General features: G+C 65.3%; 45 protein-coding genes, 1 tRNA gene and 4 pseudogenes (1 of these 50 only partly in view). 27 read left to right on the top strand and 23 right to left on the bottom strand.

The window, feature by feature from the left end:
* Positions 1-122, bottom strand: a pseudogene (locus QMX82_RS04475) (MBL fold metallo-hydrolase); the annotation flags it as partial.
* Between the two features lie 186 nt (positions 123-308).
* On the opposite strand from QMX82_RS04475, the gene QMX82_RS04470 reads away from it, so the two are divergent.
* A complete protein-coding gene (locus QMX82_RS04470) occupies positions 309-1,553 on the top strand; it encodes an acyl-CoA dehydrogenase family protein (protein WP_282281365.1) in 1,245 nt (414 codons plus the stop codon).
* Between the two features lie 57 nt (positions 1,554-1,610).
* Here the strand turns inward: QMX82_RS04470 and QMX82_RS25935 are convergent.
* Positions 1,611-2,000: pseudogene (locus tag QMX82_RS25935) on the bottom strand (methyl-accepting chemotaxis protein); the annotation flags it as partial.
* Positions 2,001-2,150: 150 nt separating this feature from the next.
* A pseudogene (locus QMX82_RS25930) lies at positions 2,151-2,837 on the bottom strand (PAS domain-containing protein); the annotation flags it as partial.
* Positions 2,838-3,138: 301 nt separating this feature from the next.
* Between QMX82_RS25930 and QMX82_RS04460 the strand changes: the two are divergent.
* The 4 genes from QMX82_RS04460 to QMX82_RS04445 all read left to right on the top strand — a co-directional run bounded on the left by QMX82_RS04460 (position 3,139) and on the right by QMX82_RS04445 (position 6,736).
* Positions 3,139-4,305 carry an acyl-CoA dehydrogenase family protein gene (locus QMX82_RS04460; RefSeq protein ID WP_133859391.1) on the top strand — a complete coding sequence of 389 codons (1,167 nt, stop codon included), beginning with the start codon at positions 3,139-3,141 and terminating at the stop codon, positions 4,303-4,305.
* Between the two features lie 10 nt (positions 4,306-4,315).
* Positions 4,316-5,401 (top strand): sigma-54 interaction domain-containing protein, encoded by a 1,086-nt coding sequence (locus QMX82_RS04455; protein WP_282281364.1) that lies wholly within the window; start codon positions 4,316-4,318, stop codon positions 5,399-5,401.
* 77 nt (positions 5,402-5,478) lie between these two features.
* Positions 5,479-6,339, top strand: a complete 861-nt coding sequence (locus QMX82_RS04450; protein ID WP_282281363.1) for a pirin family protein — start codon at positions 5,479-5,481, stop codon at positions 6,337-6,339.
* Positions 6,340-6,394: 55 nt separating this feature from the next.
* Positions 6,395-6,736: an FKBP-type peptidyl-prolyl cis-trans isomerase gene (locus QMX82_RS04445; protein ID WP_282281362.1), complete on the top strand. Its 342-nt coding sequence runs from the start codon at positions 6,395-6,397 to the stop codon at positions 6,734-6,736.
* Between the two features lie 13 nt (positions 6,737-6,749).
* Here the strand turns inward: QMX82_RS04445 and QMX82_RS04440 are convergent, their stop codons facing one another.
* Both QMX82_RS04440 and QMX82_RS04435 read right to left on the bottom strand, forming a co-directional pair.
* A complete protein-coding gene (locus tag QMX82_RS04440; protein WP_133859395.1) occupies positions 6,750-6,944 on the bottom strand; it encodes a hypothetical protein in 195 nt (64 codons plus the stop codon).
* Between the two features lie 224 nt (positions 6,945-7,168).
* The gene (locus QMX82_RS04435; protein ID WP_282281361.1) at positions 7,169-9,859 is read right to left on the bottom strand and encodes a glycoside hydrolase family 5 protein; all 2,691 of its coding nucleotides are present in this window, start codon (positions 9,857-9,859) and stop codon (positions 7,169-7,171) included.
* A gap of 442 nt (positions 9,860-10,301) precedes the next feature.
* Here QMX82_RS04435 and QMX82_RS04430 point away from each other — a divergent pair, with 442 nt between their 5' ends.
* Positions 10,302-11,090 carry an exodeoxyribonuclease III gene (locus tag QMX82_RS04430; RefSeq protein WP_282281360.1) on the top strand — a complete coding sequence of 263 codons (789 nt, stop codon included), beginning with the start codon at positions 10,302-10,304 and terminating at the stop codon, positions 11,088-11,090.
* Positions 11,091-11,094: 4 nt separating this feature from the next.
* Here QMX82_RS04430 and QMX82_RS04425 read toward each other — a convergent pair whose 3' ends face one another.
* Positions 11,095-11,487: a hypothetical protein gene (locus QMX82_RS04425; protein WP_282281359.1), complete on the bottom strand. Its 393-nt coding sequence runs from the start codon at positions 11,485-11,487 to the stop codon at positions 11,095-11,097.
* Between the two features lie 247 nt (positions 11,488-11,734).
* On the opposite strand from QMX82_RS04425, the gene QMX82_RS04420 reads away from it, so the two are divergent.
* From QMX82_RS04420 to QMX82_RS04405, 4 genes are all read left to right on the top strand, one after another.
* Positions 11,735-12,541: a sigma-54-dependent transcriptional regulator gene (locus QMX82_RS04420; RefSeq protein ID WP_282281358.1), complete on the top strand. Its 807-nt coding sequence runs from the start codon at positions 11,735-11,737 to the stop codon at positions 12,539-12,541.
* Between the two features lie 273 nt (positions 12,542-12,814).
* Complete coding sequence (rfbD, locus tag QMX82_RS04415) at positions 12,815-13,699, top strand: dTDP-4-dehydrorhamnose reductase (protein WP_282281357.1); 885 nt, start codon at positions 12,815-12,817, stop codon at positions 13,697-13,699.
* A gap of 437 nt (positions 13,700-14,136) precedes the next feature.
* Complete coding sequence (locus tag QMX82_RS04410; protein WP_282281356.1) at positions 14,137-14,373, top strand: hypothetical protein; 237 nt, start codon at positions 14,137-14,139, stop codon at positions 14,371-14,373.
* Positions 14,374-14,485: 112 nt separating this feature from the next.
* Positions 14,486-14,692: a carbon storage regulator gene (locus QMX82_RS04405; protein ID WP_282281355.1), complete on the top strand. Its 207-nt coding sequence runs from the start codon at positions 14,486-14,488 to the stop codon at positions 14,690-14,692.
* Positions 14,693-14,714: 22 nt separating this feature from the next.
* On the opposite strand, the gene QMX82_RS04400 is transcribed toward QMX82_RS04405, so the two are convergent.
* The 6 genes from QMX82_RS04400 to dapA all read right to left on the bottom strand — a co-directional run bounded on the left by QMX82_RS04400 (position 14,715) and on the right by dapA (position 19,355).
* Positions 14,715-15,185 (bottom strand): hypothetical protein, encoded by a 471-nt coding sequence (locus tag QMX82_RS04400; RefSeq protein ID WP_208694772.1) that lies wholly within the window; start codon positions 15,183-15,185, stop codon positions 14,715-14,717.
* 356 nt (positions 15,186-15,541) lie between these two features.
* Positions 15,542-15,631, bottom strand: a tRNA-Ser gene (locus QMX82_RS04395).
* Between the two features lie 80 nt (positions 15,632-15,711).
* Complete coding sequence (gene purC / locus QMX82_RS04390) at positions 15,712-16,422, bottom strand: phosphoribosylaminoimidazolesuccinocarboxamide synthase (protein ID WP_007162774.1); 711 nt, start codon at positions 16,420-16,422, stop codon at positions 15,712-15,714.
* A 158-nt stretch (positions 16,423-16,580) separates the two neighbouring features.
* Positions 16,581-17,339 carry an MBL fold metallo-hydrolase gene (locus QMX82_RS04385; RefSeq protein ID WP_282281354.1) on the bottom strand — a complete coding sequence of 253 codons (759 nt, stop codon included), beginning with the start codon at positions 17,337-17,339 and terminating at the stop codon, positions 16,581-16,583.
* Positions 17,278-18,462 carry an outer membrane protein assembly factor BamC gene (gene bamC / locus QMX82_RS04380; RefSeq protein ID WP_208694769.1) on the bottom strand — a complete coding sequence of 395 codons (1,185 nt, stop codon included), beginning with the start codon at positions 18,460-18,462 and terminating at the stop codon, positions 17,278-17,280. The genes QMX82_RS04385 and bamC overlap by 62 nt, the downstream gene beginning before the upstream one ends.
* 14 nt (positions 18,463-18,476) lie before the next feature.
* Positions 18,477-19,355, bottom strand: coding sequence for a 4-hydroxy-tetrahydrodipicolinate synthase (gene dapA / locus QMX82_RS04375; protein WP_187978988.1), 879 nt, complete (start codon positions 19,353-19,355; stop codon positions 18,477-18,479).
* Between the two features lie 153 nt (positions 19,356-19,508).
* On the opposite strand from dapA, the gene QMX82_RS04370 reads away from it, so the two are divergent.
* Together QMX82_RS04370 and QMX82_RS04365 are read left to right on the top strand one after the other, a co-directional pair.
* Positions 19,509-20,069, top strand: coding sequence for a glycine cleavage system protein R (locus tag QMX82_RS04370; RefSeq protein WP_007162770.1), 561 nt, complete (start codon positions 19,509-19,511; stop codon positions 20,067-20,069).
* Between the two features lie 22 nt (positions 20,070-20,091).
* Entirely contained in the window at positions 20,092-20,565 is a 474-nt protein-coding gene (locus QMX82_RS04365; protein WP_133859407.1) for a redoxin domain-containing protein, read from the top strand.
* Here QMX82_RS04365 and QMX82_RS04360 read toward each other — a convergent pair whose 3' ends face one another.
* On the bottom strand, positions 20,566-20,820 hold the full coding sequence (locus QMX82_RS04360; RefSeq protein WP_282281353.1) for a sulfurtransferase TusA family protein: 255 nt from the start codon (positions 20,818-20,820) through the stop codon (positions 20,566-20,568).
* A gap of 96 nt (positions 20,821-20,916) precedes the next feature.
* On the opposite strand from QMX82_RS04360, the gene QMX82_RS04355 reads away from it, so the two are divergent.
* Positions 20,917-22,356 carry a M48 family metalloprotease gene (locus QMX82_RS04355; RefSeq protein WP_187978986.1) on the top strand — a complete coding sequence of 480 codons (1,440 nt, stop codon included), beginning with the start codon at positions 20,917-20,919 and terminating at the stop codon, positions 22,354-22,356.
* A gap of 16 nt (positions 22,357-22,372) precedes the next feature.
* On the opposite strand, the gene nadA is transcribed toward QMX82_RS04355, so the two are convergent.
* On the bottom strand, positions 22,373-23,431 hold the full coding sequence (gene nadA, locus QMX82_RS04350) for a quinolinate synthase NadA (protein WP_187981338.1): 1,059 nt from the start codon (positions 23,429-23,431) through the stop codon (positions 22,373-22,375).
* Between the two features lie 212 nt (positions 23,432-23,643).
* Between nadA and QMX82_RS04345 the strand changes: the two genes are divergently transcribed.
* Positions 23,644-25,497 carry a pyruvate kinase gene (locus QMX82_RS04345; protein ID WP_282281352.1) on the top strand — a complete coding sequence of 618 codons (1,854 nt, stop codon included), beginning with the start codon at positions 23,644-23,646 and terminating at the stop codon, positions 25,495-25,497.
* 15 nt (positions 25,498-25,512) lie between these two features.
* Here the strand turns inward: QMX82_RS04345 and QMX82_RS04340 are convergent, their stop codons facing one another.
* The 5 genes from QMX82_RS04340 to apbC form a co-directional block, all read right to left on the bottom strand.
* Positions 25,513-26,409 carry a S66 peptidase family protein gene (locus tag QMX82_RS04340; protein ID WP_282281351.1) on the bottom strand — a complete coding sequence of 299 codons (897 nt, stop codon included), beginning with the start codon at positions 26,407-26,409 and terminating at the stop codon, positions 25,513-25,515.
* A complete protein-coding gene (locus QMX82_RS04335; protein WP_282281350.1) occupies positions 26,406-27,209 on the bottom strand; it encodes an MOSC domain-containing protein in 804 nt (267 codons plus the stop codon). Before QMX82_RS04335 ends, QMX82_RS04340 begins: the two co-directional genes overlap by 4 nt.
* 71 nt (positions 27,210-27,280) lie before the next feature.
* Positions 27,281-28,210 (bottom strand): chemotaxis protein CheV, encoded by a 930-nt coding sequence (locus QMX82_RS04330; RefSeq protein ID WP_187978982.1) that lies wholly within the window; start codon positions 28,208-28,210, stop codon positions 27,281-27,283.
* Positions 28,211-28,326: 116 nt separating this feature from the next.
* Positions 28,327-28,893: a dCTP deaminase gene (gene dcd / locus QMX82_RS04325; protein ID WP_187978981.1), complete on the bottom strand. Its 567-nt coding sequence runs from the start codon at positions 28,891-28,893 to the stop codon at positions 28,327-28,329.
* An 80-nt stretch (positions 28,894-28,973) separates the two neighbouring features.
* Complete coding sequence (apbC, locus tag QMX82_RS04320; RefSeq protein ID WP_282281349.1) at positions 28,974-30,068, bottom strand: iron-sulfur cluster carrier protein ApbC; 1,095 nt, start codon at positions 30,066-30,068, stop codon at positions 28,974-28,976.
* A 122-nt stretch (positions 30,069-30,190) separates the two neighbouring features.
* Between apbC and QMX82_RS04315 the strand changes: the two genes are divergently transcribed.
* The 5 genes and pseudogenes from QMX82_RS04315 to QMX82_RS04295 all read left to right on the top strand — a co-directional run bounded on the left by QMX82_RS04315 (position 30,191) and on the right by QMX82_RS04295 (position 35,606).
* The gene (locus tag QMX82_RS04315) at positions 30,191-31,342 is read left to right on the top strand and encodes a M14 family metallopeptidase (RefSeq protein WP_282281348.1); all 1,152 of its coding nucleotides are present in this window, start codon (positions 30,191-30,193) and stop codon (positions 31,340-31,342) included.
* A 98-nt stretch (positions 31,343-31,440) separates the two neighbouring features.
* A complete protein-coding gene (gene metG, locus QMX82_RS04310) occupies positions 31,441-33,480 on the top strand; it encodes a methionine--tRNA ligase (RefSeq protein ID WP_282281347.1) in 2,040 nt (679 codons plus the stop codon).
* A gap of 171 nt (positions 33,481-33,651) precedes the next feature.
* Positions 33,652-34,647: pseudogene (locus QMX82_RS04305) on the top strand (RnfABCDGE type electron transport complex subunit B); the annotation flags it as partial.
* Positions 34,644-35,282, top strand: coding sequence for an endonuclease III (nth, locus tag QMX82_RS04300; protein WP_133859417.1), 639 nt, complete (start codon positions 34,644-34,646; stop codon positions 35,280-35,282). The pseudogene QMX82_RS04305 and the gene nth, both read left to right, overlap by 4 nt.
* Before the next feature lie 141 nt (positions 35,283-35,423).
* Positions 35,424-35,606, top strand: coding sequence for a PA3496 family putative envelope integrity protein (locus QMX82_RS04295; protein ID WP_282281346.1), 183 nt, complete (start codon positions 35,424-35,426; stop codon positions 35,604-35,606).
* Positions 35,607-35,656: 50 nt separating this feature from the next.
* Here the strand turns inward: QMX82_RS04295 and QMX82_RS04290 are convergent, their stop codons facing one another.
* Positions 35,657-36,874: an argininosuccinate synthase gene (locus QMX82_RS04290; RefSeq protein ID WP_133859418.1), complete on the bottom strand. Its 1,218-nt coding sequence runs from the start codon at positions 36,872-36,874 to the stop codon at positions 35,657-35,659.
* Positions 36,875-36,991: 117 nt separating this feature from the next.
* Positions 36,992-37,942, bottom strand: a complete 951-nt coding sequence (locus QMX82_RS04285; protein ID WP_282281345.1) for a flagellar protein MotY — start codon at positions 37,940-37,942, stop codon at positions 36,992-36,994.
* 141 nt (positions 37,943-38,083) lie between these two features.
* On the opposite strand from QMX82_RS04285, the gene pyrC reads away from it, so the two are divergent.
* The 4 genes from pyrC (at position 38,084) to bfr (ending at position 40,797) form a co-directional block, all read left to right on the top strand.
* Complete coding sequence (gene pyrC / locus QMX82_RS04280; RefSeq protein ID WP_282281344.1) at positions 38,084-39,127, top strand: dihydroorotase; 1,044 nt, start codon at positions 38,084-38,086, stop codon at positions 39,125-39,127.
* Between the two features lie 2 nt (positions 39,128-39,129).
* Positions 39,130-39,801, top strand: a complete 672-nt coding sequence (gene rnt, locus QMX82_RS04275) for a ribonuclease T (RefSeq protein WP_405046278.1) — start codon at positions 39,130-39,132, stop codon at positions 39,799-39,801.
* 110 nt (positions 39,802-39,911) lie between these two features.
* Positions 39,912-40,127 (top strand): bacterioferritin-associated ferredoxin, encoded by a 216-nt coding sequence (locus QMX82_RS04270; RefSeq protein ID WP_007162750.1) that lies wholly within the window; start codon positions 39,912-39,914, stop codon positions 40,125-40,127.
* 190 nt (positions 40,128-40,317) lie between these two features.
* Positions 40,318-40,797 carry a bacterioferritin gene (gene bfr / locus QMX82_RS04265; RefSeq protein ID WP_208694757.1) on the top strand — a complete coding sequence of 160 codons (480 nt, stop codon included), beginning with the start codon at positions 40,318-40,320 and terminating at the stop codon, positions 40,795-40,797.
* 60 nt (positions 40,798-40,857) lie between these two features.
* Here the strand turns inward: bfr and grxD are convergent, their stop codons facing one another.
* Positions 40,858-41,184, bottom strand: coding sequence for a Grx4 family monothiol glutaredoxin (gene grxD / locus QMX82_RS04260; RefSeq protein ID WP_017640308.1), 327 nt, complete (start codon positions 41,182-41,184; stop codon positions 40,858-40,860).
* Positions 41,185-41,427: 243 nt separating this feature from the next.
* Between grxD and QMX82_RS04255 the strand changes: the two genes are divergently transcribed.
* Both QMX82_RS04255 and argF read left to right on the top strand, forming a co-directional pair.
* The gene (locus QMX82_RS04255; RefSeq protein WP_282281343.1) at positions 41,428-41,832 is read left to right on the top strand and encodes a DUF3597 domain-containing protein; all 405 of its coding nucleotides are present in this window, start codon (positions 41,428-41,430) and stop codon (positions 41,830-41,832) included.
* A gap of 191 nt (positions 41,833-42,023) precedes the next feature.
* Complete coding sequence (gene argF, locus QMX82_RS04250) at positions 42,024-42,941, top strand: ornithine carbamoyltransferase (protein ID WP_282281342.1); 918 nt, start codon at positions 42,024-42,026, stop codon at positions 42,939-42,941.
* 45 nt (positions 42,942-42,986) lie between these two features.
* Here argF and QMX82_RS04245 read toward each other — a convergent pair whose 3' ends face one another.
* Entirely contained in the window at positions 42,987-43,769 is a 783-nt protein-coding gene (locus QMX82_RS04245; protein ID WP_282281341.1) for a PhzF family phenazine biosynthesis protein, read from the bottom strand.
* Positions 43,770-44,065: 296 nt separating this feature from the next.
* On the opposite strand from QMX82_RS04245, the gene QMX82_RS04240 reads away from it, so the two are divergent.
* Together QMX82_RS04240 and glpK are read left to right on the top strand one after the other, a co-directional pair.
* Positions 44,066-44,938 carry an MIP/aquaporin family protein gene (locus QMX82_RS04240; RefSeq protein ID WP_282281340.1) on the top strand — a complete coding sequence of 291 codons (873 nt, stop codon included), beginning with the start codon at positions 44,066-44,068 and terminating at the stop codon, positions 44,936-44,938.
* Between the two features lie 30 nt (positions 44,939-44,968).
* Positions 44,969-45,660, top strand: the beginning of a protein-coding gene (gene glpK / locus QMX82_RS04235) for a glycerol kinase GlpK (protein WP_282281339.1). Its footprint extends 817 nt past the window's final position; 692 of the gene's 1,509 nt are visible here — the first part of the coding sequence; it begins with the start codon at positions 44,969-44,971; the stop codon falls past the right edge of the window.

Here is a 45,660-nt window from a genome sequence, read left to right as displayed (position 1 = left end):
GGGGCCGCGCCGCAGTCGACGAGAAACCAGCCCTTGCCGTGGACCACTATCAGGGCATGGGCCGAGACGTTGCGCCGCCGGGTCGGCACCCCGGCCGAGGTGCCGAGAAACAAGAGATCCATGGGGGCTCCAGACAAAAGGCCAGTCTAGCGTGGCCGACCCGCTGTCGCCCGGGCAACAGCGGCCAGGCACTCCTGCTGCCGGCCAGGCAGTCCAGGCCCGGCAAACCCCGGAAAAGCGGCCTTTCAGGTCCTGGCAACGCTCTTGCAAAGCCTCTGGCGTCGACCTTCCAACCGCCGAGGATCACCATGAATCTGCCCGCTCGCCACCTGCCGCCCACCCCTGCGCCCAGCCCCGACTACGAACAGCTGGCCGCGCGCTTTCGGCCGCTCTTTGCCCGAATCGCCGAAGGCGCCCTGGAACGCGAGCGCCAGCGCACCCTGCCCTATGCGCCCGTCGCCTGGCTCAAGGACGCCGGCTTCGGCGCCGTGCGGGTGCCCGTGGAGTTCGGCGGCAGCGGTGCCAGCCTGCCGCAACTGGTACGGCTGCTGATCGAACTGGCAGCCGCCGACAGCAATCTGCCCCAGGCGCTGCGCGGCCACTTCGCCTTTGTCGAGGACCGCCTCAATGCCCATGCCAGCGCTTCCCAACAGGTCTGGTTCGAGCGCTTCGTCGCCGGTGACCTGGTGGGCAACGCCTGGACCGAGATCGGCACCGTCAAGCTCGGCGAGGTCATCACCCGGGTCAGCCAACAGGACGGTGAGTGGCGTATCAACGGCACCAAGTACTACAGCACCGGCAGCCTGTTCGCCGACTGGATCGACGTCTACGCCCAGCGCGACGACACCGGGGGCGACGTCATCGCCGCCATCCGCACCGACCAGCCCGGCGTGCGCCAGTCCGACGACTGGGACGGCTTCGGCCAGCGCACCACCGCCAGCGGCACCTCGGTGTTCGAAGACGTCCGCGTGGCGCCCGAGAATCTCATCGACTTCGCCACCCGCTTCAAATACCAGACCGCCTTTTACCAGCTGGTGCTACTGGCCGTGATCACCGGCAGCGGCCAGGCGGCCGTGCGCGAATTCGCGAGGGAAGTACGCGGGCGCACCCGGGTCTACAGCCATGGCAACGCCAGCGCGGCCAGTACCGATCCCCAGGTGCAGCAGGTGGTGGGCAAGGCCTCGGCCTTCGTCTATGCCGCCGCAGCCGCAACCCTGGCAGCCGCCACCGCGGCCCAGGCGGCCTTCGAAGCCCGCTATGCCGGGGATGCCGCCGCCGAGCACGCCGCCAACGTGGCGGCGGAACTGGAATCGGCCCAGGCGCAATCGGCGGTCGCCGAGCTGGTGCTGAAGGCCACCAGCGACCTCTTCAATGCGCTGGGGGCCTCGGCGACCCGTGCCAGCAAGGGCCTGGATCGCCACTGGCGCAATGCCCGCACCGCGGCCTCGCACAATCCGCTGATCTACAAGGAACGCATCGTCGGCGCCTGGGAGATCGACGGCAGCGAACCGCCCTTCGTCTGGCAGATCGGTGGCGGCAGCAAGCAGGGCTGACCGCCTGAATGCACAACGGCAACCCTGGGGTTGCCGTTGTGCATTCAGCGTGCGGGATCAGTTCGACAGCTGGCGGGCGAAGCGCCCCACGGCGCCGACCACCCGCTGGGCGCCATCCTGGATCTCCACGATCACCTGCCCGGCCTGCCCCGCCAGCTCCAGGCCCTGCTCGGCCTGACGCCGGCCGTTCTCGATCACCGTCACGGCTTCGCCGGCCAGTTGCTGGTTCTGCTGTACCACCCCGACGATCTCCTCGGTCGCCTTGCTGGTGCGCGAGGCCAGTTGCCTGACCTCGTCGGCCACCACGGCGAAGCCGCGGCCCTGCTCGCCGGCCCGGGCCGCCTCGATGGCGGCATTGAGCGCTAGCAGGTTGGTCTGTTCGGCGATGCCGCTGATGGTCTTGATGATAGTGCCGATCACCTGGGACTGGTTGTCCAGCGCCTCGATGCCCTTCACCGCCTCCTGCATCTGGGTCGCCAGGGCGCGCATGACGTCCACCGTCTGCTGCGCCACCGCCGCACCCTTGCGGGCGGTGTCGTCGGTATGCCGGGAGGTCTCGAAGGCTACGCTGGCGGCCTCGGACACCGCCTGTTCCTGCTGGACCTGATCGGTGATCACGGTGGCGAACTTGACCACCTTGTACAGGCGCTCATGGGCGTCGATCACCGGGTTGTAGGAGGCTTCCAGCCAGACATCGCGGCCATGGGCATCCAGGCGCTTGAAGCGATCCACGACGAATTCGCCGCGACGCAGGCGCGCCCAGAATTGCTGATAGGCCTCGGAGTTTGCCTCGGCCGCCTCGCAGAACAGCCGGTGGTGCTTGCCCTTGATCTGCGCCAGGGAATAACCCATGGCCTGCAGGAATCTGTCGTTGGCGTCGAGCACCTCGCCGTCGAGGTTGAATTCGATGACCGCCGTGGAACGGCGCAGCGCCTTGAGCAGGCTTTCGTGCTCGCGCGAGGTCTCGATGGTTCTCGTCAGGTTATTGCAGAACAGTCGGAAGCGCGTCACCTGGCCCTGGCCATCATGGAACGGGTGCAGGATGCCCCTCAACCAGGCTTCCTTACCGTCGCCGCGCAAGAGATGCAGGGCCCCGCTATAGGGCTCGCCACGACTCAGGCACTGCTGCAGGCGACGGTTGTATTCCTGGTTTCTGACATGCCCCGGCACCAGATCCAGGAGCGGACGACCCAGCAGATCCGCGGCGCGCAGGCCCATTTCCTTTTCGAAATTGGCGTTCACCGCGGTCACGCGGCCCTGGCCGTCCAGCTCCAGGCCAATCATCTCGACGTCGAGCTCGGCCTTTAGTCGCTTGAAGGAATCCACCTGCTCGCGGAGACGCTGCAGTTCTTGTTTTAATCCTTTGTTGAACATGACACGCCCCTGGTCGGGAGATTGAGTTAATTCAGTGTCGGCAGCCAATAGTCAGGGCTTAAATGAGATAGCGAAAAAAGATGACCAGGCGGTCGGAATGCAAGATGGGTGGCGCCACGCCATTAACTAATAACAAAAAAATATTTCAACTAAGGGTTTGGCTCGCATTACGTTCTAACACCTGCAATCCCCTCCACCGCACGAGTCCCTCATGTCCGATGCCCTGCTGGATCCCCTCACGCCTCTGCTGGAACGCTTCGCCATCACCGCGGCCGAGCGCGATCGCCAGGGCGGTACGCCCAAGAGCGAGCGTGACGCCTTGCGCCAGAGCGGTCTCCTGGCCCTGAGCATTCCCGAGGAGCTGGGCGGCCTCGGCGCCGCCTGGGACCAGACGCTGGAGGCCGTGCGGCGGCTGGCCCGGGTCGACAGCTCCCTGGCCCACGTGTTCGGCTTCCATCATCTGCTGCTGGCCACCGCCCAGTTGTTCGGCCAGCCTGCGCAATGGCGACCCTGGCTGGAGAGCACCGCGCGCGATGCCCTGTTCTGGGGGAACGCGCTCAATCCCCTGGATCGCCGCACCCTTGCCCGCCGCAGCGGCGATGCCTGGCAGGTGGATGGCCAGAAGAGCTTTTGCAGCGGTGCCCTGGACTCGGATCTGTTGCTGCTCTCGGCGCTGGAGAACGATGACAGCGGACGCCTGCTGATAGCCGTGGTGCCTACCGGGCGCGCCGGCATCCAGTTGTTCGACGACTGGGACAACAACGGCCAGCGCCAGACCGACAGTGGCAGCGCGCGCTTCGACGGCGTACGCGTCGAACAGCAGGAATGGCTGCTCGACCCCGGCCCGCTGAGCACGCCCTTCGCCTGCCTGCGGCCGCTGCTGGCCCAGCTGATCTTCGCCAACATCTTTCTCGGCCTGGCCGAAGGCGCCTTCGCCGAGGCGCGCCGCTACACCACCACCCAGGCGCGCCCCTGGTTCAAGTCAACGGCCGCCAGCGCCAGCGAAGACCCCTACATCCTGCGCCACTACGGCGAGTTCTGGGTCGCCCTGGAGAGCAGCCGGCTGCTGGTCGAGCGCGCCAACGGCGCCTTCGCCCAGGCGTGGCAACAGGGTACGGCCCTTACCCCAGCGGCACGGGGCGAACTGGCCATCGCCATCGCCACGGCCAAGGTCGCCGCCAGCCGGCACGGCCTCGATCTCGCCAGCCGCCTGTTCGAGGTCGGCGGCGCCCGGGCCACCGCCGGTGCGCTGCGCCTGGATCGCTACTGGCGCAACCTGCGCACCCAGACCCTGCACGATCCGGTCGACTACAAGTTGCACGAGCTAGGCGAGTGGGCCCTCAACGACACCCTTCCCACCCCCAGCTTCTACTCCTGAGGAATCCCCGATGACCCTGCTGACCCTGACGCGCACGCACGAGGTGCCCCGCTACCGCGCGACCGCCCAGGTGTTCGCCGATCCCAAATCGCGCGACCTGCTCGCCCACCTGGAAAAGATCGCACCGAGCGACGCCAGTGTGCTGGTGATCGGCGAGACCGGTACCGGCAAGGAACTGATCGCGCGGCATATCCATGCGCTGAGTCAGCGCCATGCCGGCCCCTTCGTCGCCGTCAATTGCGGCGCCTTTGCCGAGAGTCTGGTCGAGGCCGAGTTGTTCGGCCATGAGAAAGGTGCCTTCACCGGCGCCCTCGCCGCGCGCGCCGGCTGGTTCGAGGAAGCCAACGGCGGCACTCTGTTTCTCGACGAGATTGGCGACCTGCCACTGTCGGTGCAGGTCAAGCTGCTGCGCGTCCTGCAGGAGCGCGAGGTGGTACGGCTAGGCTCTCGCCGCAGCCTGCCGCTGAACGTAAGGATCATCGCCGCCACCAACGTCCCGCTGGACCGGGCGGTGGCCGAAGGCTCCTTTCGCGAAGACCTCTGGTACCGCCTCAATGTGGTCAGCCTGCCGCTATTGCCGCTGCGCCAGCGCCAGGGCGATATCCTGCCGCTGGCGCGGCACTTCCTCCACGCCTATGCCCAGGCGCCTGTTTCTCTGAGTGCGGCAGCCGAGCGGCGTCTGCTGGAACACCCCTGGCCGGGCAATATCCGCGAACTGGAAAACACCCTGCAGCACGCCCTGCTGCTCAAGTCCCAGGGCCAGCTGGAAGCCAGCGACCTGACCTTTGTCCCGCGGCCCAGCCTGGTCCTGCCGGCGCCACGGCCGGTCGAAACAGCGCCGGTGGACAGCCTGCTGACCGAGGCCTTCGCCCAGTTGTTCGAAGAGCAACCGGAGGCCCTGCACGAGCGCGTCGAAGAGGCCCTGGTGCGCGCGGCCTATCGCTTCTGCCACCGCAACCAGGTCCATACCGCGCGCCTGCTGGGGCTGAGTCGCAACGTCACCCGCGCCCATCTGATCCGCATCGGCGAACTGGTGGTCAATCACCGTCGCCCGCTCGTGGCCCGGCCGGAACGCGAGCTGCGCTTCTCCATCTGAAGGGCACTCTTCACGCCTGGGGTACCCGCCTGCCGAGGTGCCCCTTACACTGGGGTTTTGCCCCCGCGAGGCCCCGCATGAACGCCCGTACCCTGCTGCACCGCCATCCCGCCCGGCGTGACGACATCGGTGACCTCCAGACCCGCCGCCCGCTGCCGGGCCCCGGCCTGCCGCATCTGGACCCCTTCCTGTTCCTCAATCACCACGGCCCCCAGGTCTATCCGCCGCACAATGCCGGCCTGCCCTTTGGTCTTCATCCCCATCGCGGTTTCGAGACGGTGACCTTCATCCTCGCCGGTTCGCTGGCCCACCGCGACAGCGGCGGCCACGAAAGCGTCATCGAAGCCGGGGGCATCCAGTGGATGACCGCGGGCAGCGGCCTGGTGCATGCCGAGCTGTCGCCCGCGGCCTTCAAGCGCGATGGCGGCGACCTGGAGATCCTGCAGCTGTGGGTCAATCTCCCGGCCCGCCTCAAGTTCACGCCACCGGCCTACCAGGGCGTCACTGTCGACGCCATGCCGCTGATCGAAGAGGATGAAGGCCGGGTGCGCATCCGACTCACCTCCGGCACTCACCAGGGTGTCCAGGGCGCCGTGCAGACGCCGACGCCCATCACCCTGATGACCGTCGAGATCGCCCCCGGCGGCCGCGCCACCCTGCCCGCTCCCGCGGGTGCCACGGTGTTCTGCTACGGCGTCCGCGGCACCCTGCAGATCGCTGGTCATGACGAAGCCCCCTGGCAGCTGTTCGAATTCGCCGATGACGGCGACCACCTCGAAGTCGCCAGTCGCGACGGCGCGGTACTGCTCTATGGCCATGCGGCGCCCTTTGCCGAACCCATCGTCGCCCACGGCCCCTTCGTCATGAACAGCGCCGAGGAGATCCGCCAGGCAATCCGCGATTATCAGGCGGGCCTGTTCGGCGACGTGCCGGAGTGAGCCTGCCATAGGGCCGCGCTCAGGCTAGAATCCGGCTTTTGCCGGGAGCACAGCGATGAGTGACGAATTGCGGATCGAGGACCAGGTGGTGGGCGACGGCAAGGCGGTGGTCAAGGGCGCCCTGATCACCACCCACTACGAAGGCTGGCTGGACGACGGCACCCTGTTCGATTCTTCGCGCGCCAAGGGCCGGCCCTTCCAGTGCGTCATTGGCACCGGCCGGGTGATCAAAGGCTGGGATCAGGGACTGATGGGCATGCGGGTGGGCGGCAAGCGGCGCCTGGAGGTGCCGGCGGCCCTCGCCTATGGCGAGCGCCAGGTCGGCGCGCTGATCAAGCCACATGCCAACCTGACTTTTGAAATCGAATTGCTGGAAGTCCTGACGCGAGACGATTGAAACCTGACCGACTTCAGTTCGGTACCTTGGTCTTGGTATTGCGGCGCACCAGTTCGAGCTGGGCTTCGAGCACGCTCAGCCGGGCGAACTGCCGCGTGTAGATGACGAATTGCTCCTGGAAGCTCTGTCGGCTCCGGGCCAGATCCTGTCGATGACTGAGGATCTGCTCTTCGAGATTCTGCAACCGTTGCTGGGTGGTTTGCGTCATGGCACCTACTCCTTGTGCTTGGGATGTCAATCGGACTCTAACCGTCCCCTGACAAGTCGAGCTATAGCCGTTCGTCGTCCCCTAAACCACCGATGCAGAGCCGTTTCGTCTCGCAGAGGCGGGTTCGTGACCTCTGAAAAGTTCCCTTTTCCTTACCGATCGATCAAGAAAAAAGGCGACGAGCCTCGGCAGGGTCGTCGCCTTCAGGACAGCCGCAGCGAAGGCTAGCGCGGTCCTACCGCCGTGCAGCTGTTGCTGGCATCGACATACTTCTTCAGGGTCGGCCACTGCGGCCGCTCCACGCCATTGATCGGCTCCACCGCCAGGGCGGCAGCTCCCCAGCCCGGGCCGGCCGCCCAATAGGTCAGCGGCATGCAGTTCTGCTGCAGATAGGCCAGCAGATTGTCGGTGGCGGCCAGCCAGCGGCTGTCGCCTGCCGGTACGCCGAACTCGGCGATCATGCCCCGCTTGCCGTTGCGCTTGAGCCATTCGACGAAGGGCTTGACGCGATTGACCCCCACCTGCGGATCGAAGTTGTTCATGTTCTGTGCGGTGTAGCTGCCACTGCCATCCTCATCGAGGTAGACGTTGGCCGCGTAGATGATGTTGTTGGCCGGATCCTTCAGATTGAGCAGGGCATTGCTCACGCCCGGCCAGTTGGCCGCGCTACCCCAGGCATTGCCCTGGACGATCACCGGGTGGGTGCGGTCCATGGTGCGCACCCCGTCGATGCCGGACTGCGCCGTCACCGGCCAGCCGCTGTCGGCGCCATTGGGCTTGCCCATGATGTCATAGCCATAGAGCGCGGCATGGTTGCCCCACTGGTAGGCCAGGCGGTACATCAGATCCCAGTAGTTGAAGTTGGTAACGGTACCGGTGCCGATCAGGGTGCCCTTGTAGCGCCCGCCGTTGTCCAGCGCCAGGATCACCTTCATGTTGTACTTCTTGGCCAGCTCCAGCACCTGGGTGACCTGCTGGGTGTACGCCCCTTCCAGGCTCCCGAAGAAGCGCGTTTGCAGACGTTCCCAGATCACCGGGAAGCGGATCAGCCGTACGCCCTTGGCGCTCCACTGCTGGAAGTTGGCCTCGCCCGGCATGATGTAGTTGACGTTGAGTACCCCGGGCAGCGTCTGAGGTGCAAAGGCGGCACCCGAGAAGTTCAGCCCCACCAGATTGAGCTTGGCACTGTTGGCGGGCGTACCGCTCGATCCCGTCGGCGTGGTCGTGGAACCAGCTGCCGGCGTGGTGGAGCCCGTGGAGCCCGAGCTGCCGGCACCCGTCGCAGGCTTCACCTCGACCACCGGCGCCGTCACGGCCGGAGCCGCGCTGCCCGTGTTGGTGCCCGCGTTGCTGCCCGAACTGGAGCTGCCCGCACTGCCGGTACTGCCCGTCGTGGTCCCGGGTACCGTCGCCGGCGTGCCGGAGGTGGTGGTGGTGCCGGTCTTCAGGGTCTTGGGATAACCATAGGCATTGCCATCGAGCTGCGGGCTCTCGATGAAGACGCTCATGTTGCTGCCGACGACCTGGGCATAGGTCACCTTGTAGCTTTTGCCATCGGCTGGCGTGAGCTGCGCGCCCACCTTGAAGGCGCCCACGTTCGCGGCCGACGCCGGAATGGAGAAGCCCGCCGACTTGCGATAGACGCCGTGCAGCCAGTCTTCGTTGGTGAAATCGTTGATCGAGGTAGTCACCCCGGTCGTGGTCGAGCCACCGCTATTGCCGCTGCCCGCGGGGGTACCAGTGCTCGGGCTGCTACCACTGTTCGAACCGCTATTGCCGCTGCTGGAGCCACCGCTGCTGCCCGTGGAGCCGCTGGAGCCGCCCGTGGCACCGGTGCCACTGGCCGGGGTGCTGCCCGTGCCGCTGGCAAGCGGGCCGATGGCGGTGCAGCTGCTGTCATCGATGTATTTCTTCAGGGTCGGCCACTGCGGCCTGTCGGCGCCGTTGACGGGTTCCACCGACAGGAAGTAGTTGCCCCAGCCCGGACCTGCCGCCCAGTAGGTCGAAGGAATGCAGTTCTGCTTGAGATAGGCCAGCATCCGGTCCATCAGCGGCAGCCAGCGGGGATCGTTATCCGGCACGCCGAATTCGCCGATCATGCCCCTCTTCTTGTTCTTCTTCAGCCACTCGACGAAGGGGCGCACACGCTCCACGCCGTAGTCCGGGCCCAGCTTGCCGACATCGATGCCGGTGTAGTTGCCGCCCGCGCTCTCGTCGAAATAGGAATGCGCCTGGAAAATCAGGTTATCGGACGGATCCTTGAGTGCCAGCAGGGAGTCGTTCCACCACGGCCAGCGGGTCGCCTCCGACCAGCCGTTGCCTTCGATCATGATGGGCTTGGTCTTGTCCACCGCGCGGACCCCATTGATGCCGTACTGGGCGGCGATCGGCCACTGGGCCATGGAGTCGTGGGGCTCATTCATGATGTCGTAGGCGTACAGCGACGGCTGACTGCTCCAGCGCTGGGCGATCCGGGTCATGATCTCCTGGTAGCGGTCATAGGGCACCGCCGCGCTGCCGATCACCGACCCGCGATAGAAGGTGTAGTTGTGCAGGTCGAGGATGATGCGCATGCCGTACTTCTGCGCATTGGCGAAGGTCTGGTCCACCAGCGCGGCATAGGTCGGGTCCAGCGGACCACCCAGCACCGGTTGCAGGCGCTCCCAGATGACCGGGAAGCGGATCAGCTTGATGCCCTTGCCACTCCACTGCTTGAAGTAGGCCTCGACGGGAAAGATGTAGTGGGTGCCATTGACGCCCGGCAGTACCTGGCCAGCGAAACCGGCACCGGACAGATTGAGGCCGACCAGATTGACCTGCTCGGCCTTGGCACCAGTGGCCAGGGTCAGGGCGGCGACGAAGGGCAGCAGCTGGGCGGCCCTGCGGGAAAACTTCAGGAAGGATGGATTCATCATCACCAACTGCGCTAAATCGACAGCGCGCTCCCTGAACACTGGCCGATATGAAGTGAGAGAAGAGTCGCGCAGTCATGGCTGACGCAACGTTGCCTCCAGGCACCTTGACCTATACAAGCCACATGCCAACTTCATGATTCATAACGATGGCCACTATTTGGACATCACTCATTAAAATTACAAATCACTGATTTATAACTATTTTATTTAATTACCGTTCATCGCTGCCGACAGATGAATCCTTTCAGCTGAAGTTGCCGGGCCTTCAACTCGGATCCGCCGTCAAATTTATTTCTTCAATTGTCGAACAACCGCCCAAAAGTTCCCGAAGGTGCCAAAAAAAGTAAGTCACAAAATAACGTGATGCATATCACAAAGTGCTGGAACAGGAACTGCCTACCTATAGCTCGGGTCATGGCTATAACCGTTCCCGGAGCCCCCCATGACCTCCCTTACCCTTGCGACCTATAACGTCAACGGCATTCGTGCGCGGCTGCCCATCCTCCTGCAGTGGCTGGAGCGCGAGCAGCCCGACATCGTCTGCCTGCAGGAACTGAAGGCGAAGTCCGCCGACTTTCCCCAGGCGGAACTGGAAGGCGCGGGATACGGCGCGCTGTGGGACGGTCAGCCCTCTTGGAACGGGGTCGCCATCCTGGCGCGCGACGACCAGCCACTGGAGATTCGCCGGGGCCTGCCGGGAATGGCCGACGACCCGCAACGCCGCTACCTGGAGGCAGCGGTGCAAGGCGTGGTGGTGGCCAGCCTCTATCTACCCAACGGCAATCCCTGGCCGGGTCCCAAGTTCGACTACAAGCTGACCTGGTTCGAGCGCCTCATCGAGCATGCCCAGGGTCTGCGCGAGAGTGGCCATCCCGTGGTGCTGGCAGGTGACTACAACGTGGTGCCGACCGATAGGGACATCTACGATCCCACGTCCTGGCGCAAGGACGCCCTGCTGCAACCCGAGAGTCGGGCCTGTTTCGAACGCCTGCTGGGCCAGGGATGGCTGGACGCCGTGCGGGCCTGCCATCCGGATCAGGCGATCTACACCTACTGGGACTACTTCCGCCAACGCTGGCAGCGTAATTCGGGTCTGCGCATCGACCATCTGTTGTTGAGTCCGACGCTGCAGGACGCCTTGCAGGAAGCCGGGGTGCATCGCTGGGTACGCGATCTGCAAAAGACCAGCGATCACGCCCCCACCTGGATCCGCTTCAAGGCACCTCGCTGAGCGCTCAGGCGTCGCGCAGCAGGTCATTGGCGTTGAGCAGTGCAAAGAGCACTTCCGGACGCTGGTTGAGGCCGCGGCGCACGGCCGCCGGTATCGACTGATGGAGTTTGCGGCACAGGCCCGGCCGTGGCTGCAGCGCGATGAGCATGCCACGTGCGCTGCGCACCTCTCCGGGTCCCGGCTCGATGAGCAGGCGGATACCGAGCTGCTCCTGTAAGCGCTGCTGCAGGCGTTGCAGATCTGCAGCGCTGGCGACGTTTTCCAGACGCTCCAGCAGCCGCTGCTCTTCCTGGCGATTGAGCAGTAGCGTCCGCGCATCAGCGGCGGGATCCGCCAGCACGGCTTCACGCTCGCAGTTGCAGACGCCAGCGGGACAGGGCGCACGCAGGGAAGGCATTTGAATTCGATTCCTCTTCGTCAGGGCGAAAGCGACCTTTTGGCCGCTCCACACTGGCGATAGTGGCAGCTGTATCCAGCCTTTGGGCAGACCCGCTGACCAACGCCCGGATTCCTGGGCTTATCGCCGGCAGACAAAATCACCCCCCCCAATGATAACCAAACGCGCTAAATGCATAGCGAAAGCTTATTTTTTGGCATAACCATTCAAGGGCTAGGATGGTGCTTTGACTGCCTGCGACTTAGCCATGCCCACGCTCTCGCCCGACCTCCTTATCGTTCCTGCGGATCAGCAAAGCACCCTGACCATCCGCGCCAAGGCGTTGGCCTTCGCCGATCCACGTTCCCGACAGCTGCTCGACCACCTGGATGAGCGGGCGCCGCAGCCCGATCCCGTGGTGCTCCTGGGCGAATGGGGCACCGGACGTGAGCTACTGGCTCGCCGACTACATGAACGCAGCGGCAGGACCGGGCTGTTCAGCAGTCTGAATTGCGCCTCGCTCAGTCGCCGCCATGGTGCTGCCGAATTGTTCGGCTATGTTCCCCGGGCCTATGCCGGCACCTCTGGCAGCCGCGTGGGCTGGTTCGGCACCGCCCACGGAGGCAGCCTCTATCTCGACGAGATCGCCGACCTGCCTGGTGAGTTGCAGGAGGAGCTGGTGCAGGTACTGCTGGATGGCAGCATCCTGCGCCTGGGGAGCAGCTTGCGCACGCCCGTGGATGTCCGCCTGATTGCCGGTTCCAGCGTGGACCTGGCACGGGCGGTCGAGGCTGGCAACTTCTCTGCTCACCTCTGGGCGCTCCTCGCGCCAGGTCTGGTGCCGGTGCCGCCGCTGCGCGAGCGCCCGGCCGACCTGCTGCCCCTGGCCCGGCATTTCATCCAGCAGCATGCCGACCGCCTTGATCGCAGGGCGCCTGAGCTGACCACCGAGGACGAAACGGCGCTACTCGCCTATCCCTGGCCAGGAAACGTCCGCGAACTTGAACAGGTTCTCCATACCGCCCTGCTGACTGCCTCGACGTCAGGGCTCCAGCTTGGCAAGCTGCTGCCCTGATCCTCCAAGACGCGCTGAACTCCGCCGACAGACGGCAGTCCTAGCCGCGTATACCACTTTGCTCGAGTCCCACCATGATCTGCCTGTCCAACCAGTCGATGCCCACTCCGCCATAGCCAGCGGCTGCCACCTTTTTCCAAAAAAAGGTGACCAGAAACCTCGATTTGTCGCCTCGTGCGGCAGGTTTTGTTTCATGCAGGAAAAGCCCGCGGCTTTTCAGCGATCGACTACTTAGGATTACGCCTGCAGCTGTAGGCGTTCAGGCACGGTTTCATGAATATTGTGATCACTGGCCGCTCCGGCCAGGTTTCGCGCGCCTTGCAGCGCGAGTTCGGCAGCACCCATCAATTGACCGTGCTCGGTCAGGCGGATCTGGACCTCGCCCAGACCGGGCAACTGCGGGCGGCATTCGATCGACTCGAACCCGACCTCATCCTCAATGCCGCCGCCTATACCGCCGTGGACCAGGCTGAAGAGGACAGCGAGCGCGCCGCGGCCATCAACGCCCGGGCGCCGCAGATCCTGGCCGAGCTGGCGCGCGAACGGGATATCCCCTTCGTGCACTACTCATCCGATTACGTCTTCGACGGTAGCCGTCGCCAACCCTACACCGAGACCTGCAGCCCGGCGCCCCTGAGTGCCTATGGCCGCTCCAAGCTGGCCGGTGAAGAGGCGGTGCTGGCAGCCGGAGGTCGCGCGCTGGTGCTGCGCACCTCCTGGGTCTACTCCCATGACGGCCAGTGCTTCTTCAATACCATGCGCCAGTTGCTGGCCGAGCGCGACGAACTGCATGTAGTCGAGGATCAGCTCGGCGCCCCCACCTGGGCTCCAACGATCGCCACGGCCACGCGCCAGTTGGTCGAACGGCTGCTCGAGCAGGGTGACGTCGGCGGCCTCTATCACCTGACCAATGCGGGTCAGACCTCGTGGTACGGCTTCGCCGCCGCCATCGCCGAGCGCTTGCAGCAACGCGGCGAGCTGCGCGCCCGACTCTACCCCACCACCACCGAACACTACCCTACTCCGGCGACGCGACCGCTCTATTCCTGCCTGGACTGCCGCAAGGTCGAGGCGGTACTGCCGACCGCCTTGCCGCACTGGCAGGCCGACTTCGACCGCTGCTGGGCGTTGTTCGAGCGCGACAGAAAGCTGAACTGAGCGGACAGGACCCCGGCGGATGCGGTCCGCCGGGTCGCCCCAGGTCGAAGGTCAGGAGGGATCGCGTACTTTCACTGGCGCTCCCGCTCTTCGCGCTGGCGGGCGGGCTCGGCTACGCCGTCAATTGTCCCGTCCCGGATGACCCTGGCGGATCCTGAGAGTGATCCGGTCATCTTCGTGATGATCCCCCGGCGATCACCTCGAATACCAGGGCGACCGAGTCCGGCTGCGGCCGTTGTCGACCGCCAGGCGGGCCATCCCGAGACGAAACGGCGCTACTACCTCTTCCCCCGACCGCTCAGGGCTCCAGCCATGCCTCTTGTCCCTTCAGCGGAAAAAATCGCTGATCGCGCTATCAATCCCATCAAGACCCTTCATCATCAGTCGATAAGCTTCATGGCGATACTCTCCAACAAGAACAGCAGCCGGAGCCTCCCATGCCAGAAGAATACGAAGGCGATTCCCGTCCCTCTTCGCAAGCGGCGCGGACATCTGATTTCAATGAAATGGCCGCCGCCATCGCCGCCGCCATCTCCGTCTGGGCCCTGGCCACTCTGATCGCCATCATCGCGGGCTATCACGGCAGTGGGGCGACCAATACCATCAACCTGCTGGTGATGGTCTCGGGGGGTCTGGGATTCGTGGGACGCCGCTGGCAACTGGGACGTCGATAGCGGCCCGGGAACTCACCAGTCCCCAGGCGCAGCACCAACAATCTGCCTACTGATTCTCACACGAAGCGGAACTGGTTATCATCGGCGCCCTGAAATCATGGCAGGGATGCTCATGTCCTATCTGGTCTTGACCCGTCGTACCGACGAAATCATCAATCTGTCCCTCAAGCCAGGCGCCGATGAAGAACAGCTGCTGGATCTGCTGTTCAATGGCGGCATCAATATCCGCATCCTCAAGGTGCAGGGCGATCGGGTGCAGGTAGGCGTCCAGGCGCCTGCCGACATCAACATCATGCGTCAGGAGTTGCTGCCCTTCTAGATCGACCGGTAGCCGCCAGGCGCTAGCTGGACCAGGGCGAATGGCGATTGCGCACGTACTCGAAGCGCCCTTCCAGCCCCGTCCATTCCACGCCCTGCCAGAGCTCGGGCGCCAGCGTCCCTTCGGCCTGCAGATCCGCACGATAGTGGGGGAAGAACGGCTGGCCATTGCGCAGCACGATCACGTTGTGGCGCTCCTCGATCTGGGCGATGAGGTCCAGAACGGCTTCGGCCGAGCGTCCGCCGCTCAGGCAATAGCAGCTGCCATATTGGTGCAGCATGCTTTCGAAGCGGTAACGATAGAGGGTGCAGCGATCGGTTTCGAGGTGAACGTTCTGCCCCTTGGCATCCTGCAAGGCGTGATGAACGCAGTGGTCGCAATCCTCGAATTCCTGACGCGACTCCACCCACTCACCGAGAAACTGCTTCTTCCACCGCCACACCAGCAGCCCACGATCTTCAGGCCGTGAATACACGCTGACCTTGTAGAACATCGCTCGACTCCTCTTATTGTTATGCGCCGAAGCCATCGTCCAACGGCTGCCGCCTGCTGCTCGGCCATCGGAGATCGCACGCTCTGAGGCGTACCTTTCCAGCATCGCTCCATTTGCCCGAGGCGTCCAGCCATTCCCGGCCGCCGATCACTACCGCTCGACGGCATGCAGCTGCCACGGACATCGCTGCGTTGGCTGCCGAACCGGCCGCGGCTTCGTCCAGCTTCGATACCAGATGCCGGCGGTCCTGCTTCCCAAACAATCCGCGTCAGACCGGGGCAAACCACCTATCCAGAGCCAAAATCCGGCCAATAAAAAACCCCGAGGTGCCTGGCACGCTCGGGGTTTTTCAGATTTGGCGGAGAGATAGGGATTTGAACCCTAGGAGCCATTGCTGACTCAACGGATTTCGAATCCGTCCCGTTCGACCACTCCGGCATCTCTCCAACGCGGCGCATGATACCAGCCATGCGGACAAAAGCGAACAAGCAATTGCAAAAAAAGCTCTGGTATCAGCGGCTTGCGTTTAGAGCGGGACGCCCAGGCGCTGGGCGACCTCTTCGTAGGCCTCGATCACACCACCCAGACCCTGGCGGAAGCGATCCTTGTCCATCTTCTTGCGGGTTTCCTTGTCCCACAGGCGGCTGCCGTCCGGGCTGAATTCGTCGCCCAGCACGACCTTGCCGTGGAACAGACCGAATTCCAGCTTGAAGTCCACCAGCAGCAGGCCGGCGTCATCGAACAGCTGCTTGAGGATGTCGTTGATGCGGAAGGTCAGCGCCTTCATCTCGGCCAACTGGTCGAGGGTGGCCCAGCCAAAGGCCTGGACGTGGCTTTCGTTGACCATGGGGTCGTGCAGCGCATCGTTCTTCAGGAAGAGTTCGAAGGTCGGCGGCGTCAGCTCCAGCCCCTCTTCCACGCCCAGGCGGCGCACCAGGCTGCCGGCGGCGAAGTTGCGCACCACGCACTCCACCGGAATCATCTCGAGCTTCTTGACCAAGCATTCGTTGTCGCCCAGCAGCTGCTCGAACTGGGTGGGGATACCGGCGGCTTCCAGCTTCTGCATGACGAAGGCATTGAACTTGTTGTTCACCATGCCCTTGCGCTCGAGTTGCTCGATGCGCTCGCCATCGAAGGCAGAGGTGTCGTTGCGGAACAACAGGACCAGGCGATCGGGATCGTCGGTGGTGAATACCGACTTGGCCTTGCCACGGTAGAGTTCTGCGCGTTTTTCCATCTTGGACTCCGGTTCGAATGGCTTGCAGGCTGTGGACGAACGCAGGTGAGACGACCGGTTCGGAACGAGTACAGCCGGGAAGCGCAGTTTACATAGGATCGTGGATCTTTTGGCCGTACAGCAGCGCCCGGCCGCCAAAGAAAAACCTGGTCAGCACCTCAGGCGATGGCCTGCCATTCCAGACCCTGCTGCTGATCGGCGATCTGCAGCCAGTCCGCGTCGCAGCCCAGCACGTTGGTGAAGCAGGCGCGGGCGAGCCAGGGGTTGTTGTTCTTCTCGCTCAGGTGGGCGAGCACCAGATGCTGCAGGCCCGGACAGGCCAGCTCCATCACCAGATCGGCCGATTGGCGGTTGTTGAGATGCCCGCGCACTCCGCCGACCCGCGCCTTGAGGTGATAGGGATAGGGGCCTGCGGCAAGCATGTTGCTGTCGTGATTGGCTTCGATCACCAGGGCATCCAGGCCGCGGTAATGCGCCAGCACGCCTGGGGTCGCCTCGCCGAGATCGGTGAGCACGCCCAGGCGCTTGCGGCCGTCGTCGAAGACGAACTGGGTCGGCTCCAGGGCGTCGTGGGACACCTGCACCACGGTCACTTCCAGCGCATCCAGCACCAGCCGTTCGCCGTCCACCAGCAGCCCCTGGGCCGCCACCGGCTTGCGCAGGCCACGCCCGGTACCGGCGCTGTAATAGACCGGCACCCCGTGCTTGCGTGCCAGCAGCTCGACGCCCTGCACGTGATCGGAGTGTTCGTGGGTGACCAGGACGGCATCCAGCTGGGCAGGTACCACACCCAGCCGGGCCAGGCGACGTTCGGCTTCCCGCAGGGAGAAGCCGCAGTCGATCAGCACATAGCTGTTATGGCTGTGCACCAGGGTCGAGTTGCCCCGACTGCCGCTGCCCAGGATTGCGAAGCGCATATTGCATGCTCGTCTGAAGCTTTTTCAGCACGCCTTCGGCGATGTCCTGGGGTGCTGCGGTGTTGATGGTCTTGTCCAGGGTGACCTGGACGGTGTTGCCCACCGAGGTGAGGCGCACCTGGAAGCGCCGGGCGCGGGCGTCTTCCTCTTCCTTGGTCTCGCCCTTGCCGAACAGGCGGCCGAAGAAGCCCGGCTTGCGCTCTTCAGGCTTCTGCGCGCCTTCGGCGATATTCACGTAGTAGACGCCCAGGCTGCGATCCATGTCGTCGACGCGGATGTCGGCGCCTTCGATGGCGCGACCCACGCTGGACCAGGCGCGATTCAGATCGCTTTCCAGCACCAGCATGGGCACGCCGCTGCCGTCGACCTCGTAGGTCACGCGCTCCGGGGTGTCGTAGCCACCGGCGGCCAGCAGCGAGACCGAGCCACTGCCCTGCTCGCTGCGGTCCAGGCCGGCCAGCACCTGATTCAGCAGGGCGTCATCGAGCGCCGAGCTGTTCTGGCTGCTGGACCAGGACGGCTCGCTGGAGCTGCCCTGGCTGCGGGTCTGGGTCTGGAGGAAGATCTCGCTGCTGCCCGACTGTACGCCCGGCTCGATGCGCAGGCGGGTCCGCAGCTCGTTGCCCGGTTGCAGGCGGCCGTTGGTGCTCAGGCTGCGCGCCAGCGGCGTCGATAGCTCGGTGGGCGCCTGCCAGGCGGTGATGATCTCACCGGTCTGCGGGCGCTCTTCGGCAATGCGGAAGCCATTGTCGGTCAGGTACTGACGAGCCACCGGCCAGACATTGGCCGGGACCTTCTGGGCGGCCAGCCAGCGGGCATTGCCGCTGCGCTGCACGCTGAACTGCTCGTTGCCACCCCCCTGGACGGCCAGCGCCTGGGGTTTCGGCACTTCGAAGCCATAGGAGCGATTCTGGGTATCGGCCACATTGGCCGGGATCGGCAACAGCGGATCCATCGGCTTGGCCTGGACATCCGTCGGCACCTGCATGGGGCCGGTCTCGCGGGATTCGAGGTAGTCATTGCCGCGATCGCGGAAATAGCCATGCTCGCCCCACACCCAGCTGCAACCACTGGCGGTGGCCACGGCCAGACCCAGCGTCGTCAAACCCAGAACACGTTTCATCGACTGCTTCCTAATCACGCCAGCACTCCCGCCTGACGCAGGGCCTGACGTACCACTTCGTGGCAGCGCGAGCTGAGCCAGGTCAGCGGCAGACGGATACCGGCGTCGATCATGCCCATTTCATGCAGGGCCCACTTCACCGGGATCGGATTCGATTCGATGAACAGATTCTTGTGCAGCGGCATCAGCTTTTCGTTGAGCGCGCGTGCGGTGTCGGCATCGCCACGCATGGCGGCGGCGCAGAGTTCGCTCATGGCGCGCGGCGCGACATTGGCGGTCACCGAGATGTTGCCCTTGCCGCCCAGCAGCATGAGTTCGGCGGCGGTGGCGTCATCGCCCGAGTAGACCAGGAAGTCCTTGCTGACCCGGGAGAGAATGTCGCGTGCGCGCGCCAGGTCGCCGGTGGCTTCCTTGATGCCGATGATGTTCGGCACCTTGGCCAGCCGCTCGACGGTCTCGGCCAGCATGTCGCAGGCGGTGCGGCCGGGCACGTTGTAGAGGATCTGCGGAATGGCGACGGTTTCGGCGATCATGCGGAAGTGCTGATACAGCCCTTCCTGGGTCGGCTTGTTGTAATAGGGCACGACCAGCAGACAGGCGTCGGCGCCCGCGTCCTTGGCGGCGCGGGTCAGGTCGATGGCCTCACGGGTGGAATTGCCGCCGGTGCCGGCGATCACCGGGATGCGGCCCTTGATCTGCTCGACCACATGACGGATCACGGCCACGTGCTCGTCGACGTCGACCGTGGCGGATTCGCCCGAGGTGCCCACCGCGACGATGGCGTCGGTGCCTTCGGCGAGATGGAAGTCCACCAGCTTGGTCAGGTTGTCCCAGTCGATACGCCCCTGGGCGTCCATAGGGGTGACCAGCGCCACCATGCTCCCCGCAATCATGCAACCGCTCCTGCCGGAAAAAGAGAGCGGTAATGGTACTGACGCCTCTGCGCCAGCACAAGCAACGTGCCCCCAACGGGCATTCCCCCCGCGAGCGCTTTTCGCTACCCTTCCGCCTTTGCCAGTCTGTATCTCCCCCTGCCAGGAACCCTAATGTCCGCTACCCCCCCGATTCGCGAACAATTTCTCGTCATCAGTGCGCTGGGCGCCAATCCCATGGAGCTGACCAACGTGCTCTACCGCAGCTGCATGGACAACCGCTGCGCGGTGGTCAGCAGCCGGCTGAGCCGGCACGGGGAATACAGCGCGCTGATCCTGCAGGTCTCCGGCAACTGGGACGGCCTGGCGCGCCTCGAAGGCGGCCTCGCCGGCCTCGGCAAGCGCCACGGCTTCACCGTCGGCGTCACCCGCAGCGCCGCCCTGGAGAATCGTCCCCAGGCCCTGCCGTACGTCGTCTATGTCAGCGCCGCCTATCGCCCGGACATCCTCAACGAACTCTGCCAGTTCTTCGCCGACCACAAGATCGAAGTGGAAAATCTGGTCTGCGATTCCTACCAGGCGCCCCAGACCGGCGGCACCATGCTCAACGCCACCATCACCGTGACCCTGCCCGCCGGCACCCAGATCAGCTGGCTGCGCGATCAGTTCCTCGATTTCGCCGACGCCCTCAATCTGGATGCCCTGATCGAGCCCTGGCGGCCGCAGAGCAACTGACCGAACCCGCAAGGAGCTGCCCATGAGCGTGACCCTCGACCAACCGCTTCCGGATTTCCAGGCCCAGGCCACCAGCGGCCTCGAGGTCTCGCCCGCCAGCCTGCGCGGTCGCCAGGCGGTGCTGTACTTCTATCCCAAGGACAACACCCCCGGCTGCACCACCCAGGGCCAGGGCTTTCGCGATCTGCACGAGCAGTTCCAGGCGGCCGATACCCTGATTCTGGGCGTCAGCCGTGACAGCCTGCGCACCCACGAGAATTTCCGCACCAAGCAGGGCTTTCCCTTCGAGCTGATCAGCGACAAGGACGAGACCCTCTGCCAGCTGTTCGACGTGATGCGGCAGAAGAAGCTCTATGGCAAGGACTACATCGGTGTGGATCGCAGCACCTTCCTCATCGACCGGGAAGGCGTGGTGCGCCAGATCTGGCGCGGCGTGAAGGTCCCCGGGCATGTCGCCGAGGTGCTGGCCGCCGCCCAGGCACTCAACCAGGCCTGATCAGGCCTTGCGCAGCCAGTAGCGAAAGGTCTCCCCCGTCACCTCTTCGCCCACCAGAGCATGGCCCGACAGCTTGGCGAAGGTGCGGAAGTCGCGTTGCGAACCGGCATCGGTCGCCACCACGGCCAGTACCTCGCCGGAAGACAGCCGATTGAGTTCCAGCTTGGCCTTGAGCAGCGGCATGGGGCAACTCAGGCCGCTGGCGTCCAGCTGGGCGGTCACGGCGCCGGTGTAGGGTTGGCTCAGATCGGCCATGGGATTCTCCATTGGGGGCTGCGTCAGTGCCCGGGGTTGCTAGGCACCCAGACGACGGGCCGCTAAAGTAGCGCTTTTGCGGCCACGAGTCTTGCCATGAACGTCCTGCGCCCCGCCCTGCTGTCCCTGGCGCTGCTCGCCGCGCCCTTTCTGGCGCAGGGGGCGAACGATCTGCCGTCGCTGGGCGACGCCAGCTCTTCGATCGTCTCGCCCGAGCAGGAGTTTCAGATGGGCCGCGCCTGGCTGAGCATGCTCCGCGGCCAGGTCCCGACCATCAACGATCCGCAGCTCAAGCAATTCGTCGAACAGACCGTCTACAAGCTGGCCGAGACCAGCGACCTGCAGGATCACCGCCTGGTCTTCATCCTGATCAAGGATCCCGAGATCAACGCCTTCGCCGCGCCCGGTGGGGTGATCGGGGTGAATGGCGGGCTGTTCCTCAAATCGGAAACCGAAGCCGAGTACGCGGCGGTCATGGCCCACGAACTGGGTCACCTGATCCAGCGCCACTTCGCCCGCGGGGTGGAAAACCAGCAACGCATGCAGCTGCCGCTGATGGCGGCCCTGCTCGCCGGGATCGTTGCGGCCGCGGCAGGCGGTGGCGACGTGGGGATCGCCGCCATCGCCTCGACCCAGGCGGCGGCGATCCAGAGCCAGTTGCGCTTTTCCCGCCTCAACGAGCAGGAGGCTGACCGCGTCGGCATCGTCAATCTTGAGCGCGCCGGCTACGATCCGCGCGCCATGCCGGAGATGTTCGGTCGGCTCGCCCGCCAGTATCGCTATGACCGTACCCCACCGGAGTTTCTGCTGACCCACCCGGTCACCGACAGCCGGATCGCCGATACCCAGGCGCGCGCCGAGCGTTTTCCCAAGGGCGGCGTCGAGGACAGCAAGCGCTTCCAGCTGATGAAGGTGCGCACCCAGATGTACTTCGAGGAGACCGCCGGCCTGCTGGTGAAGCGCTATCGCGCCCAGCTGCAGGAGGCGCCGGACAACGATCCGGTGCGCTATGGTCTGGCCATGGGACTGACCAAGCAGGGCCAGCTCAACGAGGCGCGCGACACCCTCGCGCCGCTGCTGCGCAAGGCCCCGGACGACATCAGCTACAACCTCGCCCAGGTCGATCTGGACATCACCGCCAATCGCCTGCCTGACGCCCAGAAACGCGTGCAGCGGCTGATGGACCTCTATCCGGACGATCTGGCCGTGAGTCTGGCCCAGGTGGACATGCTCGGCCGCACCAAGCAGGCCAAGGCCGCCAGCCAGTTGCTCGACAAACTGATCAAGCAGCGGCCGATCGATCCGGACCTGTGGAATCAGGCGGCGGACGTTCGCGGCCAGGCCGGTGATCTAGTCGGGGTGCACCAGGCACGAGCCGAGTACTTCGCCCTGACCGGTGACTACAACCAGGCGATCCAGCAACTGGGCTTCGCCAAGCAGCGCGCCGCCAGCAACTATCAGCTGGCCGCGCGGATCGACGCCCGCCAGCAGGAGATGATCGCCCAGCGCAAGCTGAGCGAAGAGATCCTGCGATAGAGCCCGGGCAGCGCCCTCAGGCGTTGCCCTTGACCTTCAGCTGCAGCGCCTGGGTGAAGTCGAGCATGCGCTTGAGCGGCTTGACCGCCCGGGGGATGAGCGCCGGATCGACCAGCACCTCGCCGGAGCCGTCGAGCAGGCAGTTGAGGGTGCGCTCCAGGGTGTTCATCGCCATCCAGGGACAGTGGGCGCAGCTGCGACAGGCGGCGCCGTTGCCGGCGGTGGGTGCCTCGATGAAGACCTTGTCGGGGCAGGCCTGCTGCATCTTGTAGAAGATGCCGCGATCGGTGGCGACGATGAACTGGCGATTGGGCAGCGTCTGGGCCGCCTTGATCATCTGACTGGTGGAACCGACATGGTCGGCCAGTTCGATCACCGCCTCGGGCGACTCCGGATGCACCAGGATGGCCGCCTCCGGATAGAGCCGCTTGAGGTCTTCCAGCTGGCTGGCCTTGAACTCCTCGTGGACGATGCAGGAGCCTTCCCACAGCAGCATGTCGGCGCCGGTCTCGCGCTGGATATAGCGACCCAGGTGGCGATCGGGGGCCCAGAGGATGGTCTCGTCGTTGTCCATCAGGTGCTCGACGATGTCCAGCGCGCAGCCGGACGTCACCACCCAGTCCGCGCGGGCCTTCACCGCGGCCGAGGTGTTGGCGTAGACCACCACGGTGCGCTCGGGATGCTGGTCGCAGAAGGCGGAGAATTCCTCCACCGGGCAGCCCAGGTCCAGGGAGCAGGTGGCCTCCAGGGTCGGCATCAGCACGCGCTTTTCCGGGTTGAGGATCTTGGCCGTCTCGCCCATGAACTTGACCCCGGCCACCACCACGGTGGACGCCGGGTGGCGATTGCCGAAGCGGGCCATCTCCAGGGAGTCGGCGACGCAACCGCCGGTCTCCTCGGCCAGCGCCTGGATCAGCGGATCGGTGTAGTAGTGGGCGAGCAGCACCGCGTTCTGCGCCTTGAGCTCGCGGGCGATGGCGGTCCTGTAGGCCGCGATCTCGTCCGGCCCGAGCGCCTTGGGCTGCTTGGCGGCCAGATGGGCCTGGACCAGGAGACGTTCGGAAATCTGCACCATGGCGGGTACCTGAAAACGGGGGTCGTCAAGGCCGCGCATCATAGCAGCATCCTCGCCGACTCCCTATGGGCGCCAGCGGCAGCCGTCGCCAACAGTGGCCATCTGCCGCTAATGTCTGGCAACACTTGGCTTTTCACTTCTGCGGCGGCCATGGGTCCGAGACAGGAACGCCCGGTGAGCGTCTCGCCTGGGCCCTCTGCTGGAGATCTAGCGTGCCGTCCCGTTCGACCTCGCGTTCCCGAACCCTCGAGCAGGCTCTCGCCACCCTGCTGGATAAGCTACGCGCCCTGCGGGGTGCCCTGGAGCAGGCCGCCGCCGAGCCGCGGCTGGATCGGCAGGCGCTCAATCCCGCCTACCGCGCCAGTGCCCAGAATCTGCTCGCCTATCTGGCGCTGCGCGACAACGATCTGCATGGCCTGCAGCTGCAACTCTCCGCCCTGGGGCTATCGTCCCTGGGGCGCTCCGAAGCCGCCGTGCTGCCGACCTTGGCGACCCTCATCAACACCCTGGAGCGCCTGCTCGGTGGCCGCCCGGCGACGCGGCCGACGACCAGGGCCGCCAACCCCCTGGCAGACCATGCGCGGGCATTGTTCGGCACGCCCGCCGCCGCGCGGGAGGTACGCATCATGGTCACCTTGCCCAGCGAGGCCGCAGACGATTATGCGCTGGTACGCGACCTGCTGGCGGGCCATATGGATTGCGCGCGCATCAACTGCGCCCACGACGAACCGGCCAGCTGGATGCGCATGATCGAACACGTGCGGCGGGCCAGCGCGGAGCTGGACCAGCCCTGCAAGGTATTCATGGACCTGCCGGGCCCCAAGCTGCGCACCGGGCCCATCGCCACGGGCGTGGCGGTGAAGAAGGTCAAGCCCGAGCGCGACGCCCAGGGCCGCGTCCGTCAGCCGGCGCGGGTCTGGCTGACCGGCCGCCGCCGGCCGCGACCGGCGCCCTCCCCGGCGGCCGCCAGCTTCCAGGTGGGCGAACGCTGGCTAGCTGGCCTGCGGGCGGGCGAGCGAATCCAGCTGAGGGACACCCGCCAGGCGCGGCGGCGCTGGACGGTCGTCGAGGTCGGAGACCAAGGCTGCTGGGCGGAGGCGACCAGGACCAGCTACCTCACGCCCGGCCTGCGCCTGAGCGTCGAGCGCGATGGGCGCAGGCGGCACAGTCGCATCGGCGACTTCGCCCCGCAGCCGGGCGCCCTGCGGCTGGCCGAGGACGATCTGCTGATCCTGACCGCCGACCAGACGCCCGGTCGGCCCGCCAGCCAGGACAGCGGCGGGCGCCTGCTGACCCCCGCCACCCTGGGCTGCACCCTGCCCCAGGTATTCGCCGACGTCCGTAGCGGCGAGCCGGTCTGGTTCGACGATGGCAAGATCGGCGGGCTGATCGAACGCGCCGATCAGGACGCGCTGCAGATCCGCATCACCCAGGCACCGGGCGGCGCCAAGCTCAAGGGCGACAAGGGCATCAACTTTCCCCAGAGCACCCTGCGGCTGGCAGCACTGGGCGAACAGGACCTCGCGGCCCTGGCCTTTGCCGCCGAGCATGCGGACGGCATCGAGATGTCCTTCGTCAACAGCGCGGACGACGTCCGCGCGCTGCTCGCGGAACTGGCGCGCCTGCAGGCCGAGCACCTGGGTGTGGTGCTGAAGATAGAAACGCGCCGGGGCTTCGACAACCTTCCCGCCCTGTTGCTGGCGGGCATGCAGCGCGGCGGCTTCGGCGTGATGATCGCCCGCGGCGATCTGGCGGTGGAAGGCGGCTTCGAGCGCCTGGCGGCGCTGCAGGAAGACATTCTCTGCCTGTGCGAAGCGGCCCATGTGCCGGTGATCTGGGCGACCCAGGTGCTGGAAAACCTGGCCAAGAAGGGTTCGCCTTCGCGTGCTGAGATCACTGATGCCGCCACCGGGGTCCGCGCCGAATGCGTGATGCTCAACAAGGGCCCGCACATCCTCAAGGCGGTCGCCACCCTGGATGAACTGCTGGTGCGGATGCAGGGCTACAACAGCAAGAAGCGCCAGCTGCTGCGCAAGCTGGAACTGGCTTCGCCCTGGGCGGACTGATCCGCCCGGGGCTGGTCAGGCCTGGAGCACCTGCAGGCGACCCGCTTCCAGTCGCACGCGAGCGCCATAGGGCCAGGCCTGGTTTTCCGGGCCATGGCCGCTGGGCAGGCCGCGATAGAGGGCGATGCCACGCGGCGCCAGCCATTCGGCGAAGATTTCTTCCAGCGACTGCTCGACGTTACGCGGCGGGCAGTCGGTGAAGGTACCCAGGCAGACCGCGCCAATGCGGTGCTCGGTGAGGTTGCCGAGCAACTGGCAAAGGCTGCGCTCCAGTCGATAGTAGGGCTCGCCGACGTCTTCCAGCATGAGGATGGCGCCGTCGTGGGGGCGCAGCGCCGCCGCGGTCCCGACCACGCTGGCCAGGGTGGTCAGGTTGCCGCCAATCAGTTCACCGGCGGGCACCTGGGCCGGACCGGCCAGGCGTTCCAGCTGCCAGGCCGGACGGCTGCCGGCGCACAGCTCCAGGACCGAGTCCAGCGAGCGGGTACGGGCCGCCTGGGTAGCCGGATCCTCGTCACGACGCCCCCAATCCAGGGCGCCCGGGCCGTGAATGGCGGTGAGACCGCGGCGGTGAAAGGCCTCCAGCAGCACCGTCAGGTCGGAATAGCCGATCAGCGGCCGGCCCTTGCTGCTGGACAGCCGCGACCAGTCCAGCCAGGGCAGCAACTGCGCGGACCCGTAACCGCCGCGCAGGCACCAGACCGCATCCACGTCCGCCTGGCTGAAGGCCCAGTGCAGATCCGCGGCGCGCTCCTCGGCGGTACCGGCGAGATAACGATGGCGCCTGAGCGCCTGCTCGCCCAGGACCGCTTCGATGCCGGCGGCCTGCAGTTGCTTGATCGCCGCCGTGACCAGCTCTTCCTTGACCGCACCCGCCGGACTGACCAGCGCCACACGCCGCACGGGATTCATTCCAGCACCTCCACCGGCATGCCGGCTTCGAGGGTGCCGCGCCCCAGGGGGATGACGTTAATGCCGAACAGCATGCGATTGTCCTGGAAGCGATATTCGCGCAAGGCCGTGAGCGGCTGTCGATCCGGGTCCTTTTCGCCGGTCACCGGATCCTGGGTGATGACGATGCAGCGCGAGCAGGGACAGGCGACGGCGAAGTCCACCGCGCCGATGCGCAGGCGCTTCCAGCCGTCTTCGGCGTATGCGGGCGTACCCTCCACCACCAGATTCGGCCGGAAGCGCAGCATGTCCAGTGGCTTGCCTACCCGCGCCACCAGATCGGCCAGGGAGGCCTCGCTGGTCAGCAGCAAGGGGAAGCCGTCGGCGAAATGCACCTTCTGCCCCGGCTCGGCGAAATCGGTATTGATCTGGCGGGCATGGCTCTCGGCGATGTGCACCAGGCGGCAGCGGCGACCGAGGAAGTCGCTCAGCCAGGCATCCGCCGCAGCGGCGACCGGCGCCTGCAGGGTGTCGCGCCAGATGTTCACGCCGAGGTGTTCGGCGGTGGTATCCGGCACCGCCACGTCGAGCGGCGTCCGGCCCGGCGCGCTCAGGCGCAACCGATCGGCGGCCAGCCAGCGCGCCTCGATGTGATTCATCTGCGCCAGCTGGCGCAGCGTCAGGAAGCGACCGGTGTCGGCATCCACCACCATCCAGCGGCGGTCACCCACCAGGCCCAGGGCATCCACCTCCGCCTGGACGAGGGATTCCACGGCCGTCGACTTGACGGGATAACGATAGAGGGCACTGAGGTGCGACATGGGCGCGGCTTCCTGGCGGCGGACAAAGGCCGTCAGTGTAAGGGAGGCGCCGGAGCGGCGAAACCGCGAGGTCAGCCCTCGGCCAGCACCAGGCGGCGGCGGACTTCCTCGACCAGCTGATCGGGCTGGAACTTGGAGAGGAAGGCGTTGCAGCCGACCTTCTTCACCATGGCTTCGTTGAAGCTGCCCGACAGCGAGGTGTGCAGCACCACATAGAGGTCCGCGAGCCGCGGATCCTGGCGGATCTCGGTGGTCAGGCGATAGCCGTCCATTTCCGGCATCTCGGCATCGGTCAGCACCATCAGCAGCTTTTCGGTCAGCACCACGCCATCATCGGCCCAGGCCTTGAGCTTGCGCAGGGCCTGCAGGCCATCGGTGGCAACGTGGAATTTCAGATCCAGTTGCACCAGGGTGTCGCGCAGCTGGCCGATGGCGGTGCTGGAGTCGTCCACCAGCAGCACCTCGCGACCGCGAGCCTTGGCCAGCAGCGGATCGTCCAGGCGTTCCTGGGAAACCTTGACGTTGTAGGGGGCGATCTCGGCCAGCACCTTTTCCACGTCGATCACCTCCACCAGGCGGTCTTCGATGCGGGTGATGGCGGTCAGATAGTGCTGGCGTCCGGCGCCACCGGGCGGGGCCTGGATGCTGTCCCAGTTGAGGTTGATGATGCGATCGACGCTGCCGACCAGGAAGGCCTGCACCGAGCGGTTGTACTCGGTGACGATGATGGTGCTGTTCTCGTTGGGCGTGATGGGTCGCATGCCGATGGCGGCGGCCAGGTCGATCACCGGCAGGGTCTGGCCACGCAGGTGGACCACGCCACAGATCATCGGATGGCGCTTGGGCATCTGGGTCAGGCGCGGCAGCTTGAGGACTTCCTGCACCTTGAACACGTTAATGGCGAACATCTGTCGGCTGGACAGCTGGAACATGAGAATTTCCAGACGATTCTCGCCAACCAGCTGGGTGCGTTGATCGACGGTGTCGAGAATGCCGGCCATGGAAAGTCCACTCCAAAGATAAGTCAGGTCACAGGCTATCGGCGGCAGCGGTCGATTCTTGAGGCCCGGAAACAGCGAAGCCGCCCAACAGGCGGCTTCGCTGGAACAGCTGCGGATCAGGCGCGTGGCAGGGTCACGCCACGCTGGCCCTGGTACTTGCCACCGCGATCCCTGTAGGAGACCTCGCAGGCCTCGTCGGACTGCAGGAACAGCATCTGGGCCACGCCCTCGTTGGCGTAGATCTTGGCCGGCAGGGTCGTGGTGTTGGAAAACTCCAGGGTCACGTGGCCTTCCCACTCGGGCTCCAGCGGGGTGACGTTGACGATGATGCCGCAACGGGCATAGGTGCTCTTGCCCAGGCAGATGGTCAGGACGTCGCGCGGGATACGGAAGTATTCCACGGTGCGGGCCAGGGCGAAGGAGTTCGGCGGAATGATGCAGACGTCGCTGACCACGTCGACGAAGCTCTTGTCGTCGAAGTTCTTCGGGTCCACCACCGCCGAATGGATGTTGGTGAACACCTTGAATTCGTTGGCGCAGCGCACATCGTAGCCGTAACTGGACACCCCGTAGGAGATCACCCGGCTGTCGTCCGCACCGCGCATCTGGCGCTCGACGAAGGGCTCGATCATGCCGTGCTCCTGGGCCATGCGGCGAATCCACTTGTCCGATTTGATGCTCATGGCAGGTCTAGCTCCGGGGCGAAAAATTGACCGCGCATTGTATTGGATAGCGGCGCGGTCTCAAAGGCGAACGGACGAAATCAGTCGTCGCTGACGGTGATGGTCGGCATGCCGCCGCCGCCCTGGCCGCCCTGGGCGATGCGGGCGCCGACCTTGCGCGCCAGTTCCTGGTAGATCAGCGCGATCTGGCTGTCGGGATCGGCGATGGCGGTGGGACGTCCGGCGTCGGCCTGCTCGCGGATGGCCATGGCGAGCGGCAAGGAAGCCAGGAGATCCACGCCGTACTGCTCGGCCAGCTTGCTGCCGCCGCCTTCGCCGAACAGGTGCTCGACGTGGCCGCAGTTGGAGCAGATGTGCACCGCCATGTTCTCCACCACCCCGAGCACCGGGATGTTGACCTTCTGGAACATCTCCACACCCTTCCTGGCGTCCAGCAGGGCCAGGTCCTGGGGCGTGGTGACGATCACCGCGCCGGCCACCGGCACCTTCTGCGCCAGGGTCAGCTGGATATCGCCAGTACCGGGCGGCATGTCGATCACCAGGTAGTCGAGGTCGTTCCAGGCGGTCTGGGTGATCAGCTGGATCAGGGCGCCGGAGACCATCGGGCCACGCCAGGCCACCGGGGTCTTGTCATTGGTCAGGAAGGCCATGGACATGACCTCGACACCATGGGCCTGCAGCGGGATGAACCACTTCTCGTCGCGCACCTCGGGACGGGTGCCCTCGGCGAAACCGAACATGATGCCCTGGCTGGGGCCATAGATGTCCGCGTCCAGCACGCCGACCCGGGCGCCTTCGCGAGCCAGCGCCAGGGCCAGGTTGGCGGCGGTGGTGGACTTGCCCACCCCGCCCTTGCCCGAGGCCACGGCGATGATGTTCTTGACGTTGCCCATGGCCTCCAGCTGCGGCTGCGCCGCGTGAGGCGCGATGATGCAATCGACCTGGATCTCGGCGGTCTCGACCCCGGGCACATTCTCCAGCGCGGTCTTGAGCACCTGGGCCAGGCCACCCTTGAACAGTCCGGCGGCATAGCCCAGTTCGAAGCGGGCGCGCACCCGGCCACCGTCCAGCGCGAGGTCGCGCAGGGCGCCGGCGCTGAGCAGGTCCTGTTCGAGATAGGGATCGTGATACTGGCGCAGCGCGGCCTCGATGGCCTCGCGAGTCGGAGCGGTCATGCAGACTCCCGGAAACAGCGGATAGGAAAGACAAGCTGCGGCCTATGCTACCCACTGTCCTTGCTAAAGCCTATCCACGCGGCGCTACACTCCCGGCTTTCCCCTCGCCCGTGGAGCCCTGCGTGAACGCCTCTTCCCTGCACATCAGTTCCACCTTCGACAGCGGCGCCGTCGAGGTGCTGTCCCTGGCCGATCACGCGGACATCCGCCTGCGCATCCGCCCGGACACCGCCTCGCCCTTCACCCAGTGGTTCCATTTCCGCCTCGAAGGCGCCCGGGGCCTGCCCTGCCAGCTGAGCTTCGACAACGCCGGCGAGTGCGCCTACCCAGAGGGCTGGCGCGACTATGGCGTGGTCGCCAGCTATTGCGGCCAGGAGTGGTTCCGCATTCCCACCCGCTACGACGGCAAGACCCTGAGCTGGACCGTCACCCCGGAACACGACAGCCTGTTCTTCGCCTATTTCGAACCCTATCCGGAGAGTCGTCACCTGGCCTTCATGGGCGAGGCGCAACGCCATCCCGCCGTCCGTCTGGAAACCGTCGGCCGTTCGCTGCTGGGACGTTCGCTGGACCTGCTGCGCATCGGCACGCCGGGCGCCGGCAAGAAGAACATCTGGATCATCGCCCGCCAGCACCCCGGCGAGCCCATGGCCGAGTGGTTCGTCGAAGGCCTGCTGCGCCGCCTGCTCGGCCTGGGCGAGCACCAGGGCGACCCGGTCGGTGCCAAGCTGCTGGAGCACGCGGTACTGCACGTGGTGCCCAACATGAATCCCGACGGCTCGGCTCTGGGCAACCTGAGAACCAACGCGGCCGGTGCCAACCTCAACCGGGAATGGCTGGAGCCGGACGAGGGGCGCAGTCCCGAGGTGCTGGCGGTACGCCGTGCCATCGCCGCGAGCGGCTGCGACCTGTTTCTCGACATCCACGGCGACGAGGCCCTGCCCTATGTCTTCGTCGACGGCTGCAACGGTCTGCCCACCTTCGGCGAGCGCGAGGAAGCCGAGCAGCTGGCCTTCCTGCAGCGGTTCCAGCGCGCCAGCCCGGATTTCCAGACCCAGTACGGCTATCCCCGCGGTCATTTCGGCAGCGAGACCCTCAAGCTCGCCACCAAGTACGTCGGCTATACCCATGGCTGCCTGGCCCTGACCCTGGAGCTGCCATTCAAGGACAACGCCAACGATCCCCGCCCGGACGTCGGCTGGAACGGTGCCCGCAGCGCCGCCCTGGGTGCGGCCATGGTCAGCGCTCTTTACTGGCAACTGGCCGATCTCTAGGCCAGCTCCAGTCCCCGCCCATCCCCACGGATGAAACCGACCGGCCATTTCGCTATGATGGTCGGTCACCTTATCAGCGCCGCGATCCAGCCAAGACCATGACCGAGCCCCGCAAGATTCTCGTCACCAGCGCCCTGCCCTACGCCAACGGCTCCATCCACCTCGGCCACATGGTCGAGTACATCCAGACCGACATCTGGGCCCGCTTCCAGCGGCTGCGCGGCAACCAGTGCATCTATGTCTGCGCCGACGACGCCCACGGCTCGGCGATCATGCTGCGCGCCGAGCGCGAGGGCATCACGCCCGAGCAGCTGATCGACAACGTCAAGCGCGAGCACAGCGCCGACTTCGCCGACTTCGGCGTGGCCTTCGACAACTTCCACTCCACCCACGCGGAAGAGAATCGCGAGCTGTCGCGCGCCATCTACCTGAAGCTGCGCGAGAACGGCCACATCGCCACCCGTCCGGTCACCCAGTACTTCGACCCGGACAAGCAGATGTTCCTGGCCGACCGCTTCATCAAGGGCACCTGCCCCAAGTGCGGCAGCGCCGACCAATACGGCGACAACTGCGAGAAGTGCGGCGCCACCTACGCGCCCACCGAGCTGAAGGATCCCAAGTCGGCCATCTCCGGTGCGACCCCGGTGCTGCGCGAATCCGAGCACTTCTTCTTCAAGCTTCCCGACTTCGCCGAGATGCTCAAGGGCTGGACCCGCAGCGGCGCTCTGCAGGAATCGGTGGCCAACAAGATCGCCGAATGGCTGGACGCCGGGCTGCAGGAATGGGACATCTCCCGCGATGCGCCCTACTTCGGCTTCGAGATCCCCGACGCCCCGGGCAAGTACTTCTATGTCTGGCTGGACGCCCCTATCGGCTACATGGCCAGCTTCAAGAATCTCTGCGATCGTCGCGACGACCTGGACTTCGACGCCTACTGGAACAAGGACAGCACCGCCGAGCTGTACCACTTCATCGGCAAGGACATCGTCAACTTCCATGCGCTGTTCTGGCCGGCCATGCTCGAAGGTGCCGGCTACCGCAAGCCGACCGCGCTGAGCGTCCACGGCTTCCTCACCGTCGACGGCCAGAAGATGTCCAAGTCCCGCGGCACCTTCATCAAGGCGCGCACCTACCTGGATCATCTGAATCCCGAATACCTGCGCTACTACTTCGCCGCCAAGCTCTCGCGCCATGTCGAAGACATCGACCTGAACCTCGAGGACTTCGTGCAGAAGGTCAATTCCGACCTGGTGGGCAAGGTGGTCAACATCGCCAGCCGTTGCGCCGGCTTCATCCACAAGGGTAATGCCGGCCTGCTAGTGGACGCCCAGGCCGCGCCCGAACTGGAAGCCGCCTTCCGCGCCGCCGCGCCGAGCATTGCCGAGGCCTACGAGACCCGTGACTTCGGCCGTGCCATGCGCGAGATCATGGCCCTGGCCGACCGCGCCAACGCCTGGATCGCCGACCGGGCGCCCTGGAGTCTGGCCAAGCAGGACGGCAAGGCCGACGAGGTCCAGGCCATCTGCGCCCAGGGCATCGAATTGTTCCGTCAGCTGGCGATCCTGCTCAAGCCGGTACTGCCCAACCTGACCGCCGACGCCGAGCGCTTCCTCAAAGTCGCCCCCCTGACCTGGGCCGACCTCGACACGCGCCTGGCCAACCACCAGCTCAATGCCTTCCAGCCCCTGCTCACCCGCATCGAACCCGCCAAGGTGCAGACCATGATCGACGCCTCCAAGGAAGACCTGGCCGCCCAGGCCACAGCCCAGCCCGCCGGCAATGGCGAACTGAGCAAGGCCCCGCTGGCCGAGACCATCGACTTCGATACCTTCTCCAAGGTCGATCTGCGCATCGCCCTGATCGAGAAGGCCGAATTCGTCGAAGGCGCCGACAAGTTGCTGCGCCTGACCCTGGACATCGGCGATGCCAAGCGCAACGTCTTCTCCGGCATCAAGAGCGCCTACCCGGAGCCGAGCCAGCTCGAAGGCCGCCTGACCCTGTACGTCGCCAACCTGGCGCCACGCAAGATGAAGTTCGGCGTCTCCGAAGGCATGGTGCTGGCCGCCGGCCCCGGCGGTACCGAGATCCACCTGCTCAGTCCCGACAGCGGCGCCAAGCCCGGCCAGCGGGTGATGTGACAGCGACGGCGCCGAGAGCCTGCTCAAAGGCGAGCGAGCTAGCGACAAACAAGGCGAACATGGCTGAGGAAGCGGAGTTTACAAAGCGTAAATGAGCATTCCGAAGCCATTTTCAACGCAGTTTGGCCGACGCGCAGCCGACTTTGAGCAGGCTCTCAGGGCGCCGTTCTTCCCCCAGCCCCGACCCTAATCATGAACGCTCACGCCACCCTCATTAACGCCATCGACGCCCTGCTGCCGCAGACCCAGTGCGGCAAGTGCGGCCACCCCGGTTGCCAGCCCTATGCGGCGGGCATCGCCGCAGGTGAAGCGCACAACAAATGCCCGCCCGGTGGCGCGGCCACCATCCTCGAACTCTCGACCCTGCTCCAGCGCCCGCCGCTGCCCCTGGATTCGCCCTATCCGGTGACGCCCAACCAGCGCGCGGTGATCCGCGAGGCCGAGTGCATCGGCTGTACCAAGTGCATCCAGGCCTGCCCCACCGACGCCATTCTCGGCGCGGCCAAGCTGATGCACACGGTGATCGAGAGCGAATGCAGCGGTTGCGAGCTGTGCCTGGCGCCCTGCCCGGTGGACTGCATCGATCTGGTGGCGGTCCCGGCACCGGTTGACCGCACGGCAGAGCGTCAGCGTGCGCAGTACTATCGACGCCGCTTCGATGCCCGCCAGGCGCGCCTGCAGCGCGATCGCGAGCGGCTGGAGGCCGAGCGCCAACGCCGTCAGCCGTCCCCGGCAGCCACCACGGTGGCAGCGCCGCCGACCTCCGCGGAATCCGCGCGCAAACCCCTGAAGATCGCCGCCGCCATGGCCCGGGTCGCCCTGCAGAAGGCCGAACGGCAACTGGCCCAGTACGGCACGCCCGCCCTGGAGGCTCAGGTGCGACAACTGAGCGAGGTCGCCGAGCAGGCGCAGACGGCGCTGGACAAGGCGCCGCAGGGACCATCCAGCGCCGGTGCGCCAGCCCTGGCACAGCCGGCCGCCGACCTCGTCGCCCTCAAGCAGGCGCGAATCGCTGCCACCCTGACACGGGCCCAGCTGACCAAGGCCGAGCGGGCCTTTGGTACCGAGCCCACATCCGAGCAGAGTGCCCAGCTGGAAACCCTGCGCAGCGCCGCTCAGCAGGCGGCTCATCACCTCACGGCCCTGGAAGAGCGAACCGCCCGATGAACGCCGCCAAACGCCTGGAGATCTTTCGCCGGCTGCACGAGGACAACCCCGATCCCAGGACGGAACTGGCCTACGCCTCGCCGTTCGAGCTGCTGATCGCGGTGATCCTCTCGGCCCAGGCCACCGACGTCAGCGTCAACAAGGCCACCGCCCGCCTCTATCCGGTGGCCAACACCCCCCAGGCCATCCTGGACCTGGGCGTGGCGGGATTGTCGGAGTACATCAAGACCATCGGGCTCTACAACAGCAAGGCCAAGAACGTCATCGAAACCTGTCGGCTATTGCTGGAGCGCCATGGCGGCGCGGTGCCCGAGACCCGCGAGGAACTGGAGGCCCTGCCTGGCGTGGGCCGCAAGACCGCCAACGTGGTGCTCAACACCGCCTTCCGCCAGCTCGCCATGGCGGTGGACACCCATATCTTCCGCGTCAGCAACAGAACCAACCTGGCGCCAGGCAAGAACGTGGTGGAGGTCGAGCTCAAGTTGCTCAAGGTGGTGCCAAAGGATTTCCTGCTGGATGCCCACCACTGGCTGATCCTGCATGGCCGCTATGTCTGCCAGGCGCGCAAGCCCCGCTGCGGCAGCTGCCGCATCGAGGATCTCTGCGAATACAAGGCAAAAACCTCTGACGATTGAAAAAGGGCGCACCAAAGCCCTTTGACGATTGAAAAAATCTTTTTTACCGGCCCCTGCTTTGTCGCTATAAGGTGCGCGAAAAGGTCCGCAGCCCCGTCGATGACTGGCGTGTGACCCTGTCCAGCCTTGCCGGAGTTACCCATGGCCGAAGACAAAAGCGACATCGATGTAGACGAGGATTTCGAGACCGATGGCGAGCCGCCCGAAACCGTCGAGCCCATCGTCATCAGCAAGACCAATCTGACCAAGCGGCGCCTGATCGACGACATGCTCGAAGAGCGTCGCCTGAAGCGGCAGATCTCAGAGTACGACTTCGATCTGTAGCCCATGAAAAACCCCAGCCTAGGCTGGGGTTTTGCGTTGCGCCGCCACCCTTACAGCAGGGTGCGACCCTTGCCCGCGGCGATGCGCATGCGCAGGGCGTTGAGCTTGATGAAGCCCGCCGCATCGGCCTGGTTGTAGGCGCCGCCGTCTTCTTCGAAGGTGGCGATGTTGGCATCGAACAGCGACTCGTCGGACTTGCGGCCGACGACGATGACGTTGCCCTTGTACAGCTTCAGGCGTACCACGCCGTTCACGCTGGCCTGGGAGGCGTCGATCATCTTCTGCAGCATCAGCCGCTCGGGGCTCCACCAGTAGCCGGTGTAGATCAGGCTGGCGTACTTGGGCATCAGCTCGTCCTTGAGGTGAGCCACCTCGCGGTCGAGGGTGATGGACTCGATGGCGCGGTGGGCCTTGAGCATGATGGTGCCGCCGGGCGTCTCGTAGCAGCCACGGGACTTCATGCCGACGTAGCGGTTCTCGACGATGTCCAGGCGACCGATGCCGTTCTCGCCGCCGATGCGGTTCAGTTCGGCCAGCACGGTGGCCGGGCTCAGCTCCTGGCCGTCGATGGCGACGATGTCACCGTTGCGGTAGGTCAGCTCGAGGTAGGTCGGGGTGTCCGGCGCGGCTTCCGGGGACTTGGTCCAGCGCCACATGTCTTCTTCGTGCTCGGTCCAGGTGTCTTCCAGCACGCCGCCCTCGTAGGAGATGTGCAGCAGGTTGGCATCCATGGAGTACGGCGACTTCTTCTTGCCGTGGCGCTCGATCGGGATCTGGTGCTTTTCGGCGTAGTCCATCAGCTTCTCGCGGGACAGCAGGTCCCACTCGCGCCAGGGCGCGATCACCTTGACGCCTGGCTTGAGCGCATAGGCGCCCAGCTCGAAACGCACCTGGTCGTTGCCCTTGCCAGTGGCGCCGTGGGAGATGGCGTCGGCGCCGGTCTCGTTGGCGATCTCGATCAGGCGCTTGGCGATCAGCGGACGGGCAATGGAGGTACCCAGCAGGTACTCGCCTTCGTAGACGGTGTTGGCACGGAACATCGGGTAGACGAAGTCACGGACGAACTCTTCGCGCAGGTCGTCGATGTAGATTTCCTTGACGCCCATGGCCTTGGCCTTGGCGCGCGCCGGTTCGACTTCCTCGCCCTGGCCGAGGTCAGCGGTGAAGGTCACCACTTCGCAGTTATAGGTATCCTGCAGCCACTTGAGGATCACCGAGGTGTCCAGGCCGCCGGAATACGCCAGGACTACCTTCTTCACATCCGCCATGCCGTTCGCTCCCGTGTGTTGCGTTGAGTCGGAAAGCGCCAATTCTACTGGTCGCCTCGCTGCTTTTACAGGGGCGCGACGCACTCTGATGTCTGGGCGACATGCGGTCGGGGCGGATCAGCCCTTGGGCTTGGCCGGCGGTGCCGGGGTGGGCGCCGGCGGCTCGGCCGGATTGGCCGCGGTGCTGGAGGTCGGCGCAGCCGGGGGCTCGGCGCTCGGCGACACCCGCGAGAACACCAGGGTCACCCGGCGATTGAGCGCGCGATTGGCCTTGCTGCTGTTGGGCGCCACGGGGTACTGCTCGCCAAAGAAGCGCAATTCGATCTGCTCCGCGGCGAAGCCCTTGCTCTTGAGGTACTCCATCACCGCGATGGCGCGCAGCCGGGACTCCTGGCGATTGTCCAGGCGCGTACCCTGGTTGTCGCTGTAGCCCGAGACGATGACGTGATTGACCGTCGGATCGGCGTTCAGGTACTCGTCGATGAGATCGAGCTTGGCCTTGGCCAGATCGTCCAGGGCATCCCCGCCGCCCGGAAAATTGACCTGGGAATGGCGGATCTGCTCGAAGTTGACTGCCAGCAGTTTCTGGGTACAGGCCTGGAACTGCTGGTAGGCCGGTTCGAAGCGCACCGGCAGCAGCCGGACCTCGACCCGGTCGTCCAGGGCACCCGCGCGACTGACCTGGGGCATGCGCCCTTCCATCAACCCCGCCAGCAGCCGCTGCGCCTGCTGCGCGCTGGTGGCCAGCGCCTGCTCGCCCTCGACGACCTTGACCGAGCCGAGGCTGATATCGCCCAGCCCCGGCTTCCAGGGCACCGCCGCCGCTTTCAGACTGGCACTGCCCGCCGGCAGCCACTGGCCATTGGGCCGTAGCTCGAACACCGTGGACTCGCCCGCGCGGCGCAGGAAGCCACCGCTGCCGAAGCGGGGAATGGGCTGCAGCAGGCGACAGGCGAAGACATCGCCCTCGACCTTCCATTCCACGCTTTCGAGCCGGCTCTGGAAGGTCATCCCCCAGGCCGGCACGGCAAGCAGCAGAGAGGACAGGAAGAGGTAACGCGAGCGCACGTCGGACTCCGGAAAGTAAAAGTACCTGGGCTTCTTATCGGTCGAAGGCGCGGAAAACTTGAGTACGGTCCCGCCGCACGGATGCCGGCTACCCCCTTTTCCGGTAGCATTTCCCCACTTTCCCGCAGCCTGGAATCCCGCATGACCGACCGGATCACCCTTGCCCGTCCCGATGACTGGCACATTCACCTGCGCGACGGCGCCGCCCTGCCGCAGACCGTCGCCGACGCTGCCCGGGAATTCGGTCGCGCCATCGTCATGCCCAACCTGGTGCCACCGGTGCGCAATGCCGAGCAGGCCGCCGCCTACCGCGCGCGTATCCTGGCCGCGCGCCCGGCCGGCAGCCGCTTCGAACCGCTGATGGTGCTCTATCTCACCGATCGCACCAGCCCGGAAGAGGTCCGCAGCGCCAAGGCCAGCGGCTTCGTGCACGCCGCCAAGCTCTATCCGGCCGGCGCCACCACCAATTCCGATTCCGGCGTGACCTCGCTGGACAACCTCTTCCCGACGCTGGAAACCATGGCCGAGATCGGCCTGCCGCTGCTGGTGCACGGCGAGGTCACCCATGCCGAGGTGGATGTCTTCGACCGCGAGAAGAAATTCATCGACGAGCACCTGGTGCGTATCGTCCAGCGTTTCCCGACGCTGAAGGTGGTGTTCGAGCACATCACCACCGGTGATGCCGCTGCCTTCGTCCGCGAGGCCCCGGCCAACGTCGGTGCCACCATCACCGTCCACCACCTGCTGTACAACCGCAACCACATGCTGGTGGGCGGGATCCGGCCGCACTTCTATTGCCTGCCGATCCTCAAGCGCAACACCCACCAGAGCGCCCTGCTGGACGCCGCCACCAGCGGCAATCCCAAGTTCTTCCTTGGCACCGATTCGGCACCCCATGCCCGCCACGCCAAGGAAGCGGCCTGCGGCTGCGCCGGCTGCTACACCGCCTATGGCGCCCTGGAGCTCTATGCCGAGGCCTTCGAGAGCCGCAATGCCCTCGACCGCCTGGAAGGTTTCGCCAGCCATTTCGGCGCCGATTTCTACGGCCTGCCGCGCAATACCGAGACCGTCACCCTGGTCCGCGAGGACTGGCAGGCCCCCGCCTCCCTGCCCTTCGGTGACCACGAGGTGATTCCGCTGCGCGCCGGCGAGACACTGCGCTGGCGTCTGGAGGTGGGCGCATGAGCATGGACGAGACCTTCAGCGATGAACTGGACGCCAGCCAGCCGATGTCCGACTCGCGTATCCCCATGGCGCGCCGCTTTCGCGGCTACCTGCCGGTGGTGGTGGATGTCGAGACCGGTGGCTTCAATGCCGCCACCGATGCCCTGCTGGAAATCGCCGCCACCACGGTGGCCATGGACGAGGACGGGGTGCTCTACCCGGACCACACCTACTTCTTCCGCGTCGAACCCTTCGCCGGCGCCAATATCGAGCCGGCGGCGCTGGAGTTCACCGGCATCAAGCTCGACCATCCGCTGCGCATGGCGGTGGGCGAGGAGCAGGCGCTCAGCGAGATCTTCAAGGGCGTGCGCAAGTCGCTCAAGGCCAACGGCTGCAAGAGAGCCATCCTGGTCGGCCACAACAGCAGCTTCGACCTGGGCTTCCTCAATGCCGCGGTGCTGCGCTGCGGGCTGAAGCGCAATCCCTTCCACCCCTTCTCCAGCTTCGATACCGCCACCCTGGCCGGTCTGGCCTACGGTCAGACGGTGCTGGCCAAGGCCTGCCAGGCCGCCGGTATCGAATTCGATAACCGCGAAGCCCACTCGGCCCGCTACGACACCGAGAAGACCGCCGAGCTGTTCTGCGGCATCGTCAATCGCTGGCGGGAGATGGGCGGCTGGGTCGATCTCGACTGACCGTCCGTCGCCCGCCCTGCCGTTAATGAGATTTTGCCGCCTACAACTTTGACAATCATTCTCATTGTCATTAGCTTTGGCGGCACCTCCACTCATACAGCAGGCGATCCATGTACGTGTGTCTTTGCCGTGGCGTGACCGACAAGCAGATTCGTGAAGCCATCTACGAGGGCTGCTGCAGTTATCGCGAAGTTCGGGAAAGCACCGGTTGCGCCACCCAGTGCGGCAAGTGCGCCTGCCTCGCCAAGCAGGTGGTCAAGGAAACCCTTGGCGAACTGCATGGTGCCCAGCAGCTCGCCTACGCGCTGGACGTGCCGCGCGCCTGAGCGACAGTTGCACGAAAAGCCGGACCTTGGGTCCGGCTTTTTTATTGTCTAATCAAACGCTTACGGAAAGGATGGAAAAGCTTTCGATTACCGTTCGATTTTCGTCGATTTTTCAACAACTTAAGCTTTTGACAAAGAGCCCTCCCACGCTCAGACTGCCGGCAATCCCACCCGATTTGCAGGTCCGGCCATGAAAGGCGATATCACCGTCATCCAGCATTTGAACAAGATCCTCGGCAATGAACTGGTGGCCATCAACCAGTACTTCCTGCACTCGCGGATGTACAACGACTGGGGTATCCGCAAACTCGGCCATCACGAGTACAAGGAATCCATCGACGAGATGAAGCACGCCGATCGCCTGATCGAGCGCATCCTGTTCCTGGAAGGCCTGCCCAATCTCCAGGACCTGGGCAAGCTGATGATCGGCGAGAACACCCAGGAGATGATCCAGTGCGACCTGCGCCTGGAAATCAGCGCCGTGGCCGACCTGCGTGAAGCCATCACCTACTGCGAAAGCGTGCGGGACTACGTGAGCCGCGACATGCTCAAGAACATCCTCGAATCCGAGGAAGAGCATATCGACTGGCTGGAAACCCAGCTGAGCCTGATCGCCAGTGTCGGGATCGAGAACTACATCCAGTCGCAGATGCATGACGACGACGATTGATCAGGCAGCCGCCCAAAAAAAAGGCCCGCACGCTGCGGGCTTTTTTTATGGGCCAGGGACTCAGGCGTCCTTGGTTTCCACGGCTTGCTTGATCAGGGTCTGCAACTCGCCCTTCTCATAGAGTTCGGCCAGGATGTCGCTGCCGCCGACCAGCTCACCGCCGACCCACAGCTGGGGGAAGGTCGGCCAGTTGGCGTACTTGGGCAGGTTGGCACGAATTTCCGGATTCTGCAGGATGTCGACATAGGCGAATTTTTCGCCACAGGCCATCAGCACCTGAGCGGCGCGAGAAGAGAAGCCGCACTGAGGCGCGTTCGGCGAACCCTTCATGTAGAGCAGCACGGGATTGTTGGCAATCTGGTCTTTGATGGTATCGATGATTTCCACGATGCACCTCGCTAATACGGTGGGACGATTGTAACGGAAAGGCCGGTCGAACGCCGGGATTTCCGCGACGTCCAGCCCATGACAGGCGCGGCTCGACCTGCAAATCGACCACGCTCCGGCACCACCGTTCGCCGCTGTGACGACGACCTGCGTGCCGCCAAGCAAACTTTGCGGGCACGGCCGTGGTCAGGTTAAGGGTAGGCGCCGCTCGGTGCGCCTGATCCAAGACCCCAGGAGAACTCCATGAGTCTGTTCAGCACCATCCTATCCAAGCTCGGCATCGGTGAAGCCCACGCGGACACCCCTGCCGCCGCGCCCACTGCCGGTGCCACCGAGACCACCACGCCCGCCGGTAGCGCCGCCTCCGCAGGTGCTGGCAGCCACATCAGCCAGGTGGACGTCGCCGCCAAGCTGGACGGCCTGGCCGCCCAGAAAGGTGAGCAACTCAACTGGAAGACCTCCATCGTCGACCTGCTCAAGCTTCTCGACCTGGACAGCAGCCTGACCGCCCGCCAGGAACTGGCCAAGGAACTGAATTGCCCGGCCGACAAGCTGGGTGATTCCGCCCAGATGAACATGTGGCTGCACAAGGCCGTCCTGCAGAAGCTGGCCGACAATGGCGGCAACGTTCCCGCCGACCTGCTGTAAGGCTACTGCCTGCTGATCCGTTTCGGGCCAGCCGCCCTGCATGAAGGGCCTGGCCTGCGATGGTGGTAAAATGCGACATGAACTTATACCATTTCGCCTTTGGTCTTTCCGCCGTTTGAAACGGCATGCTCTCAGGTTCGCCGCGCCCTCCATGGACGGCCGTTACCGGGACGGGACGCTAGGGTAACGAAATGACGGTTCGCCACTTTCTCTCTTTCATGGACTGTTCCCCCGCGGAACTCCGGCAACTCATCGCTCGCGGCATCGAGCTCAAGGCCCTGCGCAACCGGGGCGTGCTGCACGAGCCCCTGCGCAATCGCGTCCTGGGCATGATCTTCGAAAAGGCCTCGACCCGTACCCGCCTCTCCTTCGAGGCCGGCATGATCCAGCTCGGCGGCCAGGCGATCTTCCTTTCTTCCCGTGATACCCAGCTCGGTCGCGGCGAACCTGTCCCGGACAGCGCCCGCGTCATGTCGAGCATGCTCGACGGCGTGATGATCCGTACCTATGCCCACGAGATGCTCACCACCTTCGCCGCGCACTCCCAGGTACCGGTGATCAATGGCCTGTCGGATGACCTGCACCCCTGCCAGCTGCTCGCCGACATGCAGACCTTCTTCGAACACCGGGGCGATATCCGCGGCAAGACCGTGGCCTGGATCGGCGATGGCAACAACATGTGCAACAGCTACATCGAGGCGGCCGAGCAGCTCGACTTCAGCCTGCGCATCGCCTGCCCGGAAGGCTTCGAGCCCAATCCACGCTTTCTCGAACGCGCCGGCGACCGCGTGCAGCTGACCCGGGATCCACGCGAGGCGATGGCCCAGGCCCACCTGGTCAGTACCGACGTCTGGACCTCCATGGGTCAGGAAGAGGAAACCCGATTGCGCCTGGCGGCCTTCAAGCCCTACCAGGTCACCGCCCAACTGCTCGATGGCGCCGCGCCCGACGTGCTGTTCATGCACTGCCTGCCCGCCCACCGCGGGGAAGAGATCAGCCACACCCTGCTGGACGATCCGCGCGCAGTGGTCTGGGACGAAGCCGAAAATCGCCTGCATGCGCAGAAGGCACTGCTCGAATTCCTCATCAAGCCGCCGCTGCACGCCTGAATCCGGCAGGGACCTCGACTGCGCCAGGCAATCGAGGGCTTTTCGCTACAGCAACAGCTGTCCGCGTAGCACCGTCACCGCCCGCCCGGCGATACTGACCCGGTCACCGTCCAGTCGACACCTGAGCTGTCCGCCCCGGGCCGAAAGCTGCTGGGCGGTGAGCATCCGCTTGGCCAGCCGTCGCGACCAGTAGGGAATCAGACTGCAATGCGCCGAGCCGGTGACGGGATCCTCATCCACACCCACCGCCGGGGCGAAGAAGCGCGAAACGAAGTCCACCTCCTGTCCTCGCGCGGTCACGATGACGCCTTGCCAGGGAAGCCGGGCAATGGCTGCCATATCCGGCTTGCAGTCACGCACCGCCTGCTCCGACTCCAGCAGTACCAGCAGCTTGTCCGCCGCCAGGGCATCCACCGGCGAGACCCGCAGCGCACGCTCCAGCTCGGGAGTCACCCCCTGCTCCGTGGGTACCAGCGCGGGGAAATCCAGCGCCAGCAGCCCATCGGCTTCGCGAAACACGCGCAGAAGGCCCGACTGACTGATGAACTCCAGCCGGTCACCCGCTTCGCCATAGACCTCGAACAGGATGTGCGCGGCAGCCAGGGTGGCATGACCGCACAGGGGCACCTCGGTCCGCGGGGTAAACCAGCGGATGCGCCAGGTGTCCCCTTCCCACACCACGAAGGCGGTTTCCGAAAGATTGTGCTCGGTGGCGATCCGCTGCAGCAGCTCGTCGGCGGGCCAGCTGTCCAGGCGGTAGACCGCGGCGGGATTGCCACGGAAGGGCTGATCGGTGAAGGCATCGACCTGATGAAATTCTAGGGGCATGCGCGCTACCTGAGCAGAAGAAGAGAAACGGCAAGCATCGACGTCGCGCGGGCACTCGGTCTCTGGTGATCCCTGGCCGCGACGACTCCACCTTGAGACCTGCCGCCGGGCCGATTGTCGCCAGCAATCCTTTGACCAAAATAGCAGGCGGCGTCGCATCGGCAATGAATTGTCGAACGTCGTCACTGTTTTTGCGCTCAGGAGCTTTGACAGTTTTCATATTTGAAATTAGATTTTCGGTTGCGAACAAATGGCTCACCGGCCACCTATAAATACAACAACCACGAGGCTCCTCCATGAGTACTCTTCTCGCTCCAACGCTACGCGGTCAATGCATCGCCGAATTCCTCGGCACAGCCCTCCTCATCTTTTTCGGTACCGGTTGCGTGGCGGCCGCGAAGGTCGGCGGTGCCACCCTCGGCTTGTGGGAAATCAGTATCATCTGGGGCGTCGGCGTGAGCATGGCGGTCTACCTGTCCGCCGGTGTCTCCGGCGCGCATCTCAGCCCGGCCGTCACCATCGCCCTCTGGCTGTTCGGTGGCTTCGAAAGGCGCAAGGTCCCGGCCTACATCCTGGCCCAGGTGGCCGGCGCCTTCTGCGGCGCGGCGCTGGTCTACGGCCTCTACAGCAGCCTGTTTTTCGATTATGAACAGGCCCACCACATGGTTCGCGGCAGCCAGGCGAGCCTGGAGCTGGCCGGCGTCTTCTCCACCTATCCCCATCCGTCCCTATCGGTTGGCCAGGCCTTCCTGGTCGAAGCCGTCATCACCGCCATCCTGCTGGCCATGATCATGGCCCTTACCGACGACGGCAACGGTCTGCCCCGTGGCCCGCTCGCGCCCCTGCTGATCGGCCTGCTGATCGCCGTGATCGGTGGCTCCATGGGCCCGCTGACCGGCTTCGCCATGAACCCGGCCCGCGATTTCGGACCCAAGCTGATGACCTTCTTTGCCGGTTGGGGCGAGATCGCCTTCACCGGTGGCCGCGACATCCCCTACTTCCTGGTGCCCATCTTCGGCCCCATCGTCGGTGCCTGCCTGGGCGCCGCCGGTTACAAGGCGCTGATCTGCCGCCATCTGCCCGGCCTGGCTTCGGGTGCCTGCGATGTCCCGGCCAAGGCCGAGGACAGTGCCCGCACCGAAGTGACCTCCGCCTCCAAAGCGTCCTGATCGCCGCGAATCACAATAAGGAACAAGACCATGACCGACCATAACAAGCAGTACATCGTCGCGCTCGACCAGGGCACCACCAGCTCGCGCGCCATCGTGCTGGACCGCAATGCCAACGTGGTGACCATCGCCCAGCGCGAATTCGCGCAGATCTACCCGCAGGCCGGCTGGGTCGAGCACGACCCCATGGAGATCTGGGCCACCCAGAGCGCGGTGTTCGTCGAGGCGCTGGCCCAGGCCAGCATCAGCAACGAGCAGATCGCCGCCATCGGCATCACCAACCAGCGGGAAACCGCCATCGTCTGGGACAAGACCACCGGTCGTCCCATCTACAACGCCATCGTCTGGCAGAGCCGCCAGAGCACCGCGATCTGCGACCAGCTCAAGCGCGACGGCATGGAAGACCATATCCGCAAGACCACCGGCCTGGTGATCGACCCCTACTTCTCGGGCACCAAGATCAAGTGGATCCTCGACCATGTCGAAGGCAGCCGTGAGCGCGCCCGCCGCGGCGAGCTGCTGTTCGGCACCGTCGACACCTGGCTGATCTGGAAGATGACCCAGGGTCAGGCCCACGTCACCGACTACACCAATGCCTCGCGCACCCTGCTGTTCGATATCCACAAGCGCGAGTGGGACGCCACCATGCTCGAGGTGCTGGACATCCCGCGCGAGATGCTGCCTGAAGTGAAGTCCTCCTCCGAGGTCTATGGCCACGCGCA

The sequence above is a fragment of the Pseudomonas sp. PS02302 genome (assembly GCF_029959585.1).
GTDB lineage: Bacteria > Pseudomonadota > Gammaproteobacteria > Pseudomonadales > Pseudomonadaceae > Chryseomonas > Chryseomonas aestiva.
Note: the sequence above shows the minus strand (reverse complement) of the source record. Positions and strands in the feature narration are given on the sequence as shown.

What these genes read in the sequence shown, in the direction of transcription:
- nadA (WP_187981338.1), bottom strand. Translation starts at nt 23,431, where the DNA reads ATGGTGCAGATTTCCGAACGTCTCCTGGTCCAGGCCCATCTGGCCGCC.
- bfr (WP_208694757.1), top strand. Translation starts at nt 40,318, where the DNA reads ATGAAAGGCGATATCACCGTCATCCAGCATTTGAACAAGATCCTCGGC.
- metG (WP_282281347.1), top strand. Translation starts at nt 31,441, where the DNA reads ATGACCGAGCCCCGCAAGATTCTCGTCACCAGCGCCCTGCCCTACGCC.
- QMX82_RS04470 (WP_282281365.1), top strand. Translation starts at nt 309, where the DNA reads ATGAATCTGCCCGCTCGCCACCTGCCGCCCACCCCTGCGCCCAGCCCC.
- QMX82_RS04400 (WP_208694772.1), bottom strand. Translation starts at nt 15,185, where the DNA reads ATGTTCTACAAGGTCAGCGTGTATTCACGGCCTGAAGATCGTGGGCTG.
- pyrC (WP_282281344.1), top strand. Translation starts at nt 38,084, where the DNA reads ATGACCGACCGGATCACCCTTGCCCGTCCCGATGACTGGCACATTCAC.
- QMX82_RS04420 (WP_282281358.1), top strand. Translation starts at nt 11,735, where the DNA reads ATGCCCACGCTCTCGCCCGACCTCCTTATCGTTCCTGCGGATCAGCAA.
- dapA (WP_187978988.1), bottom strand. Translation starts at nt 19,355, where the DNA reads ATGATTGCGGGGAGCATGGTGGCGCTGGTCACCCCTATGGACGCCCAG.
- QMX82_RS04335 (WP_282281350.1), bottom strand. Translation starts at nt 27,209, where the DNA reads ATGTCGCACCTCAGTGCCCTCTATCGTTATCCCGTCAAGTCGACGGCC.
- QMX82_RS04290 (WP_133859418.1), bottom strand. Translation starts at nt 36,874, where the DNA reads ATGGCGGATGTGAAGAAGGTAGTCCTGGCGTATTCCGGCGGCCTGGAC.
- nth (WP_133859417.1), top strand. Translation starts at nt 34,644, where the DNA reads ATGAACGCCGCCAAACGCCTGGAGATCTTTCGCCGGCTGCACGAGGAC.
- QMX82_RS04440 (WP_133859395.1), bottom strand. Translation starts at nt 6,944, where the DNA reads ATGACGCAAACCACCCAGCAACGGTTGCAGAATCTCGAAGAGCAGATC.
- QMX82_RS04255 (WP_282281343.1), top strand. Translation starts at nt 41,428, where the DNA reads ATGAGTCTGTTCAGCACCATCCTATCCAAGCTCGGCATCGGTGAAGCC.
- QMX82_RS04425 (WP_282281359.1), bottom strand. Translation starts at nt 11,487, where the DNA reads ATGCCTTCCCTGCGTGCGCCCTGTCCCGCTGGCGTCTGCAACTGCGAG.
- QMX82_RS04370 (WP_007162770.1), top strand. Translation starts at nt 19,509, where the DNA reads ATGTCCGCTACCCCCCCGATTCGCGAACAATTTCTCGTCATCAGTGCG.
- dcd (WP_187978981.1), bottom strand. Translation starts at nt 28,893, where the DNA reads ATGAGCATCAAATCGGACAAGTGGATTCGCCGCATGGCCCAGGAGCAC.
- QMX82_RS04405 (WP_282281355.1), top strand. Translation starts at nt 14,486, where the DNA reads ATGTCCTATCTGGTCTTGACCCGTCGTACCGACGAAATCATCAATCTG.
- QMX82_RS04450 (WP_282281363.1), top strand. Translation starts at nt 5,479, where the DNA reads ATGAACGCCCGTACCCTGCTGCACCGCCATCCCGCCCGGCGTGACGAC.
- QMX82_RS04270 (WP_007162750.1), top strand. Translation starts at nt 39,912, where the DNA reads ATGTACGTGTGTCTTTGCCGTGGCGTGACCGACAAGCAGATTCGTGAA.
- QMX82_RS04385 (WP_282281354.1), bottom strand. Translation starts at nt 17,339, where the DNA reads ATGCGCTTCGCAATCCTGGGCAGCGGCAGTCGGGGCAACTCGACCCTG.
- QMX82_RS04445 (WP_282281362.1), top strand. Translation starts at nt 6,395, where the DNA reads ATGAGTGACGAATTGCGGATCGAGGACCAGGTGGTGGGCGACGGCAAG.
- QMX82_RS04295 (WP_282281346.1), top strand. Translation starts at nt 35,424, where the DNA reads ATGGCCGAAGACAAAAGCGACATCGATGTAGACGAGGATTTCGAGACC.
- QMX82_RS04355 (WP_187978986.1), top strand. Translation starts at nt 20,917, where the DNA reads ATGAACGTCCTGCGCCCCGCCCTGCTGTCCCTGGCGCTGCTCGCCGCG.
- QMX82_RS04435 (WP_282281361.1), bottom strand. Translation starts at nt 9,859, where the DNA reads ATGATGAATCCATCCTTCCTGAAGTTTTCCCGCAGGGCCGCCCAGCTG.
- QMX82_RS04365 (WP_133859407.1), top strand. Translation starts at nt 20,092, where the DNA reads ATGAGCGTGACCCTCGACCAACCGCTTCCGGATTTCCAGGCCCAGGCC.
- QMX82_RS04430 (WP_282281360.1), top strand. Translation starts at nt 10,302, where the DNA reads ATGACCTCCCTTACCCTTGCGACCTATAACGTCAACGGCATTCGTGCG.
- QMX82_RS04455 (WP_282281364.1), top strand. Translation starts at nt 4,316, where the DNA reads ATGACCCTGCTGACCCTGACGCGCACGCACGAGGTGCCCCGCTACCGC.
- QMX82_RS04340 (WP_282281351.1), bottom strand. Translation starts at nt 26,409, where the DNA reads ATGAATCCCGTGCGGCGTGTGGCGCTGGTCAGTCCGGCGGGTGCGGTC.
- QMX82_RS04245 (WP_282281341.1), bottom strand. Translation starts at nt 43,769, where the DNA reads ATGCCCCTAGAATTTCATCAGGTCGATGCCTTCACCGATCAGCCCTTC.
- rnt (WP_405046278.1), top strand. Translation starts at nt 39,130, where the DNA reads ATGGACGAGACCTTCAGCGATGAACTGGACGCCAGCCAGCCGATGTCC.
- bamC (WP_208694769.1), bottom strand. Translation starts at nt 18,462, where the DNA reads ATGAAACGTGTTCTGGGTTTGACGACGCTGGGTCTGGCCGTGGCCACC.
- argF (WP_282281342.1), top strand. Translation starts at nt 42,024, where the DNA reads ATGACGGTTCGCCACTTTCTCTCTTTCATGGACTGTTCCCCCGCGGAA.
- apbC (WP_282281349.1), bottom strand. Translation starts at nt 30,068, where the DNA reads ATGACCGCTCCGACTCGCGAGGCCATCGAGGCCGCGCTGCGCCAGTAT.
- purC (WP_007162774.1), bottom strand. Translation starts at nt 16,422, where the DNA reads ATGGAAAAACGCGCAGAACTCTACCGTGGCAAGGCCAAGTCGGTATTC.
- rfbD (WP_282281357.1), top strand. Translation starts at nt 12,815, where the DNA reads ATGAATATTGTGATCACTGGCCGCTCCGGCCAGGTTTCGCGCGCCTTG.
- QMX82_RS04360 (WP_282281353.1), bottom strand. Translation starts at nt 20,820, where the DNA reads ATGGCCGATCTGAGCCAACCCTACACCGGCGCCGTGACCGCCCAGCTG.
- QMX82_RS04460 (WP_133859391.1), top strand. Translation starts at nt 3,139, where the DNA reads ATGTCCGATGCCCTGCTGGATCCCCTCACGCCTCTGCTGGAACGCTTC.
- QMX82_RS04240 (WP_282281340.1), top strand. Translation starts at nt 44,066, where the DNA reads ATGAGTACTCTTCTCGCTCCAACGCTACGCGGTCAATGCATCGCCGAA.
- QMX82_RS04410 (WP_282281356.1), top strand. Translation starts at nt 14,137, where the DNA reads ATGCCAGAAGAATACGAAGGCGATTCCCGTCCCTCTTCGCAAGCGGCG.
- QMX82_RS04330 (WP_187978982.1), bottom strand. Translation starts at nt 28,210, where the DNA reads ATGGCCGGCATTCTCGACACCGTCGATCAACGCACCCAGCTGGTTGGC.